At 73.1% G+C, this 54,771-nt stretch carries 57 protein-coding genes (2 of these 57 only partly in view); 25 read left to right on the top strand and 32 right to left on the bottom strand.

What is annotated here, in order from left to right:
- The 3 genes from ACLJN9_RS25200 to ACLJN9_RS25210 form a co-directional block, all read right to left on the bottom strand.
- On the bottom strand, positions 1–310 hold the 5' portion of the coding sequence (locus tag ACLJN9_RS25200; RefSeq protein WP_410814053.1) for a DUF222 domain-containing protein. Its footprint begins 941 nt before the window's first position; 310 of the gene's 1,251 nt are visible here — the first part of the coding sequence; its start codon is at positions 308–310; the stop codon falls past the left edge of the window.
- 286 nt (positions 311–596) lie between these two features.
- The gene (locus ACLJN9_RS25205) at positions 597–854 is read right to left on the bottom strand and encodes a hypothetical protein (protein ID WP_410814054.1); all 258 of its coding nucleotides are present in this window, start codon (positions 852–854) and stop codon (positions 597–599) included.
- Between the two features lie 95 nt (positions 855–949).
- Positions 950–3,553 carry a glycoside hydrolase family 9 protein gene (locus ACLJN9_RS25210; protein ID WP_410814055.1) on the bottom strand — a complete coding sequence of 868 codons (2,604 nt, stop codon included), beginning with the start codon at positions 3,551–3,553 and terminating at the stop codon, positions 950–952.
- A gap of 283 nt (positions 3,554–3,836) precedes the next feature.
- Here ACLJN9_RS25210 and ACLJN9_RS25215 point away from each other — a divergent pair, with 283 nt between their 5' ends.
- Positions 3,837–4,562 (top strand): PP2C family protein-serine/threonine phosphatase, encoded by a 726-nt coding sequence (locus ACLJN9_RS25215; protein WP_410814056.1) that lies wholly within the window; start codon positions 3,837–3,839, stop codon positions 4,560–4,562.
- Positions 4,563–4,569: 7 nt separating this feature from the next.
- Here ACLJN9_RS25215 and hrpB read toward each other — a convergent pair whose 3' ends face one another.
- From hrpB to ACLJN9_RS25230, 3 genes are read right to left on the bottom strand one after another with little or no spacing between them, the layout of a single operon-like run.
- The gene (gene hrpB / locus ACLJN9_RS25220; RefSeq protein ID WP_410814057.1) at positions 4,570–7,083 is read right to left on the bottom strand and encodes an ATP-dependent helicase HrpB; all 2,514 of its coding nucleotides are present in this window, start codon (positions 7,081–7,083) and stop codon (positions 4,570–4,572) included.
- Between the two features lie 28 nt (positions 7,084–7,111).
- Complete coding sequence (locus ACLJN9_RS25225; RefSeq protein WP_410814058.1) at positions 7,112–7,312, bottom strand: DUF397 domain-containing protein; 201 nt, start codon at positions 7,310–7,312, stop codon at positions 7,112–7,114.
- A gap of 41 nt (positions 7,313–7,353) precedes the next feature.
- Positions 7,354–8,178, bottom strand: coding sequence for a helix-turn-helix domain-containing protein (locus tag ACLJN9_RS25230; RefSeq protein ID WP_410814323.1), 825 nt, complete (start codon positions 8,176–8,178; stop codon positions 7,354–7,356).
- A 169-nt stretch (positions 8,179–8,347) separates the two neighbouring features.
- On the opposite strand from ACLJN9_RS25230, the gene ACLJN9_RS25235 reads away from it, so the two are divergent.
- Genes ACLJN9_RS25235 through ACLJN9_RS25245 form a run of 3 tightly spaced genes read left to right on the top strand, consistent with a single transcriptional unit; the run spans position 8,348 to position 11,150 of the window.
- On the top strand, positions 8,348–8,989 hold the full coding sequence (locus tag ACLJN9_RS25235; RefSeq protein WP_410814059.1) for a GOLPH3/VPS74 family protein: 642 nt from the start codon (positions 8,348–8,350) through the stop codon (positions 8,987–8,989).
- Between the two features lie 47 nt (positions 8,990–9,036).
- A complete protein-coding gene (locus ACLJN9_RS25240; RefSeq protein ID WP_410814061.1) occupies positions 9,037–10,563 on the top strand; it encodes an APC family permease in 1,527 nt (508 codons plus the stop codon).
- Positions 10,560–11,150 carry a GNAT family N-acetyltransferase gene (locus ACLJN9_RS25245; protein ID WP_410814062.1) on the top strand — a complete coding sequence of 197 codons (591 nt, stop codon included), beginning with the start codon at positions 10,560–10,562 and terminating at the stop codon, positions 11,148–11,150. The genes ACLJN9_RS25240 and ACLJN9_RS25245 overlap by 4 nt, the downstream gene beginning before the upstream one ends.
- A 128-nt stretch (positions 11,151–11,278) precedes the next feature.
- Here the strand turns inward: ACLJN9_RS25245 and ACLJN9_RS25250 are convergent, their stop codons facing one another.
- Positions 11,279–12,103: a SigB/SigF/SigG family RNA polymerase sigma factor gene (locus tag ACLJN9_RS25250; protein ID WP_410814063.1), complete on the bottom strand. Its 825-nt coding sequence runs from the start codon at positions 12,101–12,103 to the stop codon at positions 11,279–11,281.
- Positions 12,104–12,478: 375 nt separating this feature from the next.
- Here ACLJN9_RS25250 and ACLJN9_RS25255 point away from each other — a divergent pair, with 375 nt between their 5' ends.
- Complete coding sequence (locus ACLJN9_RS25255) at positions 12,479–13,234, top strand: hypothetical protein (protein WP_410814065.1); 756 nt, start codon at positions 12,479–12,481, stop codon at positions 13,232–13,234.
- On the opposite strand, the gene ACLJN9_RS25260 is transcribed toward ACLJN9_RS25255, so the two are convergent.
- A complete protein-coding gene (locus tag ACLJN9_RS25260) occupies positions 13,183–14,772 on the bottom strand; it encodes a phospholipase D family protein (RefSeq protein WP_410814066.1) in 1,590 nt (529 codons plus the stop codon). The two genes, ACLJN9_RS25255 and ACLJN9_RS25260, sit on opposite strands and share 52 nt — an antisense overlap.
- A 131-nt stretch (positions 14,773–14,903) precedes the next feature.
- On the opposite strand from ACLJN9_RS25260, the gene ACLJN9_RS25265 reads away from it, so the two are divergent.
- The gene (locus tag ACLJN9_RS25265; RefSeq protein ID WP_255421212.1) at positions 14,904–15,032 is read left to right on the top strand and encodes a hypothetical protein; all 129 of its coding nucleotides are present in this window, start codon (positions 14,904–14,906) and stop codon (positions 15,030–15,032) included.
- Positions 15,033–15,060: 28 nt separating this feature from the next.
- On the opposite strand, the gene ACLJN9_RS25270 is transcribed toward ACLJN9_RS25265, so the two are convergent.
- The gene (locus tag ACLJN9_RS25270; RefSeq protein WP_410814067.1) at positions 15,061–15,546 is read right to left on the bottom strand and encodes an FBP domain-containing protein; all 486 of its coding nucleotides are present in this window, start codon (positions 15,544–15,546) and stop codon (positions 15,061–15,063) included.
- Positions 15,547–15,621: 75 nt separating this feature from the next.
- On the opposite strand from ACLJN9_RS25270, the gene ACLJN9_RS25275 reads away from it, so the two are divergent.
- On the top strand, positions 15,622–16,188 hold the full coding sequence (locus ACLJN9_RS25275; protein WP_410814068.1) for a TetR/AcrR family transcriptional regulator: 567 nt from the start codon (positions 15,622–15,624) through the stop codon (positions 16,186–16,188).
- Complete coding sequence (locus tag ACLJN9_RS25280; RefSeq protein WP_410814069.1) at positions 16,181–16,768, top strand: DUF1684 domain-containing protein; 588 nt, start codon at positions 16,181–16,183, stop codon at positions 16,766–16,768. The genes ACLJN9_RS25275 and ACLJN9_RS25280 overlap by 8 nt, the downstream gene beginning before the upstream one ends.
- A 45-nt stretch (positions 16,769–16,813) precedes the next feature.
- On the opposite strand, the gene ACLJN9_RS25285 is transcribed toward ACLJN9_RS25280, so the two are convergent.
- Entirely contained in the window at positions 16,814–17,401 is a 588-nt protein-coding gene (locus tag ACLJN9_RS25285; protein ID WP_410814071.1) for a general stress protein, read from the bottom strand.
- Between the two features lie 123 nt (positions 17,402–17,524).
- On the opposite strand from ACLJN9_RS25285, the gene ACLJN9_RS25290 reads away from it, so the two are divergent.
- Complete coding sequence (locus tag ACLJN9_RS25290; RefSeq protein ID WP_410814072.1) at positions 17,525–19,354, top strand: glycoside hydrolase family 15 protein; 1,830 nt, start codon at positions 17,525–17,527, stop codon at positions 19,352–19,354.
- 17 nt (positions 19,355–19,371) lie between these two features.
- Positions 19,372–19,872 (top strand): metallophosphoesterase family protein, encoded by a 501-nt coding sequence (locus ACLJN9_RS25295; protein WP_410814073.1) that lies wholly within the window; start codon positions 19,372–19,374, stop codon positions 19,870–19,872.
- Between the two features lie 15 nt (positions 19,873–19,887).
- Here ACLJN9_RS25295 and ACLJN9_RS25300 read toward each other — a convergent pair whose 3' ends face one another.
- Complete coding sequence (locus tag ACLJN9_RS25300) at positions 19,888–20,103, bottom strand: DUF3072 domain-containing protein (protein ID WP_410814074.1); 216 nt, start codon at positions 20,101–20,103, stop codon at positions 19,888–19,890.
- A gap of 94 nt (positions 20,104–20,197) precedes the next feature.
- Here ACLJN9_RS25300 and ACLJN9_RS25305 point away from each other — a divergent pair, with 94 nt between their 5' ends.
- Positions 20,198–21,157, top strand: coding sequence for an NAD(P)/FAD-dependent oxidoreductase (locus tag ACLJN9_RS25305; RefSeq protein WP_410814075.1), 960 nt, complete (start codon positions 20,198–20,200; stop codon positions 21,155–21,157).
- A gap of 36 nt (positions 21,158–21,193) precedes the next feature.
- On the opposite strand, the gene ACLJN9_RS25310 is transcribed toward ACLJN9_RS25305, so the two are convergent.
- The 3 genes from ACLJN9_RS25310 to ACLJN9_RS25320 form a co-directional block, all read right to left on the bottom strand.
- Entirely contained in the window at positions 21,194–22,489 is a 1,296-nt protein-coding gene (locus ACLJN9_RS25310; RefSeq protein WP_410814076.1) for a cation:proton antiporter, read from the bottom strand.
- A 106-nt stretch (positions 22,490–22,595) separates the two neighbouring features.
- Positions 22,596–23,273, bottom strand: a complete 678-nt coding sequence (locus tag ACLJN9_RS25315; RefSeq protein ID WP_410814077.1) for an HAD family hydrolase — start codon at positions 23,271–23,273, stop codon at positions 22,596–22,598.
- A gap of 51 nt (positions 23,274–23,324) precedes the next feature.
- Positions 23,325–25,463 carry a SpoIIE family protein phosphatase gene (locus tag ACLJN9_RS25320; RefSeq protein WP_410814079.1) on the bottom strand — a complete coding sequence of 713 codons (2,139 nt, stop codon included), beginning with the start codon at positions 25,461–25,463 and terminating at the stop codon, positions 23,325–23,327.
- Positions 25,464–25,661: 198 nt separating this feature from the next.
- Here ACLJN9_RS25320 and ACLJN9_RS25325 point away from each other — a divergent pair, with 198 nt between their 5' ends.
- The gene (locus tag ACLJN9_RS25325; RefSeq protein WP_410814080.1) at positions 25,662–26,483 is read left to right on the top strand and encodes a mechanosensitive ion channel family protein; all 822 of its coding nucleotides are present in this window, start codon (positions 25,662–25,664) and stop codon (positions 26,481–26,483) included.
- A 72-nt stretch (positions 26,484–26,555) separates the two neighbouring features.
- Here the strand turns inward: ACLJN9_RS25325 and ACLJN9_RS25330 are convergent, their stop codons facing one another.
- Positions 26,556–26,906, bottom strand: coding sequence for a DUF6401 family natural product biosynthesis protein (locus ACLJN9_RS25330; RefSeq protein WP_410814081.1), 351 nt, complete (start codon positions 26,904–26,906; stop codon positions 26,556–26,558).
- Between the two features lie 162 nt (positions 26,907–27,068).
- Here ACLJN9_RS25330 and ACLJN9_RS25335 point away from each other — a divergent pair, with 162 nt between their 5' ends.
- Complete coding sequence (locus tag ACLJN9_RS25335) at positions 27,069–27,518, top strand: hypothetical protein (protein ID WP_410814083.1); 450 nt, start codon at positions 27,069–27,071, stop codon at positions 27,516–27,518.
- Positions 27,519–27,520: 2 nt separating this feature from the next.
- Here ACLJN9_RS25335 and ACLJN9_RS25340 read toward each other — a convergent pair whose 3' ends face one another.
- The 5 genes from ACLJN9_RS25340 to ACLJN9_RS25360 form a co-directional block, all read right to left on the bottom strand.
- A complete protein-coding gene (locus ACLJN9_RS25340; RefSeq protein WP_410814084.1) occupies positions 27,521–27,730 on the bottom strand; it encodes a hypothetical protein in 210 nt (69 codons plus the stop codon).
- Positions 27,731–27,924: 194 nt separating this feature from the next.
- A complete protein-coding gene (locus ACLJN9_RS25345) occupies positions 27,925–28,182 on the bottom strand; it encodes a hypothetical protein (protein WP_410814085.1) in 258 nt (85 codons plus the stop codon).
- A 120-nt stretch (positions 28,183–28,302) separates the two neighbouring features.
- Entirely contained in the window at positions 28,303–28,764 is a 462-nt protein-coding gene (locus tag ACLJN9_RS25350; protein ID WP_410814086.1) for an SRPBCC family protein, read from the bottom strand.
- 52 nt (positions 28,765–28,816) lie between these two features.
- The gene (locus tag ACLJN9_RS25355; protein ID WP_410814087.1) at positions 28,817–29,233 is read right to left on the bottom strand and encodes a DUF2795 domain-containing protein; all 417 of its coding nucleotides are present in this window, start codon (positions 29,231–29,233) and stop codon (positions 28,817–28,819) included.
- Positions 29,234–29,335: 102 nt separating this feature from the next.
- Positions 29,336–30,316 carry a YihY/virulence factor BrkB family protein gene (locus ACLJN9_RS25360; protein WP_410814089.1) on the bottom strand — a complete coding sequence of 327 codons (981 nt, stop codon included), beginning with the start codon at positions 30,314–30,316 and terminating at the stop codon, positions 29,336–29,338.
- Positions 30,317–30,492: 176 nt separating this feature from the next.
- On the opposite strand from ACLJN9_RS25360, the gene ACLJN9_RS25365 reads away from it, so the two are divergent.
- Positions 30,493–30,894, top strand: coding sequence for a ChaB family protein (locus ACLJN9_RS25365; protein ID WP_410814091.1), 402 nt, complete (start codon positions 30,493–30,495; stop codon positions 30,892–30,894).
- Positions 30,895–30,992: 98 nt separating this feature from the next.
- Here the strand turns inward: ACLJN9_RS25365 and ACLJN9_RS25370 are convergent, their stop codons facing one another.
- A complete protein-coding gene (locus ACLJN9_RS25370) occupies positions 30,993–32,426 on the bottom strand; it encodes an aldehyde dehydrogenase family protein (RefSeq protein WP_410814092.1) in 1,434 nt (477 codons plus the stop codon).
- Positions 32,427–32,498: 72 nt separating this feature from the next.
- On the opposite strand from ACLJN9_RS25370, the gene ACLJN9_RS25375 reads away from it, so the two are divergent.
- A complete protein-coding gene (locus ACLJN9_RS25375) occupies positions 32,499–34,106 on the top strand; it encodes a phytoene desaturase family protein (RefSeq protein ID WP_410814094.1) in 1,608 nt (535 codons plus the stop codon).
- A 45-nt stretch (positions 34,107–34,151) separates the two neighbouring features.
- On the opposite strand, the gene ACLJN9_RS25380 is transcribed toward ACLJN9_RS25375, so the two are convergent.
- From ACLJN9_RS25380 to ACLJN9_RS25390, 3 genes are all read right to left on the bottom strand, one after another.
- Entirely contained in the window at positions 34,152–34,919 is a 768-nt protein-coding gene (locus ACLJN9_RS25380) for a polyprenol monophosphomannose synthase (protein WP_410814095.1), read from the bottom strand.
- 82 nt (positions 34,920–35,001) lie between these two features.
- Complete coding sequence (locus ACLJN9_RS25385; RefSeq protein ID WP_410814096.1) at positions 35,002–36,003, bottom strand: SDR family oxidoreductase; 1,002 nt, start codon at positions 36,001–36,003, stop codon at positions 35,002–35,004.
- Positions 36,000–36,428 (bottom strand): SRPBCC family protein, encoded by a 429-nt coding sequence (locus tag ACLJN9_RS25390; RefSeq protein WP_410814097.1) that lies wholly within the window; start codon positions 36,426–36,428, stop codon positions 36,000–36,002. The genes ACLJN9_RS25385 and ACLJN9_RS25390 overlap by 4 nt, the downstream gene beginning before the upstream one ends.
- A gap of 191 nt (positions 36,429–36,619) precedes the next feature.
- Here ACLJN9_RS25390 and ACLJN9_RS25395 point away from each other — a divergent pair, with 191 nt between their 5' ends.
- Genes ACLJN9_RS25395 through ACLJN9_RS25430 form a run of 8 tightly spaced genes read left to right on the top strand, consistent with a single transcriptional unit; the run spans position 36,620 to position 45,280 of the window.
- Positions 36,620–38,296 (top strand): HAD-IIIA family hydrolase, encoded by a 1,677-nt coding sequence (locus ACLJN9_RS25395; protein ID WP_410814098.1) that lies wholly within the window; start codon positions 36,620–36,622, stop codon positions 38,294–38,296.
- Entirely contained in the window at positions 38,293–39,267 is a 975-nt protein-coding gene (locus ACLJN9_RS25400) for a glycosyltransferase (RefSeq protein WP_410814099.1), read from the top strand. Before ACLJN9_RS25395 ends, ACLJN9_RS25400 begins: the two co-directional genes overlap by 4 nt.
- On the top strand, positions 39,252–40,469 hold the full coding sequence (locus ACLJN9_RS25405; RefSeq protein WP_410814100.1) for a glycosyltransferase: 1,218 nt from the start codon (positions 39,252–39,254) through the stop codon (positions 40,467–40,469). The genes ACLJN9_RS25400 and ACLJN9_RS25405 overlap by 16 nt, the downstream gene beginning before the upstream one ends.
- Positions 40,466–41,152 carry an SIS domain-containing protein gene (locus ACLJN9_RS25410; protein WP_410814324.1) on the top strand — a complete coding sequence of 229 codons (687 nt, stop codon included), beginning with the start codon at positions 40,466–40,468 and terminating at the stop codon, positions 41,150–41,152. The genes ACLJN9_RS25405 and ACLJN9_RS25410 overlap by 4 nt, the downstream gene beginning before the upstream one ends.
- Positions 41,153–41,162: 10 nt before the next feature.
- The gene (locus tag ACLJN9_RS25415) at positions 41,163–42,665 is read left to right on the top strand and encodes a PfkB family carbohydrate kinase (protein ID WP_410814101.1); all 1,503 of its coding nucleotides are present in this window, start codon (positions 41,163–41,165) and stop codon (positions 42,663–42,665) included.
- A complete protein-coding gene (locus ACLJN9_RS25420) occupies positions 42,662–43,363 on the top strand; it encodes an SDR family oxidoreductase (RefSeq protein WP_410814102.1) in 702 nt (233 codons plus the stop codon). The genes ACLJN9_RS25415 and ACLJN9_RS25420 overlap by 4 nt, the downstream gene beginning before the upstream one ends.
- On the top strand, positions 43,360–44,313 hold the full coding sequence (locus ACLJN9_RS25425; protein ID WP_410814103.1) for a glycosyltransferase family 9 protein: 954 nt from the start codon (positions 43,360–43,362) through the stop codon (positions 44,311–44,313). Before ACLJN9_RS25420 ends, ACLJN9_RS25425 begins: the two co-directional genes overlap by 4 nt.
- A complete protein-coding gene (locus ACLJN9_RS25430) occupies positions 44,297–45,280 on the top strand; it encodes a DNA topoisomerase IB (RefSeq protein ID WP_410814104.1) in 984 nt (327 codons plus the stop codon). Before ACLJN9_RS25425 ends, ACLJN9_RS25430 begins: the two co-directional genes overlap by 17 nt.
- A 187-nt stretch (positions 45,281–45,467) precedes the next feature.
- Here the strand turns inward: ACLJN9_RS25430 and ACLJN9_RS25435 are convergent, their stop codons facing one another.
- Both ACLJN9_RS25435 and ACLJN9_RS25440 read right to left on the bottom strand, forming a co-directional pair.
- Positions 45,468–46,502 (bottom strand): helix-turn-helix domain-containing protein, encoded by a 1,035-nt coding sequence (locus ACLJN9_RS25435; protein ID WP_410814105.1) that lies wholly within the window; start codon positions 46,500–46,502, stop codon positions 45,468–45,470.
- 9 nt (positions 46,503–46,511) lie between these two features.
- On the bottom strand, positions 46,512–47,273 hold the full coding sequence (locus tag ACLJN9_RS25440) for a TetR/AcrR family transcriptional regulator (protein ID WP_410814106.1): 762 nt from the start codon (positions 47,271–47,273) through the stop codon (positions 46,512–46,514).
- An 81-nt stretch (positions 47,274–47,354) separates the two neighbouring features.
- Here ACLJN9_RS25440 and ACLJN9_RS25445 point away from each other — a divergent pair, with 81 nt between their 5' ends.
- The gene (locus tag ACLJN9_RS25445) at positions 47,355–48,941 is read left to right on the top strand and encodes an MFS transporter (protein ID WP_410814107.1); all 1,587 of its coding nucleotides are present in this window, start codon (positions 47,355–47,357) and stop codon (positions 48,939–48,941) included.
- 83 nt (positions 48,942–49,024) lie between these two features.
- Here the strand turns inward: ACLJN9_RS25445 and ACLJN9_RS25450 are convergent, their stop codons facing one another.
- The 4 genes from ACLJN9_RS25450 to ACLJN9_RS25465 form a co-directional block, all read right to left on the bottom strand.
- On the bottom strand, positions 49,025–49,528 hold the full coding sequence (locus tag ACLJN9_RS25450; RefSeq protein WP_410814108.1) for a hypothetical protein: 504 nt from the start codon (positions 49,526–49,528) through the stop codon (positions 49,025–49,027).
- A gap of 70 nt (positions 49,529–49,598) precedes the next feature.
- Positions 49,599–51,230 carry a RecQ family ATP-dependent DNA helicase gene (locus ACLJN9_RS25455; RefSeq protein WP_410814110.1) on the bottom strand — a complete coding sequence of 544 codons (1,632 nt, stop codon included), beginning with the start codon at positions 51,228–51,230 and terminating at the stop codon, positions 49,599–49,601.
- Between the two features lie 74 nt (positions 51,231–51,304).
- The gene (locus tag ACLJN9_RS25460) at positions 51,305–52,255 is read right to left on the bottom strand and encodes a TIGR03557 family F420-dependent LLM class oxidoreductase (RefSeq protein WP_410814111.1); all 951 of its coding nucleotides are present in this window, start codon (positions 52,253–52,255) and stop codon (positions 51,305–51,307) included.
- A 100-nt stretch (positions 52,256–52,355) separates the two neighbouring features.
- A complete protein-coding gene (locus tag ACLJN9_RS25465; RefSeq protein ID WP_410814112.1) occupies positions 52,356–52,478 on the bottom strand; it encodes a hypothetical protein in 123 nt (40 codons plus the stop codon).
- A gap of 216 nt (positions 52,479–52,694) precedes the next feature.
- Here ACLJN9_RS25465 and ACLJN9_RS25470 point away from each other — a divergent pair, with 216 nt between their 5' ends.
- Positions 52,695–54,197: a glycoside hydrolase family 3 protein gene (locus ACLJN9_RS25470; protein ID WP_410814113.1), complete on the top strand. Its 1,503-nt coding sequence runs from the start codon at positions 52,695–52,697 to the stop codon at positions 54,195–54,197.
- A gap of 8 nt (positions 54,198–54,205) precedes the next feature.
- Here the strand turns inward: ACLJN9_RS25470 and ACLJN9_RS25475 are convergent, their stop codons facing one another.
- Entirely contained in the window at positions 54,206–54,493 is a 288-nt protein-coding gene (locus ACLJN9_RS25475; RefSeq protein ID WP_410814114.1) for a GNAT family N-acetyltransferase, read from the bottom strand.
- Positions 54,490–54,771: the end of a cysteine desulfurase-like protein gene (locus ACLJN9_RS25480; RefSeq protein ID WP_410814116.1), read on the bottom strand. It continues 936 nt past the right edge of the window; only the last 282 of its 1,218 coding nucleotides appear in the window; its start codon lies off the right edge, out of view; it ends in the stop codon at positions 54,490–54,492. The genes ACLJN9_RS25475 and ACLJN9_RS25480 overlap by 4 nt, the downstream gene beginning before the upstream one ends.

The following is a 54,771-nucleotide window of genomic DNA, read 5'->3' on the forward strand; positions in this document are numbered from 1 at the left end:
CGAGTGCCCGGAACACATCGGCGGGTGCGGTGTCGAGTGTGGCGGCCAGGTCGACCAGCCGGCGGGCGGCGGGCACGCTCAGGCGCAGTCGCTCACGCAGCCACACCGCCGTCGATGACGCGCCCTGCGCCACCGCCACAGCACGCCCGTCGATCTCGCGGATGAGGGCCAGCTTCACCGCGGCTAGCCGCTGCTCCAGACGATGCGCGGCGTCGAGTGCCGCGACCAGCTCCCCTTCGGCAAGAGCCCAAGCGGGCGCGTCGACGCACGCCGCGACATCGTCACCCGCTCGTGCCAACGCATCGATCACCGACACAGATTAGAACAGGCGTACGACAGTTTTTCCGGTCGCTGATGTCCAGCTCGACCGACCTTCCGGGCCTAGAGGGGGGCCAGTTCGGCGCTCAGATCGCGCCGATGCACGGCCCTCGGCGCTCAGAGCTAGCAGTCCGCAGCGCTCAGTGCGCGCGTCGCACCGCTCTCGGCGCTCGGGGCGCGCGTCGCACGGCGGCCAGGCGTTCGGCGGCGAGGCAGGAGACCAGGCAGCGGTCCTCGGCGTCACCGCCAACCTGGCGGTCCGGTCGGTGAGGCCGCCGTCACCGACCTTCACGGTGCCGTCGCGGTGGGTGATTCGCCGCGTGCAACCGGAGTGGTACCCGCGCCCGCGTTGCCAGTTGAGGCTCGCCGATCAGGGGCACTCCGGTGGCGTCGAGAGCGGGTCGGATGGTGTCGGCCAGCCGCTCCCGGATCACCTGATCGTCGAGGACGGTGCCGTGCAGCCGGGGCGTGGCCGCCGGTGCCAGCTCGCCGATGTGTTCGGCCGCGCCGATGCGGCCACGTACACCGTCGGTCATGGCCGTCGCCATGCCGTACCCGGCAGGTGGGGTTTTTCCGGGTTGTGGTCCTGCCCGGGCGGGCCGTCGTTCGGCGACCCGCCCGGGTTGGTTCGTCAGGACACGGCGCAGGCGGCGCCGTTGAGCGTCACGAGGGTGGGGTTGGGGTTGGCGCCGCCGGACGTCGCGCCGACCAGACCGAACGTCGCAGTGCCGCCCGGGGCGATCGTCGCGTTCCACGACTCGTTCGTCGCGGTGACCGTGGCGCCGGCCTGGGTCACTTTCGCGGACCAGAAGCTGCGGACCTTCTGGTCGCCGGTGAACGCCCACCGCAGGCTCCATCCGGTCACCGGCGACGCGCCGGTGTTGCGGACGGTGACCTGGGTGGTGAAGCCGCCCGGCCAGCTGCCGTGGGTGGTGTAGCGCACCGCGCAGGTGGTGGCCGGCACCGCGCCGGCGTTCCCCTGGTCGGCCAGGAACGAGGCGATCCAGGCGAGCGCGGAGTTCCAGTTGATCGCCACCTCGTTGGTCGCGTACGAGTTGATGTCGTCGACGTAGCAGAACATCGGCGCGCAGCCGGCGAGCAGTTGCGCCGCGAACGGGTCCTGGAGGGCGGCGTTCGCGCCTCCGGCGAGCGAGCCGGCCGGCGGGTGCGGCAGGTTCGGGTCGAGCTGGTGGCCGAAGATGCGGCTGTGCTGGTTCTCCGCGGCGTGCTCGCCCCACCCCGTGACGTAGGAGATGTTCAGGGCGTTGCGGCCGAACAGGTAGTCCATCGCCTGCACGGCGCCGTCCCGGTACGTGGCGTTCCGGGTCAGGTCGAAGGCGGTGGCCAGTACGACGGCGTTGTTGATGATGTTGCTGTTGGCGCCCCAGAAGTAGCTACTGGCGTCCCCGGGCATCGGCAGCCCGTACGCCTGCCGCCGCAGCTCGGCGAGGTACGCGTCGGCGGCGGCGGTGACCGAGGTGCGCACCCGGGTCAGCTCGGCGGCGGGCAGCCCGTTCGGCACGGTGGCCAGGTCGAGTCGGCCCAGCGCCGCGGTGCTCTGCCAGCCGAAGCCCTGCGGGCTGAACACGTCGGTGGTGTGCTGCGGCGAGGCGGTCAGATCGGTCAGGTAGCTCTGGGCGCCGGTGCTGAGGTACAGCTCGACCGCCGCCCAGTAGAACTCGTCGGTCACGTCTGCGTCGTCGTACGCGCCACCACCGGTGCCGTCGCTGGGGCTGGCGTACACCGCCGGGTGGGCCTTGGCCGCGGCGTAGGCCCTCGTCGCGGCGGTGGCGCAGCGGGCCGCGAACGTCGCGTCGTAGGGGGCGTAGAGCCGTGCGCACTGGGCGGCGGTGGCGGCCAGGTTGAGGGTGGCGGCGGTGGACGGAGGGTGCAGCTCACGGGGTTGCGGGTCCTGGTGGGGGGCGAGCGGCAGGCCGGTCCAGTTCCGGTCGTGGATCTTGTGGTGGGCCATCCCGGCGAGCGGCTGGCCGGCCGGCACCTGCATGCGCAGCAGGAATTCCAGCTCCCAGCGGGCCTCGTCGAGGATGTCCGGCACACCGTTGTCGCGCTCGGGCACCCGCAGTGTGCCGTCAGCCAGCTTGGCGCCGCCGGCCGCGGTGGCCGCCGTCCTGGTCCGCTCGAAGGTGTTCAGCAGCTGATAGGTGGCGATGCCGCCATTGACCACGTACTTGCCGTGGTCGCCGGCGTCGTACCAGCCACCGCGTACGTCCAGCGAGTAGTCGCAGACGCCCGGCTGGCAGGGCACGCTGGTGTCGCCCTGGTTGGGTGCCACGCCGAGGTGCCCGGCGGGGCGGGCGTACTGCTCGCCGATCAGGTCGCCGTCGATGGCGATGCCGCTGCGCTGGGCGTAGAAGAACTGCAGCGAGTCGGCGCGCAACCGGTCGTAGAGGGTGCCGGAGATGTCGAACGGGTGGCTGGTCTCGCCGTCCACGGTCAGCGTCAGCCCGCTGCCCGGCGTGCGGTAGCTGGTGAAGTCGACCGTCTGCACGGCCTGCCCGGAGGCGGCGTCCACGCCGCGGGCGGTGGTGGTGCCGCTGGCCACGACCGCGCCGCCGGCCGCGCGCAGCTGCCAGGGAAGCGGCGCGGGGGCCGTGGTGACCACGGTGGCGTTCTTCGGGCCGCCGGGCAGGTAGCCGACCTGGTTGACGCGCACCCGTGGCCCGGTGTCCGGCTCGTACGGCTCGGGTGGCTCGCCGCCGCGCAGCGAGACGTCGTCCAGGCAGATGGTCTGCGTGTCGGCGGCACCGCCGACCTGGAAGATCAGTTGGGCGCCGGAGTTGTCGTCCGGCACGGTGAAGGTCTGCTCGACCCGTTGGGCGGTGCCGGTGGCGGTGGCGTCCACTGCGGCGTAGGTCGTGTACGGGGCCGCGCCGAGCTGTAGGACGGCCTTGACCGCGGTGCCGGGAGTGGCCGACACGGCGAAGCCGAGGGTGTATTCGGCGCCGGCGGTCAGCGGCACGCCGTCCTGGCCGATGCCGGCATCCCAGAGGTTGGCCAGCCCGCCGGGGACGGTGGTGCAGAGCCGGCCGTCGGTCGCGGTGAGCGGGCCGGTGCCGTAGGAGAACCAGGGGCTCACCCCCGCGCTGAAGTCGCCATTCTCGATCTGCTCGGGAGCGTCCGCCGGCGGGTCGGCGTGGGCCGCGCCGGCGCCCGCGCCGGTGAGGGCCAGTGTGGTCGCCGCGGCCAGCAGGAGGCGGCGTCGGGATGACGTCACGGGGAGTCCTTCCGGGACGGAGAAGGGGGACGGTGGTGGCGAGATCTGGCGGCGAGAGCTGGGAGCGCTCCCAATCGTCGGCTCGATGTTTCCAGGGGCGACGCGTCCTGTCAATCGATCTGACTGGATGGCTTTCGGTGCCCGACGAGGGCCACGGGCCACCGGCGACGCCGGACGCGGCACCGCGACGCGCCGGTGCGGACACGTGAGATTGGCCGCGCCACGCCTCGTCGTCCTGATCTCCTAGAGACAACTGCGCCCTCCGCCTGGCAGGCTGCCTCCCATGACCCTGAAGCTGCGTTCCGTGGGAACGAGCGACCGTGGGCTGATCCGCAGTGGAAACCAGGACGCCCTGCACGCCGGGACCTGGCTCGTGGCCGTCGCCGACGGCATGGGCGGGATGGCGGCCGGTGACCTGGCCAGCGCCCTCACCATCGACGCGTTCGCGCCGCTGGACGTGGAGACCCCCGAAGACGCCCTGGTGGCCGCGCTCCAGGGCGGAATCGCGCTGGCCACCGCACGGATCCGGCAGGCCGTGACCGAGGATCCCGAGCGTCAGGGCATGGGCACCACGTTGACCGCCCTGCTCTTCGCCCGCACCGGCAGCTGCCTGGCCCTCGCCCACGTCGGCGACTCCCGGGCCTACCTGTTCCGCGAGAGCGTGCTCAAACAGGTCACCCGGGACGACACCTTCGTCCAGATGCTCGTGGAGCAGGGTGTGATCACCGCCGACCAGGCGAGCAGCCACCCGCGCCGGGCGGTGGTCACCCAGGCGCTCCAGGGCGACGATGTCTCCCCGTCGTACGCGACGATGGTGCCCCGGGTCGGCGACCGGTGGCTGCTGTGCAGCGACGGCCTCTCCAACGTGGTCCGTCCGGACACTCTCGCCGAGGTGCTCACCGGCTATCCGGACCGCGCCGCGTGCGCCGACAAGCTGATCGACCTGGCACTGCACGCCGGCGCGCCGGACAACGTCACCGTCGTGGTGGCCGACGTGGTGGAGGAGTGACCGGCGTTCACCGCCGCCGTGGCGTGACGCGCCGGGTGGGCGTCGCGGCGCCCGGGTCCTCCGGCCACGGGTGCCGGGGGTAGCGACCGCGCAGCTCGGCGCGGACCTGCGGGTACCCGGTGCGCCAGAACGACGCCAGGTCGGCGGTGACCGCCACCGGCCGCCCGGCGGGGGAGAGCAGGTGCAGCAACACCGGGACCCGCCCGTCGCCGATGCGGGGAGCCGCCGGCCAGCCGAACGTCTCCTGCAACTTCACCGCCAGCACCGGCGCCGCCGGGTCGGCGTAGTCCACCCGGATCCGTGAACCGCTGGGCACCTCGATCCGCTCCGGCGCCACCTCGTCCAGCCGCGCGGCCTGCTTCCAGGGCAGCAGCCGGCGCAGCGCGGAGGCGACGTCCACCCGGGCCAGGTCGGCGCGGCGCCGGGCGGCGGTCAGTTCCGGCCCGAGCCACGTCGGCGCGGTGGCGAGCAGCGCCTCGTCGCCGACGTCCGGCCACTCGTCACCGAGATGGTGCCGGCCGAACGCCAGCCGCTCGCGCAGCGCCCGGGCCGCCGGCGTCCAGGCCAGCAGGCTCAGCCCCTCGTGGCGCAGGCCGGTCAGCAGCGCCGCCGCCACCTGGGCCCGGTCCGGGCGGTCCAGCCGGCGCTCCCGCAGCTCGATCGCGCCCAGCCGGGTCACCTCCCGCGTCACCACGTCGCCGTCGGACCAGCCGACCTCCTGACGCGTGGACAGCAGCGGCCCGGCGGCCTCCCGGGCCGTCGCCTCGTCCAGCGGGGTGGCCCGGCGGATCCGCGCCGACGGCGCGCCGGGGGTGCGGTCCGCGACGGCCACCGCCAGCCAGTCGGACCCGGTCAGCCCCGACCCGGCCGCCAGTTCCGCGGCGGTCCCACCCGTCATGAGGTACGCGGACCCGCCCGGCCGCCGGACCCGGGCCAGCCGTTCCGGGTACGCCAGCCCGACCAGCAACCCGGCGGCCAGGTCATCGGTGAGGCCTCGCGAGCCGGGTGGGGAGCCGCCGGAGGGCAGCGCGGCGCGCAGCCGGCGTACCTCGGTGCGCCAGCGGGCGGTCGCGCCCGGGTCGGCCCCGCCGCGTAGCCGTCGCCAGCCGGCGACCAGGTCGTCACCCGGGCCGGCGGCGCTCTCCTCGGAGAGCAGGGCCACCACCTCGGCCGCACGGTCGGCACCCACCCGACCGGCGCCGTCGAGCAGCGCCCGGGCCAGTCGCGGGTGCGCGCCGGCGGCGGCGATGGCCCGCCCCCGGGCCGTGATCCGGCCATCGATCTCGACCGCGCCCAGGGTGACGAGCGTGTCCCGGGCCACGGCCATCGCCGCCGCCGGTGGCGGGTCGGGCAGCGCGAGCCCGACGCCGTCCGGGCGCCCCCACGCCGCCAGTTCCAGCGCGAAGCCGGTCAGGTCGGCGGTGGCGATCTCCGGCTCCGCCCGGGCGGGCAGCCGCTCGTGCGTCGCCGCGGACCAGCAGCGGTAGACGAGGCCGGGGGCCTCCCGACCGGCCCGGCCCGCCCGCTGGGTGGCGGCGGCTCGGGAGACAGCCACGGTGACCAGCGCGCCGAGCCCGCGGGCGAGGTCGATGCGGGGTACCCGGGACAGCCCGGCGTCCACCACCACGCGCACGCCCGGCACCGTCAGGCTGGTCTCGGCCAGCGCGGTGGCCAGCACCACCCGGCGGCGATCGGCCGGACGCAGGGCCGCGTCCTGCTCGGCGCCGCGCTGGCGGCCGTGCAGCGCAAGCAGCGCGACGGTGTCCCGCAGGTCGGCCAGCCGACCGGTGACCGCTGCGATCTCGCCGGCGCCGGGCAGGAAGACCAGCACGTCGCCGTCGTGCTCGCGCAGGGCCCGCCGCACGGTGGCCGCCACATGGTCGAGCAGTGACCTGTCCACCGGCCCGGCACCGGGTGGGGCGATCTGCCGGGGTGGCGGCGCCCAGATCCGCCGCACCGGGTGCAGCGCCGAGTCGGCCCGTACGACCGGGGCCGGGCCGGCGCCGCCGAGCAGCGCGGCGAAGCGGTCGGTGTCGGGGGTGGCGGACATTGCCAGCAGCCACAGGTCCGGCCGGAGGGTGGCCCGTGCCTCCACCGTGAAGGCCAGCGCGAGGTCGGCGTCGAGGTGCCGCTCGTGGCACTCGTCGAGCAGCACGGCGCCCGTGCCGGGCAGGTCCGGGTCGGAGTGCAACCGGCGGACCAGCAGACCGGTGGTGACCACCTCCACCCGTGTGGACGGGCCGACCCGGCGCTCGCCGCGTACCGCGTAGCCGACGCGATCACCGACCTTCTCGCCCAGCAACTCGGCCATCCGCCGGGCCGCGGCACGCGCGGCCACCCGGCGGGGCTGTGCGATCACGACCCGGCCGGTCACCCGGTCGGCCACGGCCAGCGGCGCGAGTGTGGTCTTGCCGGTGCCCGGCGGAGCCACCAGGACTCCGGCGCCGGCGGCGTCGAGCGCCGCGACCAGCGCCGGCAGCACCGGGCGTACCGGCAGGTCCAGGGTCACGTCAGAGAGCACGGCCCAGTCTCGCACCGGCCGTGGCGGCTCAGTCGGGCCGCACCTGGCCGACGCCGCGCAGGAAGGTACGCCACGCGCAGGGGCCGAAGGCGAGCACCGGACCGGAGCGGTCCTTGCTGTCCCGGACGGCGACCTGACCGTCGGCTGTCGCGACCTCCACGCAGTTGCCGTTGCCACTGCTGCGCGTGCTGGTGCGCCAGTTCGCCCGTGTCAGGTCGAACGCCGTCATCCGCCATGCCTCTCGTCTGCGTCAACGTGCCGCAGACGCGGTCACGCAAAGTTACGAGAAGCCTGCTCGATGCGGGTCAACGACGCCACCGGATCGAGTGCCGTCCGGCACAGCTCCTCGTGCAGAAGGCTATACCCGAGCACCTGATCGGCTTCTTCCAGTGCCAGTCCGATCGTGAGGTTATCCAGGTAAACCACGGACGCGTCGGCGGCGTCGGCGAAGTTGAGGAGCACGTACGGCGTGCTCATCGCGGGATGCCCGCCAGCAGCGAACGGTAGTACCTGAATTGTGACGTTGGGTAACTGCGCGATCAGACTCATGTGGACCAACTGCTCGGCCATCACGGCGGTGCCGCCGACCGGGCGCAACAGCACCGCCTCGTTGAGCACCACCGACAACTCGACCGGATCGTCGCGGCGCAGCACCTCCTGCCGGTGCAACCGGGCGGCCACCTTCCGCTCCAGCCCGTCCTCGCCGGCGGTACGCCGGTAGATCTCCCGGGCGTACGCCTCGGTCTGCAGCAGACCGGGCACCGACTCGGCCTCGTACGTGCGCAGCGCAGCCGCCTCGGCCTCCAGGCCCACGTAGAACTCGAACCACTCGGGCAGTACGTCGCTGTAGTTCTGCCACCAGCCGCGTTGCTGCGCGCCCCGGGCGATCTCGATGAGTGCCTCGGCGTCGGCCCCTGTGACCTGGTAGAGCGCCAGTGCCGCCCGGACGTCGCGTGGTTTGATGCCGATCTGCGCGGTCTCGATCCGGGAGAGGTTGCTCTTGGACATGTCGAGCTGGCGGGCGGCCACGTCGAGGGTCATGCCCGCGCGCTCCCGGAGCTGGCGGAGCTCCCGAGCGATGCGTCGGCGGCGCACGGTCGGGCTGGCGGCGGGTCGGTTGGCGGGGGTGACGATCACTGTCCGAGTCTGTCACGACAAGATCCGCAGGTCGCGCCTGCACGGAGTGCAACTTTCAAATCTGGGAGTTGCATTGCAGTAGCTGTCGGTGCATCCTTTCCCGGTCGCGATCACTGTGGACAGAACCGTGCGGGAGGACCGTTTGCTCATCGCCGACGAGTTCTTCCTGATCGCCCACAACGACAGCCGCGGAAAGGCCAAACTGCACCCGGCGGCGACCGGGCTCGGGCTGGCCGGTGGGCTGCTCGGCGAGTTAATCCTGTATGGACATGTCACCGTCTCGAACGGACAGCTCACCGTCATCGACCGGCGTCCACCGGCCGACGCGCTGGCGCACACCGTGCTCGACCAGCTGATCGGTGAGTCCCAGCATCAGGCGGTCCGCACCTGGCTCAGCTTCCTGGCGCAGAGTGCCACGACCTCGGTGGGGGAGCGGCTCGCCCGCGCCGGCGTGCTGCGCCGCCAGGAGAGCCGCCGCCTGCTGCGCACCTCGGTCAGCTATCTGCCGATCGACCTCAACGCGGTGGCCTGGCCGGCCACCCGGCTGCGGGCACTGCTGGACCGGCCGGAGCCGCCGAGCGTGCCGGACGCCCTGCTGCTCGGCCTGGTCGTCGCCGCCGGGCTGACCCGCGAGGTGCTGTGGAGCGCCGGGCCCCGCGCCCACCACCGGCTGAGCGTGCTCATCCCCGCGCTGCCGGCACCCCTGAAGGAACTCGTGGCGCACACCGAGGCCGCCGTCGGCGCCGCCGTGCTGCGTGGCGTCCCCTGAACCCCCCGGTAACCCCCTCCTCTCCCCTCGACAACCGGAGTAGTCGTATGCCCCCGACATCGACAGTCGACAGACCCAGCAACGTCTCGGAAGCCCTCGCCCGAGGCCGCCTCGGCGTTCCCTCGGTGATCTTCTTCGTCCTCTCCGCCGCCGCGCCGCTGACCGTGGTGGCGGGTGTCGTCACCACCGGCTACGGCGTGGTCGGCGTGACCGGCATCCCGCTGGCCTTCCTGCTGATCGCCGCGGTGCTCGCCCTGTTCTCGGTGGGCTACGTGGCCATGTCCCGCCAGGTGGAGAACGCCGGCGCCTTCTACGCCTACATCTCCCGTGGTCTGGGCCGACCGGCCGGCGTGGGCGCCGCCTGGGTGGCGCTGATCGCGTACAACGCGCTGCAGGTCGGGCTGTACGGCACCATCGGCGTCGCCGCCGAGCCGGTGCTCGACCGGATCTTCGGCGGCCACCCGCACTGGTCCATCGTGGCGCTGGTGGCGTGGGCGTTGGTCGGGCTGCTCGGCCTGCTCCGGGTGGACCTCAACGGCCTGGTCCTGGCCGCACTGCTGGTCGCCGAAATCGTGGTGATCCTCGTCTTCGACCTGGGACAGATCGGCAACCCGGCCGGCGGCGAGGTCAGCTTCGCCGCGTTCTCGCCGGACAACCTGTTCGTGCCGGGGGTCGGCGCGGTGCTGGTGCTGGCCATCCTCGGCTTCGTCGGCTTCGAGTCCGCGGTGGTCTTCAGCGAGGAGAGCAAGGACCCGAAGCGGACCGTACCGCTGGCCACGTACCTCTCGGTGGCGATCATCGCCGCCCTGTACGCCCTGTCGTCCTGGACCATGACGGTCGCCGTCGGACCGGACCAGATCGTCGCCGCGGCTGGCGAGCAGAGCGTCGGGCTGATCTTCAACCTGGCCGGGGAGCACCTCGGTGACACCGCCGTCACGATCGGCCAGGCGCTCTTCCTGACCTCGGTGCTGGCCGCGATGATCTCGTTCCACAACACCACGGCCCGCTACACGTTCGCGCTCGGCCGGGAGCGGGTGTTGCCGGCGGTGTTCGGGCAGACCTCTCCGCGCAGCGGCGCCCCGCGGGCCGCCTCGGTGGCGCAGAGCGTCCTCGGCCTGGTGGTCATCCTGCTCTACGCGGCCAACGGCTGGGACCCGGTGGTCAAGCTGTTCTTCTGGGTCGGCACCACCGGCGGGTTCGGCGTACTGCTGCTGATCGCCGCCACGTCGGTCGCGGTGATCGCCTACTTCGCCCGCTCCGGCGGCGGCGGCGAGAACCTCTGGCGGCGGGCCGTCGCACCCGCCCTGGCCACCATCGCGCTCTTCGTGGTCATCTGGTTGGCCGTGTCGAACTTCGCCGACCTGCTCGGTGTCGCACCGGACTCCACCCTGCGCTGGGCGCTGCCCGCCGTGTACCCGGTGGCGGCCGTGCTGGGCATCGGCTGGGCGCTGGTGCTGCGCAGCAGCCGCCCGGACACGTACGCCCGGATCGGCCTCGGCGCGGCGAGCGCCGCGGCCGCCGTGCAGCCGGTGGAGAAGCCCTCGGCGCCCGCCGACGCGGAGGTTTCCCGATGAGCGTGGGTATCGACCGGCTGGGGCCGGACGACGCCGCGCTGGTGGCCGGGCTGATCGCCGAGGCGTTCGTCGCCCTGGAGGTGACGTCCTGGTTGGTGCCCGACCCGAGCAAGCGGGAGGCCGTGCTGGCCGGCGACTTCGAGATCCTGGTCGAGCACGCGATGCGGCACGGCCTCGTCCACGCCACCGCGGACCGGGCGGCCGTCGCGGTCTGGTTCCCGCTGGTCGGCGAGCCGCTCCCGCCGCCGGGGGACTACGACGCCCGGCTCGCCGCCGCCTGTGGCGAGTGGACCGACCGTTTCCAGCATCTCGACGAGCTGTTCGAGGCGAACCACCCGCACGAGGATCATCACCACATGGCCTTCCTGGCGACCAGACCCGGCCGGCAGGGACAGGGGCTGGGAACCGCGCTCATCGAACACCACCACGCCTGGCTGGACGCGAACGCAATGCCGGGATACCTGGAGGCGAGCAGCCCCCGCAGCCGCGACCTGTACGCGCGGCACGGCTACCGGGCCGGCGAGCCGTTCCGGGTGCCCGACGGCACGCCGTTCTGGCCGATGTGGCGGCAGCCGGCCGGCCGCTGACCGGGCCGGTCGGGTCGCACAGATCGAGGCGACCCGACCGGGTCGGACGCAGTGTCACGTGAGCGTGACAGTAGGTGCGCACAATGCAGGGCCGGGTCCACGGACCCGGCCCTGCACCGTCGAATGATCTAGTACGTGCCGTCGAGCTGGCCGCGCAGCTTGGTCAGCGCCCGGGCCAGCAGCCGGGAGACGTGCATCTGCGAGACACCGATCTGGTCGGCGATCTGCGACTGCGTCAGGTTGCCGTAGAACCGCAGGGTGAGGATCTTCTGCTCCCGCTCGTCGAGGGTGGCCAGCGCCGGGCCGATGGCGACGCGCAGCTCAGCCAACTCGAACTCGGTGTCGTCGCCGCCGAGCATGTCACCCAGCTCGGTGGCCCGCTCGCCGTCGCCGGTCGGGGTGGACAGCGACACCGCGTTGTACGCGCGGGCGCCCTCCAGGCCCTCCAGCACCTCTTCCTCGGTGAGCTTGAGGTGGGCGGCGATGTCGGCGACCGTCGGCGAGCGACCGAGGGTCTGCAGCAGCGAGCTGTTGGCGTCGGAGATGGCCAGCCGCAGCTCCTGGAGCCGGCGGGGCACCCGGATGTCCCAGGTGCGATCGCGGAAGTGCCGCTTGAGCTCGCCGATGATGGTCGGAATGGCGTACCCGGCGAAGTCGACGCCGCGGGACGGGTCGAACTTGTCGATCGCCTTGATGAGGCCGATCGCGGCGGTCTGCGCGAGGTCGTCGGTCGGCTCACCGCGCCCGCTGTAGCGGTGGGCGAGGTGGTTGGCCAGCGGCAGCCAGGCCTCGATGGCCCGGTCCCGCAGAGCGGCGCGCGACGGGTGGTCGACGGGCAGCGCGGCCATCGCGTTGAGCAGGTCGGCGGCGCTGTCGGTGTTTGCCCGCGGGTTCAGCTTCGGGGTGCTCTTGGCTGTGGTGGTCGGCTGCTCGGTGATCGTTGGCGCGGTCATGGGTGGTCCTCCCTGCACCTCGTCCGCGGATAAAAGACGTGACGCTTTTGGTTTAACTTCGCATGGGCCGTTCGGGACTCACCTTAACCTGATCGTCTCCCCGAAATCCAGCCGAAAGGCTGATGTACTTAAGGTATTTCCAGGCAGGAAAGGACTGAAAGGGACGAACATCGGTGAGTGGTGAGGACCCTTACCAGTTTTACGGCCCACGTCTCGCCGCCCGGTCGTTCCGATGAGTCGGCCGGTCGGGTTCCCCGCTCGACCGAGCGGTCAACATGAAATCCGACATCGGGGCCGATGTGTCGACTATCCGTCGTTGTCCCGTCGACGGGACCCGCCGTACCGTTCCGTGTACACACCCGGTTCGGAGGCACCGTGCTCGATCCAGCCGCTCCCCAGCTCGTCGTCAACAGCCGCACGCTCTACTTCAGCTGGCTGCCGGCGGATCCCGACGCGGTCGCCGCCCTGGTTCCGCCCGGGCTGCGCCCCCGGCCGGACCGGCAGGTCTTCCTCAACCAGTACATCGTCGACGACGAGACGCAGACCTCCGGCTTCGGCGCCTACTCGCTGACCTACCTGGGCATCTCACTCGTCGGCGTGGACGCGCCCGGCGGGCTCAACCCAGGGGGCTGGTGGACCCACTACGTGGCCTCCAGTCGCCGGGTCCGGGAGTACGCCACCGCCCGTGGCGCACCGGCGCTCGCCGGGCGGACGCGCATCCAGGTGATCGGCCAGGACCTGCTCTCCGAGACCGAGGGCGACGGGGCGCCGCTGATCCGGGCCCGTTGTCGGGTGGGGGAGACCGGCCACGTGATCAGTAGCGGGCACCACCGCTACTTCACCCGGCGCGACGGTCAGTTGCTCAGCGCCGTCTACCCGTTCGTGGCGGAACCGGTCGCGCCGTTCGAGATCGAGTCGGTGGAGTTCCTGCAACCCACGCACCCGATGTACGCGCTACGCCCGGCCAACCCGCTGACCATCGGCTTCGGCTACTACTCGCCGCGCTCCTCGTTCGCCTACCCGGGAGGGCTGAGCGTTCACCCGGGCCCGGCTGGGGTGCCCGAAGCGGCCCGGTCGGCTCACCAGGTGCCGGCCAGCCTGGCGCGCAGCGGTCTGCCGTCGGGGTCGTAGACCAGCCGGTAGACCGGCAACGCCCAGGCGCGGGTGTACCAGGGCAGCCGTTCGGGGCGGTGCGGGCGCAGCCGGCCGGGCGGACGGTCGCCCACCTGGCCGTCGTCGTACCACTGTTGCAGCTTGTCAGCGGCGGCCGTGACCGCCTCGACGGCATCCGCCGGGTCCAGCAGGTCGGCGTCGTCCGCGCCGTTCGGATCGCGGTCCAGGTGCTCGCGCCAGAGCCGCAGCCGCAGGTCCCGGGCGAAGACCCGAGCCCCGGCGCCCTGCCCGGCCGGGTCGGTGGGCTCCCGCGGGTCGCGGGTGTCGTCGAGCACCGCACAGGACAACTCGCTGTCGTGCGTCCAGGAGCGGCGGTTGAAGTTGTCGCTGCCCACGCTGGCCCACACGTCGTCGACCACGCAGACCTTCGCGTGCACGTAGACCGGGTCGCCGGCGTGGTTCTCCACGTCGAACACGTGCACCCGGTCCGGCGCGGCCCGCTGGCACAGCGACAGCGCCTGCTCACGGCCGACCATGTTCGGTGGCAACGCGAACCTGCCGTCCACGTCCGGGTGTCGGGGCACCACGGCGACCAGGTGCAGCTCGGGATTGTCCCGCAGGGCGTGCGCGAACAGATCGGCCACCTCGGTCGACCACAGGTACTGGTCCTCCAGGTAGACGAGCCGGCGCGCGCGGCGTACCGCCTTGGTGTAGCCGCGGGCCACGGTCCGCTCGCCGTCGGGTGCGAAGGAGTAGCGCGGCCGGACGGCGGGGTAGGTGCGCAGCACCTGGATCTGGTGCGGCCCGCAGGGCGGCGGCTCGGCCGGCTGCTCGGGCAGCGGGTCGGGACGCAGGTCGGCGCCCCGCAGCCGGTCCCGCAGGTAGGCCATCGGGTTCTCGGAGTCCAGTGGCATCGGGTCGGTCCAGCGTTCCCGGAACACCGTGTCCAGCGCGCCGACCACCGGGCCGCGCACCGCGAGCTGCACGTCGTGCCAGGGCGGGTTCGAGCCGTACCGGGGGGACATCTGCACGGCCTGCGGGTCGCCGTGGTGCGCGGCGTCGTCGCGTCGGCTGTGGCACAGGTCGATCCCGCCGGCGAACGCGATGTCCCGTTCCGGTGCCCCCGGATGTCGCAGCACCACCAGCTTCTGGTGGTGCGAGCCGCCGCGCCGGACCCGCTGGTCGAGCAGCACCTCGCCACCGGCGGCGGAGATCGTCTCGCTGAGGTCGCGGTTCTCGGTCTCGCTGTAGGCCAGCACGTCGAGGTGTGAGCGCCAGATCAGCCCCTTGACCACGACGCCGCGCTGGGCGGCCTGCGCGAAGAGTTGGGCCACGGTCGGACCATCCGGGCGCATCCGTTGGTCCGGATCACCCCGCCAGTCGGTGAAGAACAGGTGGTCGCCCTCGGTGAGCGCCTCCACCTCGTCGACGAGTCGATCGAAGTACGTCGCACCGTGAATCAATGGCTCGGCGAGGTTTCCGCTGGTCCAGACGGGTAACCCGGAGACTGGGTTGGCGCGTTCCTGCGCGGTGAGAAACCAGTCCTGCAACGGCACCGTCCAGCCCTCCCCGAGGTCGACAACGTCCTCACGGTAGGACCCGGCCGAGGGTCCGTACGCCAGGTTGATCTACAGCGGTGACCTGGCCGCCGCCAACAGTTCTACCCGACAACGGAGGAGACCACACCATGCCCCGCGAGACGACGAACCCCGTGACCGAGTACCGCGAGCCGGCGGTGGAGAGCGAACGGGGCGCGCTGGTAGCGGTGTTGGTCATGGTGATACTGGGCGTTGCCGGGATATTTGCGGTCTCCTGAGGTAGGTGGTCCAAGATCCGCGCAACACCTACTCGGCGACCCTGTGAAGAAACGCCGTGAGGGCCGTCTTCGTGCGGTCGATCTTCTCCGGCAGGGTCAGGGTCTCCTGGATGCGCCAGCCGCCGGTCCTCTTTCCCCGCAGATAGAGCGAGCAGGCCAGGTCGGCGCAGAGGTAGACGCCGACGGAGTTGCCCTGGCGACCTTCCGGACCGGCCTTGCGCGCGGTCATCAGTGCGACGCCGTCGCCGGAGTGCGCGGTCAGGCACAGCGAGCACATGCTGCGCCGGACGCGCCCGCTCTGCTGCGCGACCCGCAGCGCGACCCCGACGAGCCTGGTGTCGGACTCGGCGACCAGGTAGGCCCGCTGTGGGGCGGAGGGGTCCCGCCAACCGAGGAAGTCGAGATCGTCCCAGGGCCGTGTCGCAAGATCGTTGGGTAGGGCCAACCGCTTCGTCTCGCCGCGGGTGCAGTTGACGAACGACGTGCGGATGGCGGACTCGGAAGTGGGGATCATAGGTGCTAGCCTAGCTCTCCTAGGCAAACGAATAAGACAACAAGGTTTGGGGAGTGGCGCTTGGCTCGGGCAGGGGTGACCGCCGAACGCCTGACCCTGGCCGCGGCGGAGTTGGCCGACCGGGTGGGCGTGGAGAACATGACGGTCGCGGCGCTCGCCCGCCACTTCGGCGTCAAGGACGCAAGCCTCTACTTCCACATCCGCAACGCCCACGACCTGCGGATCAGGGTGGCGCTGCTGGCGCTGGCGGAGCTCGCCGACCGGGTCGCCGCCGCGCTCGCCGGCCGTGCCGGCAAGGACGCGCTGGTGGCCTTCGCCAACGCCTACCGGGACTACGCGACGCAGCACCCGGGCCGGTACGCCGCCATGCAGATCGACCTCGACCCGGAGGTGGCGGCCGCCAGCGCCGGCGTCCGACACGCGGAGATGACGCGGGCGATCCTGCGCGGCTACCGGCTGGCCGAGCCCGACCAGACCGACGCGGTACGGATGATGCACAGCACGTTGCACGGCTTCGTGAGTCTGGAGAGGACCGGCGGATTCCGGCACACCCCGCGTGCCACGTCCGACTCGTGGTCGCGCGCCCTCGACGCCCTCGACGCCGTCCTCACCAACTGGCCAGTAGGCTCGACGGGTGGATGATCTACAGCTGGCCGACTGGCGGGAGCGGATGGCCCGGCTGTACCTGTCCGACGTCGACCTGACCGGGTTCCGCGCCGGCCGTGACCGGCTCTTCGCCACCCATCCGCAGAGCCCGATCCCGGCGGCGCAGCGGTCCGGCTTCCCCGGAGTGCGCTACTTCCCGCCCAACCCGGAGGTCGTCGTCGAGGCGCCACTGCGGTCGGCCAGCGGTGAGCTGCGGGTGGACACCGGCGGCCCGGACGGAGTGGTCGCGTACCGGCGGGTCGCGGTGGCCGAGACACCGTGGGGGCCGCTGACCCTCTGGTGGATCGAGGCGTACGGGGGAGGGCTGTTCGTGCCGCTGCGTGACGGCACCTGTGGACAGGACACCTACGGTGGTGGCCGGTACCTCACCGACACGGTGAAGGGCACCTTCGGCCGGGGCGTCGAGCTGCTGCCCGGCGACCGCGTGCGGCTGGACGCGAACTATCTGTACAACCCGTCCTGCGCGTACGACGAGCGCTGGGCCTGCCCGCTGGCGCCTCCGGAGAACCGTGTCGACGTGCCACTACGGGCCGGCGAGCTGGCGTACCACGGCTGACGGCCGCCCCGGCGTACTGCCGGGACGGCCGGTCGGGCCCGCTGCTCAGCTCGCGTTCGTGCTCGAGCCGGACATCTGCAGCCGGCCCAGCAGCTGCCGGGCCTGCTCGGCGAGCTGCGCATCCACGATCACGGCGTACTGGCCGGCACGCAGTGAGCTGGCCGAGGTGAAGTCCCGCTGCCCGCCGGTCATCGCGTGCGCGACCGCGCCGAACACGGCACCCCAGATCGCGCCGATGACCAGCCCCACCACGATCACCGCCAGCCAGTTGCCGACGGTGAAGATGCCGAACAGCAGGCCGATGAAGAGACCGAACCAGGCGCCGGTGCCGGCACCGAGCAGGGCGGCGCGTCCGGTGGTCATCCGCCCGAGCACCGTCTCCACCAGCGTGAGGTTGGTGCCGACGATGGCGCTGTGCTCCACGGGAAAGCGGTTGTCGGCCAGATAGTCGACCACCCGCTGGGCGGCCGGATAGTCGGGATACGAGCCGATCGTCACGGTGGGCGGTCCGGATTCCGGCCCGTGCCCGTTCCCGGACGGCGCCGACGGGCGTCCTGCCGGCCCGGACGGCAGCAGGTCGTCGCCCTGTGCGCCGGGCCGCCACGCGGCGGCCGGCCCCGAAGCTGAGGTCATGAGCATCCTCCCTCGTCAGCCGCCCGGATTCCCGGCTGTGCCGCGCGGTAACGCCGGCTCCGCCGCGGAAGGCGAAACCGGGTCCGACAGGAATGCGCCCGGACGACCCGGGTAGGCAGACGGGTGCAGAGCGGACAGATCAGCGATCACGGCTTCCTCGCCGACGGCAGCACCGCGGCGCTGGTGGACCGCTCCGGATCGGTGAACTGGTGGTGCCCCGGTCGGTTCGACGCACCGTCGGTGTTCGGGCGGCTCCTCGACGATGGCGCCGGGCACTGGTCGATCCAGCCGGAGGGTGACTACACGGTCGACCGCTGCTACCTCGACGACACCCTCGTGCTGCGGACCGTCTTCCGCACCCGGCAGGGGGAGGTGGCACTGACCGACGCGCTCGCACTCGAGCCCGGGTCGCGTGGCCACGACATCGGCCTGCGCTCGCCGCAGGTGCTGGTCCGTAGCGTGCAGAGCCTCTCCGGCGAGGTTCCGATGCGGGTGCACTACCGGCCCCGATTCGAGTACGGGCGCACCACCGCTTTCCTGGTCGAACGGGACGGCACGCTGGAAGCCACGGCCGGGGCCGCCCGGCTCACCCTGCGCGGCAGCATCCGGCTGTGCTGTGACGAGGGCGAGGCCACCGCGACGTTCACCGCCCGCGCCGGCTCGGTGCACAACTTCACCCTGGGGTACGCCCCGACCTACGACGCGCCGCCGCCGGAGGTGCCGGACGCCGATCGGACGATCGACGACACGGTCACCGGGTGGCGGTCCTGGATCCGGGAGCACCCCTACCAGGGGTGTTACCCGGAGCAGGTGCGGCGCAGCGGGCTGGTGGTGCAGGGCATGACGTACCGACCCAGCGGCGCGGTGGTGGCCGCGGCGACCACCTCGCTGCCGGAGAAGCTCGGCGGGAGCCGAAACTACGACTACCGCTACGTCTGGGTGCGCGACTTCAGTCTCACCCTGCGCGCGCTGTGGCGGTCAGCCTGCGCTGACGAGGTGCAGCGGCAGTTCGCCTGGGTGAGTCGGGCGATGGGCCGGATCGGCGAGGAGCCGGTGCCCATCATGTACGGGGTACAGGGGGAACGGGACCTCACCGAGCACCGCCTGGACCAGCTCGCCGGGTACCGCGACAGCCCGCCGGTGTCGATCGGCAACGACGCCTGGCGGCAGCGGCAGACCGACATCTTCGGCGAGGCGTTGGACTCGGCCTGGCTGCTGCGCGACAGGTTGGAGCCCATGCAGCCGGAGGTGCGTCAGGTGCTGCGGGTGCTCGCCGACCAGGCCGCGACGGACTGGCGACTCCCGGACGCCGGCATGTGGGAGGAGCGCGGAGTCGAGCACCATCACGTGTCCTCGAAGGTGCAGTGCTGGGTGGCGCTGGACAGGGCGGTGCGCTTCGGCGACACGCTCGGCGGGCCGGACGACGTCGCCCGTTGGGCGGCCGCCCGCGACGAGGTACGCGCGACCGTGCTGGATCGGGGGTGGAGTGACCGGCTCGGGGCGTACACCGGGAGTTTCGATTCCGAGGACCTGGACGCCTCGGTGCTGGTGATGCCGCTGGTGGGTTTCCTGCCGGCCCACGACCCGCGGATGCGCTCGACGGTCCGTGCGGTGGAGCAGCGGCTGTCCCACGACGGTCTCCTGCGGCGCTGGGACGGTGACCCGGCGGGCTTCGTCATCTGCTCGTTCTGGCTGGTGGGGTGCCTGGCGATGGCCGGCGAGCGGGACCGGGCGCACGAGCTGTTCCGGGCGCTGGCCAGCCGCGTCAACGACCTCGGCCTGTTCGCCGAGCAGATCGACCCGCGGACCGGCGAGCAGCTGGGCAACTTTCCCCAGGCGTTCTCGCACATCGGGCTGATCAACGCCGCCGGTCAGCTCACCGACATGGAGCAGAACCCGCCGCTGCGCACTCTCGGCACGCCACCACCCCACTTCATGCCGCGGCGGTCCTGACCGGGGACAATGCCCCGATGCGGCTGGTACTCACGGCGGACACCCACCTGCCGAAGCGCGCCCGGGACCTGCCCGAGCCGCTCTGGGCGGCGATCGAGGCGGCCGACGTGGTGCTGCACGCCGGTGACTGGGTGGACGAGTCACTGCTCGACGAGATCATCGCGCGTACGCGCCGACTGGTCGGTGTGTACGGCAACAACGACGGCCCGGCGTTGCGCGCCCGGCTGCCGGAGGTGGCCCGGGTCGACCTCGACGGCCTGCGGGTGGCCGTGGTGCACGAGACAGGGTCCCGGACCGGCCGTGAGCAACGGTGCGCGGCCCGCTTCCCGGACGTCGACCTGCTGGTCTTCGGTCACTCGCACATCCCCTGGGACACCGAGGCCCCGGGCGGCCTGCGGCTGCTCAACCCCGGCTCGCCCACCGACCGCCGCAGCCAACCGCAGGCCACCTACCAGACCGCCGAGATCCGCGCCGGCCGCCTGACCGGGGTCGAGCTGCACCGCCTCCCTCGCCGCTGACGCCCCCGGCGGGAACTACTGGCCGCGGCCGGTCTCGGCCTGGAGCTCGTCGATCCGCTTGGACGCCTCGGCCTTGGTCAGGTCGTCGGGCAATTCGGCGTTCGCCTCCCGTGCCAGGGTCGACAGGTAGGACTGCTGCGCCGCGGTGGGCGGCTCGTCGCCGGTCACCCACTCGTCCGGGTCCTTGATCGCGCCGTTCGGGTCGGCCTGCTCGTTGCGTCGGTCCGTCATCGTTATCCATCCTCTCTTCGAACAGGTGTGCCAGTACCCCGATCGCCGCAGTTTCATGCCCACCGGCCGCACCCCCGACGCCTACGATCACCGGATGAGCGTGGACCGGTCGAGCGTCGTGGTGGTCGGGGCGGGTATCGCCGGGGTGGCCTGCGCGGTGGAGTTGGTCGCTGCCGGGGTGCCGGTGCAGGTCCGGGAACGGGGGCACGTCTGCGGCGGCAGGATGGCCAGCAAACGCCTCGAGGGCCGTCCCGCCGACATCGGTGCCGCCTACTTCACCGTCAGCGACCCGGACTTCGCCGAGGTGGTCGAGCAGTGGCGCGCCGCCGGCCTGGTCCGCGAATGGACCGACACCTTCCAGGCGTACGACCGGGACGGGCGCCGCGACGTGCAGGGGCCGATGCGTTTCGCCGCGCCGCGCGGGCTGCGCTCGCTGATCGAACACCTGGCCGGCGCGGTGCCGGTGACCGTCGACCGGCTGGTGCTCACCGTGGAGCCCGGGCCGGCCGTGGACGGTCAGCCGTGCGCGGCGGTCGCCCTGGCCATGCCGGGTCCCCAGGCCGCCCTGCTGGTCGACCCGGCACTGGCCGAGGCCACCCGGGTCGTGCAGGCGCAGCGCTTCCTGCCGTCCCTGGCCGCGGTGCTGCGCTTTCCGGGCCGACGCTGGCCGGACTTCCGTGGCGCGTTCGTCAACGACCATCCGGTGCTCAACCTCGTCTGTGACGACGGCGACCGGCGAGGCGACGGCGCGCCGGTGCTGGTCGCGCACACCGTGCCGGAGTTCGCCGCCAGACACCTGGCCCAGCCCACCGGGGCCGCTCCGGCGATCGAGCAGGCCGTGAGGGACGTGTTGGGGCTGCCGGAGGCGGCCGCCTCCGTGCACGTCCACCGCTGGACGTACGCGAAGCCGGCCGCCGCTGTCGGCGGCGACACCTACCACCTGGACGCCGACGGCATCGGCCTGGCCGGCGACGCGTTCGGCAAGCCCCGGGTGCAGAGCGCCTGGCGTTCCGGTCGGGACCTCGGGCGCGCCCTGGCGGCCCGCCTCTCCTGACCGCAGGTCGGCGGCTGGCCCTTTCCGGGGTGCTGGTCAGGCGTGCCCGGCCGCGGCCACAGGCTGGGCGGAATCGTCCCGTTCGGCCGGATCGGACGTGCGCTCACCCGCCCGGTCCAGCAACTGCATGACCGGGGTCGCCGCGACGCCGTGCACCACCACGGAGACCAGCACCACCAGCCCGACGGTCGCCCAGAGCAGTTCCGCCTGCGCGAAGTCGGCCTTCGTGGTGGCGTACGCCAGGTAGTAGAACGAGCCCACCCCACGGATGCCGAACCACGAGATCACCCAGTGCTCGGACGGTCGGCCCGGCGCTCCCCGCAGCGACAACCAGCCGACCAACGGCCGGACCAGGAACACCAGCGCCAGCCCGACGGCCGCCGCCGGCCAGGTCAGCGGGGCGAGCAGGCCACCCACGATCGCGCCGCCGAGCAGAAGCAGGAGTACCAGGGTGAGCAGCCGCTCGATCTGCTCGGCGAAGTCGTGCAACACCGAGTGGAACTCGTGGGTCCGCTCGGCGGCACGGATCGCGCGGGCGGCCACGAACACCGCCAGGAAGCCGTACCCGCCGACCACCTCCACGAGCCCGTACGCCAGGAACGTCGCGGCCAGCGCCAGGAACCCCTCGGCGTGCCGGGCCAGCCGCAGCTTGCGGGGGGCCCGGAAGAACAGCTTGCCGAGCAGCCAGCCGATGAGCAGGCCGCCACCGACCCCGACGCCCACCTTCCAGAGCACGTCGACGGTGAACCAGTCGGCCAGCCAGTCGCGGGGGGCGAGGCTGGTCGAGGCGATCGCGATGGCCGCGTAGACGAACGGAAACGCCAGCCCGTCGTTGAGACCCGCCTCGGAGGTCAACGCGAACCGGACCTCGTCCTCGGAATCCTCCACGTCGGTCGGCTCGCCGACCTGCACGTCGGACGCGAGCACCGGATCGGTCGGTGCCAGCGCGGCACCCAGCAGCAGGGCTGCGGCCGGCACCAGCCCCGCCCACCACCAGCCGAGCAGCGCCACCGCCGCGATGCACAGCGGCATGGCGATGACCAACAACCGCCAGGTGGACGACCACCGGGCCCAGCTCAACGGCCGGTCGATCTTGAGGCCGGCACCCATCAGGGCGACGATCACGCCGATCTCGGTGAGGTGGGTGGTCAGCTCGGGATGGGCCAGCGGATCCGGTGTCGGCAGCCCGACCGGCAGCAGGAAGACCAGCATGCCGAGGGCGAGGAACGCGATCGGCATCGACAGTGGGCGTCGCTCCAGCACCCGGGGCAGGATGCCTGCGAGCAGGGCGCCCACGCCCACCAGCGCGAACGCCACGTCTACCGGCTCCACCGTGCCACCCTCCGACCGTGCGCCCACAGGTTGGGGCAGGTGGGGACAACCCATGCCCCGGTGGCCGCACCCGTAAGCCTCTCCGACCTGGAAAGCGATGTGCGCCTCAGCGCGGCCGGGTGACCGGCGAATCGTCCAGGGTGCGCAGTAGCGCGGCCGGGTCGTCGTACACCGCCACCGCGCCGGCGCCGGCCAACTCGCCGCGGCTGGTGCCGCCGCAGGTCAACCCGACGCACGGAATGTCCAGCTTGCCGGCCGCCGCGACGTCCCAGACCGAGTCACCGACGAAGACCACCCGCTCGGCGGTCAGCCCGGACTGCTCCAGAGCGGCGAGCAGGATGTCCGGGGCCGGCTTGCTCTCCTGGGCGTCCGCCGACGAGGTGACCGTCTCGATGACGTCGTCGGCGGCCAGCGCCCGGCGCAGCGCGCCGACCTCCTGCTCGGAGGCGGAGGTGGCGAGCACCACCCGTAACCCCCGCTCGGCGCAGGCACGCAGCAGGTCCGCTGCCCCGGGCAGCGGCGTGAGCCGCTCCCAGTACTCGCCGTACAGGGTGTCGTGCGCGTCGCGCAGCCTCCCGTCGGCGTCGCGGTCCCGCTCAGGCCCGAGCAGGTGGTCCAGGAGCTTGTCCGCGCCCATCCCGATCGACCGGTGCACGGTCGCCATCGGCACCGGTTGGTCGGTCTGGCGCAACGCCTCCCACCAGCTCACGGTGTGCAGGTAGGTGGTGTCGACGAGGGTGCCGTCGACGTCGAAGAGGACCCCGGCGGGTCTGTCGGTGCGCATGGGCGTCCTCCTACCCACTCGGGGCCGGCTGATCCATTCACATCCGGGGCCTCAGTGGGCCGCGGACGGCGGGACGAGGATCTCGAACCAGACCGTGGAGCCACGGACCGTCGGGTCGGTGCCCCAGGCGTCGCTGAGCTCCTCGATGAGGCCGAGCCCGCGCCCGCGACTGCTCAACGCGTCGGTCCGGGCCCGGGTCACGGTGCCCCGGGTGCCGGAGTCGGCGACCGAGACCAACAACCGCTCGGGGCTGAGGTCGATCTCCACCCGGGCGGCGGTCCCGGCGTGCAGCAGCGCGTTGGTGGTCAACTCGCTGGTGCAGAGCACCGCCGCGCCGATCACCGACTCGGGCACCTGCCAGTCGGTGAGCTGGCCGGTCATCCAGTGCCGGACCCGGCTGGGCGCGGTCGGCTCCGCCGGCACCTCCATGCTCGCCGACCGACTCGGCATGAGCGCGTGCTCGACCGCCAACACCGCCACGTCGTCCTCGGTGCCGCCGGACACCGCGGCGGTCGCCACTGCGCAGAGAGCCCGCGGGTCACCACTGCCGGCCTTGGCGACCGCGTCGCCGAGAGCGTCCAACCCGGCGGTGAGGCTCTGCCGGCGGCGCTCCACCACCCCGTCGCTGAACAGCAGCAGGGTGTCGCCGGGCTGGAACGCGACGGTGGTGGTGGTGGGCCGGCCACCCAGTCCCAGGGGAGGACCAGCCGGTACGTCCACGTACTCGGCGTGGGAGCGGCCGTCCGGGCCGCAGCGGCGGATCAGCGGCGGGGGATGACCGGCGCTGGCGAGGGTCAGCTCCCGCCGCTCCGCATCGACCACCCCGAACACCACGGTGACGAACAGTTCGTGGGTGCCCGCTTCCGCGCCCAGGCTGGTCACCAGCCGGTCCAGCCCGGCCAGCACCGCATCCGGGGTCGGGTCCGCCAGGGCCAGGGCGCGCAGCGCCGCACGGACCTGACCCATCCGCGCCGCGGCCTGCACGTCGTGACCGGCGACGTCGCCGAGCACGACACCCAGCCCGCCGGTGGGCAGCAGGAACGCGTCGTAGAAGTCCCCACCGGCCGCGTTGCCGTCCACCCCCGGGTCGTAGCGTGCCGCGATCCGCAGTCGCGGCAGGGTCGGCAGGTGCTCCGGCAGCATGCTGCGCTGCAACAGCTGGGCCGTGCCGTGCTGGGTCTCGAACCGGCGGGCCCGCTCCGCCGCCTGGCCGATCAGCTCGGCCGAGGCGGCCAGCAGTGCCTGCTCGGCGGCCGACCAGGTGTGTGGCACCCCGTAACCGACCGCCAGCCCGCCGCGGACCACCGAGGTGCCCAGGGGCAGCGCGGCCATCGCGCGGACCTTCTGATCGTGACGGTCCACGGCGGTCTCCCGCAGCGGCTGCCCGTCGCGGATCAACGACGGCACCCCGGAACGGGCCGCCTGCACCACCGGAGCCGACCAGTCCGCCGGGGCACGTCGCCACAGCGGCGGCAGCCTCTCGTCGGCCTCGTCCATCAGCTCGCCGCGTACGCGGCGCACCATCCGCCAACCGCCGCCTCCCTCGTCGACGGCGAACCCGACCACGTCGGCGTCGAACGTGGTGATCGCGTACCGCAGGGCCACCCGGGCCACGTCGTCGAGGGTGAGGGTGCCGGCGAGCGATGCCGCGACCTCGCTGAGACTCTGCAACTGCTCGGTGACACGGGTGGTCTCGGCGGCGACCGTCAGCATCCCGACGATCTGCCCGGCGCTGTCGTGCACCGGGGAGTAGCTCCGGGTGATGACCGCCTGCGCCGCCACGCCCGAGCCGCGCCGGGCCATGGGAAGCGTGGACTCCTTCTCCAGGAACGGCACGCCCTGCCGGTAGGCGCGCTCGATCGCCTCACCGACACCGGGCAGCGCCCAGACCTCGGCGTACACCTCGGCGGACGGGCGGCCGAGGGCGGCCGGGTGCCTGCTGCCCAACAACTCGGCGAAACCGTCGTTGTAGAGCAGGACCAGGTCGTCGCCGTACGCCAGCGCCATCGGCATCGGCGCGGCGAGGATCAGCTCGACCACGGCCCGGATCGCCGGGTCCCACCGCTCGGGCGGCCCGAGCGAGGTGCCTGCCCAGTCGTGGGCGAGCACGGCGGCGGCAGCGCCGGGACCGGTGGATTCGCCGGGGACCGGAGTTGCTGGCGTGGGGACTCGCCCGACCGTTCCTGGCATGTCCGCAGCCTAGCCGGCCGTCCGGCGGTCGCATCCGATCATGGCGGTGGGTCGTCGCGAACCCCGCCCTGGCGGCTGTTCGGGCAGTTCAGGGCCCCTGTCCGGCGACTTGTCGGAAAAAACGCGGCGAGCTGGGCGGACTGCCGCACCGGAGGTCGGGTATGCGCTCGACGCAGTCCATGCGACAGGAGGGACATCATGCTGAAAACCCTCGCGGTCAGGCAGGCCGACATCGGTGACGCCGTCGCCGACACCTGGAGGTCGGTGCTGCTCTTCATCCCGAAGGCCGTGGCCTTCATCGTGATCCTCGTGGTCGGCTGGCTCATCGCCAGAGCGGTCCTCAAGATCGTGGACACGGTTCTGGAACGGTTGAACTTCGACCGGGCGGTCGAACGCGGCGGCATCAAACGCGCGCTGGAGAGAACGAAGTACGACGCCAGTGACATTCTGGCCAGACTGGCGTACTACGCGGTGCTGCTGTTCACGCTGCAGTTCGCGTTCGGGGTCTGGGGACCCAACGCCATCAGTGACCTGATCAGCGGCGTGGTGGCCTGGCTGCCCCGCGCGTTCGTGGCGATCGTCATCGTGGTGGTGGCGGCCGCGATCGCGAGCGCTGCCCGGGATCTGGTCACCGGGGCGCTGGGCGGGCTCTCGTACGGCAAGGTCCTGGCCGATCTGACGGCGATCTTCATCATCGCGCTCGGCGTGATCGCCGCGCTGAACCAGGTGGGTATCGCCACCACGGTGACCACGCCGGTCCTGATCGCGGTGCTTGCCACGGTCGGCGGCATCCTGGTCGTCGGTGTCGGTGGTGGTCTGGTGCGGCCGATGCAGAAGCGCTGGGACGGCTGGCTGGACCGCGCGGCCCAGGAGGCCCGGGCGGTGCAGCAGCAGCGTCAGGCCAACGCGGCCGGCCGCGGCGACGTGGAGCGACAGATGGCCGACCGTGGGGGCGACCGCACCCAGGCCATGCCCCGGGTCGACGAGCAGTCGACGATGGCCGGTGGTCGCGACACCTAGTGGCACAGCGGAACGGCACGGCCTGGTGAGGAAGGGTGTCCGCGTGTCGTACGCGGGCGCCCTTCCCGCGCGTCAGGCGTCGTCGAGCGAGCGGGCGAGCGCGCACACCGCCAGCAGCCGGGTGAGCAGCCACTGCGGCTCGCTCCAGTCCACCGGGTCGCTCGGTGGCAACCACCCGTGCTCCAGGGCGGCCGCGCGGACCCCCTCGGCGTAGCCGGCGAGCGTCGCGGCGGTCAGCGGACGGCGGTCGCCGTCGAGGCTGTCCCGCACGGCGGCCGCGTGCTGGTCGACCAGGGCCAGCAGGCCGGGCCGCGCGGCGGCGGCGGCGAGCCCGACGGTGCCGACGGAGACGGTGAGGGCGGCCAGGGTGGACCGCGCCGATTCGACGGCGGTACGGGAGGCGACCCGGTTGAACGCACGCATGGTGACCGAGGCTAACCGACCGCTCACCCGGCCCACCTCGGCCGCTCGGCGGGTGTCGGCTGAGCCACTTGCCTGTTCGGGCTGGCCGCGGGGGTTGATTCGGCACAGACGGGGCAGCAGGAGAATCACCCGCAGACGACGGCGCGCAGCACGGAGGCACAGATGGGACAGCAGGCGGACGGGCCGGACGAGAAGCACCGCCGGCCGGCCGAGGTGAGCGACGCGACCGTGGCGGCTCTCGGCAAACTCAGCGAGGCGTTGGAGTGCGTCGAGCGGGCGCGGGGGCATTTGTACTCGCTGCACCAGCTGATCGGGCACGCCGACCTGATGCTCGACGACGCGGTGGAGCAGCTCCGCGCCGCCGGTCACCCGACGGTCGCCGACCGTATCGACACCGAGCTGCTGGGCCGCAACGTCATCGCCGGCCGGTGGACCTTCCAGATCGTCGAAGACTTCGACGACGGCTACTACGCGCTGTTCCAGGAGCTGGACCGGCAGGCCCGCGACGAGCTGGTGGGCGGGCGGCGGCACCTCTACGAGGCCGAGATGAAGGAGCGCCGCCGCAGCCGGGGCCGGCCGGGGCACGAGGCCCGACCCGGCGGCGCCGGATAGTGCTACTCGCCGGTCGCGTCGGCGGGCCGACGCCGCGCCGCGTCGTCAACGACGATCACGGTCGCCACCATGAGTGCGACGCAGAGGCTGAACAGCCACGACTCGTCGGCGACGAGCCAGGCGGAGACGGGCGCCTGCAGCGCGGCGAGGACGAAGCCGAGCCAGGCGAGCCGGCGCTGACGCGGGGAGAGGATTCCGGAGCCCTGATGCATTCCGAAATTCTTACGCGTCGGCCTGCTGACCGTCGCGCGATCGGCTGATTGTGGATGAGCTGTCCGTTCTCCCGACCGTCCGGACAGCACTTCTTGTCGTGGCGAGCGATCGGCCCCCGGTCGCGCTAGGGTGCGGCCGCGGCCTACCTCGCGACGGATCGGCCGGGGGCGCCGCTCGAAATCGCCGGGGACGGTCAGCCGTTGTCCGGGCCGGTGCGGCCGGTGGTCGACGGGCGGTAGGCGCGATCCGGGTCGGTGGGCTCCCGGCCGGTGCCCCGGGCCTGCCCGCTGCGGTCCGCCGCGGCCGGACCGTGCCCGAAGGCGGCCTCCTCGCCGGCGTCGTTGCCGGTCACGTCGTCTGCCTGCCCGTCGATGCTGGAGCCCGCCACGGCGCGCTCCAACTCCTCCAGCGGAATGCGTTCCTCGTCCCGCCACACCCTGTCGTCGGTCATGCCAACAGCCGTACCCGGGCGCGATGATCGCAAACGGGTGCCCCGCGACCGGGAATCGGCTCTCGACGCGGCGATGGCCGCCGGGAACTCCCGGCGGCCATCGCGGTTCGTTGCTCAGGATCAGGGTTGCGGCCGGTCCACCGAGCCGCGCCAGGCGCCGGTCTCCTGACCGCGCCGCTCGATGAAGGTCTTGAACCGCTCCAGGTCGCCCTTGGCGCGCCGGTCCACGATGCCGAGCTTGTCACCGGCCTGCTCGACGACACCGTGCGGCTCGAACTCCAACTGCAGGGTGACCCGGGTGCTGTCCTCGTCGAGTCGGTGGAAGGTGACGACGCCGGCCTGCTGGGTGCCGCCGGTCGAGCGCCAGGCGACCCGCTCGTCGGGGAGTTGCTCGGTGATCTCGGCGTCGAACTCGCGCTTGACGCCGGCGATCTCCACCGTCCAGTGGGTCATCGTCTCGGAGAGCTGCCGGATCTCCGACACGCCCTCCATGAACTCGGGGAACTCCTCGAACTGCGTCCACTGGTCGTACGCCGTCCGGATCGGTACGGAGACATCGACATGTTCGGTAACGCCACTCATCAGGGAACCTCCTTCAGCCGCCGGGTGCTCGTTCGGATCGGGGGTGATCCGGTCACCAGCGGGTTGTCTCGTTCTTGTTGCCGAGCGCGGCCCACACCTCGGAGATCGTCTGGTACCGGGTGCCCTCGGGCAGCCGCTCCAGCGCCGCCACGATGTCGTCCGGCGCCTCGTTGCCCCGCGCGTTGGCGACCAGCGCCGCCCGATCGCCGGGCAGGGCGCTCATCGTGATGAACCGGCCGAGCCGACTGCGCTGCTCGACGTCACCGGAACTCATCCCCTGCGGGGTGCCGGTGCGCAGGTCGCCGGCAGGGGCCGTGGTCGTCTCCGGCTGGTCCTCACCGGCCGGCTCCGGCACCCGCGACTCGTCGACGCGAGAGCCGCCGGTCCCCGGCCCCTGCACGAGGCCGCTGACCTCCTGGCTCATCTGCTCGTCGATCCTCGGTCCGTGCTTGCTGTTGCCACGCTCCATGCCCTCTGCGCTACCCGGCACCCCGTCGGGTAAACCGGCACCGGGTCACGAACCGGCCCGGCGCGCGGCGTCGAACCGGACAGCGGGCCGGAGAACCGGCGGTCAGTCCTCGGCGGGCTTGCGCGGCGGCAGCACCGGCTCGTCCGGGTCGGGGTCGCCGGCCTGCAACTGCCGGCCACGCTGCACCTCGGCGTTGATCTGCACCCCGAGCATGAGCGCCGAGTTGGACAGGTAGAGCCAGACCAGGAAGGCGATGGCGGCACCCAGGCTGCCGTAGGTGGCGCTGTAGGAGCCGAAGTTGGCGACGTAGAGGCCGAAGCCGGAGGTGGCCAGCACCCAGACGAGCAGGGCCACCGCGCCACCCGGGGTGAGCCAGCGGAACCGGGGCTGCCGCACGTTCGGGGCGATCCAGAACAGCAGCGACAGCAGCCCCATCATGATCAGGGCGAGCACCGGCCACTTCGCCACACTCCACACCGTGCGGGCCAGGCCGCCGGCGTGAACGAGGTCGCCCACCGCGTCGGTGACCGGGCCGCTGACGATCAGCGCGAGAGCGACCACCGCGAGCAGCACCAGCGACAGTGCCGCCATGCCGATCTGCAACGGGCGCAGCTTCCACACCGACCGCCCCTCCTGCACCCCGTAGACGGCGTTGGAGGCCCGGGTGAACGCACCGATGAAGCCCGACGCGGACCAGAGCGCACCGAGCAGACCGAAGCTCAGCAGCACCTTCGCCGAGTTCTCCTGGATCACGACGGCCCGGATCACCCCGACCACGCCGTCTTCGGCGACCACCGACCCGGCGCCCATCTGGTTGGCCAGGTCGACCACCGTGTCCACGGTCTGCTCACCGTTGGAGACCAACCCCACCAGGGCGACCACCATGATGGTGGACGGAAACAGCGCCATCACCCCGTAGTAGGTCAGCGCCGCCGCCCAGTCCGAGCAGTTGTCGTTGACGAAGTTCTGCGCGCTGCGCCACACCACCCCACGCCAGGTCCGCCAGCTCAGTTGCCGGATGCGCCGGGGCACCCGGCCGTCCCGCGCGCCGCCGACGGTCGTACCGGGCTCCGTGGTCGTCATGCCGCTCCCTGTGCCCCGGCCACCGGATGACCGGTCGTCCGGTCGGGCCTGGCCGGCCGGTACCCCCGCGGGGAAATCGACAAACCCGCTGCCGGCCGCGCGGGCGCCGACCAGGGTTTGCCGCCCGCTCGCGGGGGAACGGTCACAGTGACCCTGTCGACACGGAGGAGGACGAGATGCCCGGCCGCGAGGACATGCCCAGCACGCTGAGACGCTCCCCGGACAAGGCGCAGCGCACCTGGGCGGAGACGCACGACTCGGCGGTGGAGACCTACGGCGAGGGTGAGCGGTCGCACCGCACCGCCTTCGCCGCGGTGAAGCACCAGTTCGAGAAGGTGGGCGACCACTGGGAGCCGAAGAGCCGCAAGGGCCCGAGCGACGCCCAGGCCGCCGGCGGCGGACCGGAGCGGCGCACCCCCACCGCGGGTGGGGTGGACGCCAACGCCAGCAAGGACCACCTTCTGTCGGTGGCCCGCGAGCTGGACGTGCGCGGCCGGTCCAGCATGACCAAACCGGAGCTGGTCACGGCGATCGAGAAGGCCAACGACCGGGCCACCCGCAAGGCCCGCGGCGGCTGACCGTCGCGACGCCGGCGGCGGTCCGCGACGGCGACAGACCTGAGCGGTACGGCAGCGGTACGGGCGGACGCGGCGTCGCCGTGCCCGCCCGTACCGCCTCACCAGTGCCCGCCGCCCGGCGCCTCGATGTGCACCGCCTTCGTCGCCGCGAACTCGTCCAGCAGTTCCGGGCCGTACCCGAAGCCCTGCCCGCTGGCCCGGCGCGGATGCGCGGACCCGCCCGGCGCGCCCCCGAACACGGCATTGATCTTCACGGTGCCCACCGGCAGCTCCCGCCAGGCCCGCTGCGCGTGGCTCATCGACGCGGTCAGCACGGTGGCGGCCAGCCCGTACGGTGAGTCCGCCGCGCAGCGCAGAGCCTCGTCGAACGAGTCGACCACCACCACGGGCGCGACCGGCCCGAACGTCTCCTCCCGCACCAGCGGCATGTCGTGCCGGCAGCCGGTGACCACCGTGGGCGGGTAGAACGCCCCCGGCCCGTCCGGTACCTCCCCGCCGGTACGCACCCGGGCGCCGTCCGCCACCGCCGCGGTCACCTGCCCGTGCACGTGGTCGCGGTGCCGCCGGTCGACCAGGGGACCCAGCTCGGTTCCCGGGTCGCGACCCGCGCCAACCCGGAGCGCGCCGGCCCTGCGGACCAGTGCCGAGACGAAGTCCTCGGCCACCTCCCGGTGCACGTAGATCCGCTCCACCGCCACGCAGATCTGCCCGGCGTTGGCGAACGCGCCGAGCGCGGCCTGCCCGGCCGCCCAGTCGGCGTCGACACCCGCGTCGACGATCAACGGATCGCTGCCGCCGTTCTCCAGCAGCACCTTCGCTCCGGTGCGGGCCGCGGCGGCGGCGATCGCCCGGCCCGTCGCGGTGGAGCCGACGTGCGCCACCACGTCCACCGCCTGCCCGGCCAGCGCCGCGCCGACCTCCGGCCCGCCGGTGAGCAGCGACAGCACCCCGACCGGCAGCGCCTGATCCAGCGCCCGGGCCAGCAGCCAGCCCGTCGCCGGGGCCCGTTCGCTGGGCTTGTGGAGCACCACGTTGCCGGTCACCAGGGCCGCGCCGAGCAGCCCGCAGGAGATCGCCACCGGGTCGTTCCACGGGGTGATCGCGGCAACCACGCCGCGCGGTTGTGGGGTCATGAAGTCCAGCGCGTCCGGTTCGCCGTGCAGCGTCCGCCCGCCGCGCAGCGGGGCCAGCTCGGCGTACTGTCGCAGTGTGCCGATGCCCGCCTCGACGCCACCGCGGGCGTCCGCCAGCGGCTTGCCCATCTCGGCGGTGACCGCCGCCGCCAGTTCCTCCGTCACGGCCGCCACCGCGTCCGCCGCCCGGTGCAGTGCCGCGGCCCGCACGGCCGGGGCGGTCAGGGCCCACTCCGTCGCGGCCTCGCGCGCCGCGCCGACCGCCTTGCCGACCTCGTCGACCGTGGCGACCGGCACCGAGCTGACCGGCGAACCGTCCGCCGGATTCCGGACGATCAGCTCGCCGCCCCCGCCGCCAGCGCCCCACACTCCGCCCACCAGTTGCGCAACCGTGTACATGCGGCGCTGGATGCCCCGGCCTCCGCGAGGCAAACGCGTTTCGCCCGGTTGCGCTCCGGGTAGGCGGATCGGATGACTTCCACCGGCGCGCAGAGCGCGGACGCCGTCGTCGTCGGGGCCGGCCACAACGGCCTCGTGGCGGCGAACCTGTTGGCCGACGCCGGCTGGGACGTGGTGGTGCTGGAGGCGACCGCGGTGCCCGGCGGCGCCGTCCGCAGCGCCGAGGTGACCGCACCCGGCTACCTCAGTGACCTCTACAGCTCGTTCTACCCCCTCGGGTACGCCTCACCCGTGCTGCGTGGGCTGGACCTCGGCGGGTACGGGCTGTCCTGGCGGCACTCGCCGGACGTGCTGGCGCACCTGCTGCCGGACGGCCGGGCCGCGGTGATCAACCGGGACGTCGACGTCACCGCCGCCTCGCTGGAGCAGTTCGCCCCCGGTGACGGCAAACGGTGGCTCAACGCGTACACCGACTGGCTCGAGGTGGCCGAGCCGATGCTGACCACCATCACCACGCCGTTCCCGCCCGTGCGCGGTGGGCTCGGTCTGCTGCGCCAGCTGCGGATCGCCGGCGCGCTGCGGCTGGCCCGGCGGCTGGTGGTGCCGGTCCGCAAGCTCGGCGACGAGCTCTTCGAGGGCGTTGGAGGGCCGGCGCTGCTGGCCGGCTGCGCCCTGCACACCGACCTGTCTCCGGACGAGGCCGGCTCCGGGGTGTACGGCTGGTTGCTGGCCATGCTCGGCCAGCAGGTCGGCTGGCCGGTGCCCGACGGTGGCGCACAGCAGATCACCAACGCGCTGGTGGCGCGGCTGCAGGAACGCGGCGGCCGGATCCTCTACGGCGCGCGGGTCGAGCGGGTGCTCACCGCCCGAGGCCGGGCGATGGGCGTACGCACCGAGGGCGGCACCCTGTGGCGGGCCAGGCGGGCCGTGCTCGCCGACGTACCGGCGCCGGCGCTCTATCTCGACCTGGTCGGCGCCGCCGCGCTGCCGTCACGGCTCGTGGAGGACCTGGCGCACTTCCGGTGGGACGGCTCGACGTTGAAGGTGGACTGGGCGCTGTCCGCGCCGGTGCCCTGGACGAACCGGGAGGTGGCCGGCGCCGGCACCGTGCACCTCGGCGCGGATCTCGACGGACTCAACCGCTACGCCGGTGACCTGGCCCGCGGCGAGCTGCCCCGCGACCCGTTCCTGCTGGTCGGGCAGATGTCGGTGGCCGATCCGAGCCACTCGCCGCCGGGCACCGAGTCGCTCTGGTCGTACACCCACCTGCCGTTCCGGGTGAACTGGCGGTCCGAGGACGTCGCCGCGCACGTGCAGCGGATGGAGGACGTGCTGGAGGCGGCGGCCCCGGGCTTCCGGCAGCTCATCGTCGGCCGGCACGTGGCCGGGCCGGCCGACCTGGAGAAGGGCAACCCGAGTCTGGTCGGCGGCGCGCTCGGCGGTGGCACCGCCGCCGCGTACCAGCAGCTGTTCCTGCGTCCGATCCCCAGCCTTGGCCGGGCGGACACCCCGGTGGACCGGCTCTTCCTGGCCAGTGCGTCGGCTCATCCCGGCGGCGGGGTGCACGGCGCGCCCGGCGCGAACGCCGCCCGCGCGGCGCTGGCCCGCGACCGCGCGCTCACCGGCCGCGCCTACGCCGCCGCTATCGCCACCGCCCACCGGGCCGTCTATCCGGACTGAGGACGCCAGTGAATCCCGACCGCCTCCGGGCAGGCGGACGCGGGGTCAGCCGGTGATGTTGCGGTGCTTACTGCGCAGGCGGAACGGCATCAGCGCGCTCTCCACCTTGGTCGCGGTCGTCATCTTCGACTCCCCGTCGCGCCGCTCCTCGAAGCGGATCGGCACCTCCAGGATGGTGTGCCCCAGCTTGGTGGCCAGGTAGTGCATCTCCACCTGGAAGCTGTAACCGTTGGACTGCACCCGCTCCAGGCCGATGTCCCGCAGCGCTTCGGCCTGCCAGATCTTGAAGCCGGCGGTGAGATCCCGGATCCGCACCCGCAGCAGCGTGTGCACGTAGAGGTTGGCCCAGCCGCTGAGCGCCCGGCGGTACAGCGGCCAGTTCTCGTCCAACTCGCCACCGGGCACGTAACGGGAGCCGATCACCACGCCAGCCTGTGTGGAGAGCAGCGCGCCCAGCATCCCCGGCAGAGCCTCCGGTGGGTGGGACAGGTCGGCGTCCATCTGCGCCACGTACTCGGCACCACCGTCGAGCGCCCGCCCGATCCCGTCCACGTACGCCCGGCCGAGGCCCTCCTTGCCGGCCCGGTGCACCACCTCGACCCGGTCCGGGTGCTCGATGGCCAACTTGTCGGCTACCTCACCGGTGCCGTCGGGCGAGTTGTCGTCGGCGACGAGGATACGTAGCCCCGGCAGTGGCAGCGCGAGGAGCCGCTCAACCAACGCCGGCAGGTTGCCTGCCTCGTTGTAGGTGGGCACCACGACGGTCAGGCGCACGTCCCGCCACGGTGACGGCAGCTGCACGGGCTCGATCATGTCGGACATCCTCGGTCTGCGGACAGGGGCTACCTGAGAGGGTAGCCAGTCACCACCTTTGAGTCGAAAAGGCTCCCCTCTCTCAGCGCCGGCCGCGCGCCAGAGCGGTGAGGGCCAGCGCCGCGCCGGCGAGCGCCGCGCCGGACAGCGCCTGCTTGTGGGTGCCGACCCAGAGCGCCGCCGAGCGGTTACGCGCGCGGTCGCCGAACACCCCGTTCGCGCCCCGATCCCGGTCGTCGTCGCCGGGGTGGTCGAGATTGTCCCGCCAGGCGGCCGGATCGATCTCCTCGCCGGTCTGCTGACTGTCGTACCCGTTCCGGGCCAGCAGGCGGTCGAGCACGCCGGGGATCAGGATGTCGCCCAGCCGGGCCCGCCAGGTCGGACCGCCGACGTTGAGCTCCCGGGTGCCCCGGTCGGCGGCCCAGAGGATCGCCCGGGCGGCCAACTCCGGTGTGAAGATCGGCGGCACCGGCTGCGGATGCCGGGGCAGCCGGGTGCGGACCCAGGAGAACTGCGGCGTGTTCACCGCCGGCAGCTGCACCATCGACAGCTTCACCCCCGGGCAGTCGTGCAGCAACTCGGCCCGGAGCGAGTCGTTGAACCCCTGAACGGCGTGCTTGCTCGCGCAGTACGCCGACTGCAGCGGGATACCCCGGTAGGCCAGCGCCGAGCCGACCTGCACGATCGCGCCCCGGCCGTGTGCCCGCATGTGCCGCAGCGCCGCCAGGGTGCCGTGCACCGTGCCCAGGTAGGTGACCTCGGTGACCCGGCGGAACTCCCGCGCCGGGATCTCCCAGGCCGGCGCGAACACCGACACCATGGCGTTGTTGACCCACACGTCGATGACGCCCCACCGATGCACCACGTCGTCGGCGGCCTGCTGCACCGCGCCCGCGTCCGCCACGTCGACCCGGTACACACGGACGTCGGCGGCGCCGCGCAGCCGGCAGTCCCGCTCGGCGGCGGCCAACCCCGCCTCGCCCCGGGCCAGGAGCGCCAGCCGGGCGCCCCGTGCCGCGTACGCGTGGGCCACCGCCCGGCCCACGCCGGCGCTCGCTCCGGTCACCACCACGGTCTGCGTCACTGTGCGGCCCGCTTCCGGATCGCGATGTCGGACAGCCGCCGGAGCGTCTCCCGGTTGCGCAGGTGCAGCACCCTGTCGTTGACCTTGTTGCGTACCCAGCGCAGCGGGCCGGCGGCGAAGTCCTCGCCGAGACGGACCCGGGTGGCGCCCGCACCGACGGGTTCCAGGCTGAACGTCACGATCGCCTCGCCGGCCGGCCACAGGCCGGCCCGCAGCACGAGCCGGTGCGGCGGATCGCAGGTCAGCACGGTCGAGGCGTCCTGCAACGAGAACGGCCACGGGCCGGCCCGGTGGTGCAGTTGGCTGCCCACCCGGGGCCAGGCGTCGTCCACGTTGCGCACGTGTGCCGTGCCGACCACCCAGTCGCTGTACGTCCATCCATCGGCCAGCACCTCGAACACCTGCTCAGGAGGAGCTTCGATCACTTTCTCCACAATCGCCACCCGGGTCCCATACCCCCACCACGGCGGCGGCTAACAAGCCGTCGGGTTAGCTTCTCCGGGGCGGCGGGTACAGCCGACGAGTAGGTCGTCGGCTCGCCGACGGCGCTGGCACCCCCCGCGCCGACGCCTCGGCGGCCACGTTTACTCCTCGGGGCGCAGGGAACCCGCCGCCTGTGCGACAGGACCAGGAGGATCCGGATCAGCGCAGGTCAGCCCGGGTGTACGCCGGTGCTGGCCGGGCCGCCGGTTCCGGGCTCGTCGCGGCCCCCCGCCCCGTCCTGTACGACGCGGTGCTGCTCGATCGGGACGGCACCCTGATCGAGGACGTGCCGTACAACGGTGATCCGGAGAAGGTGCGGCCGGTGCCGGGCGCGCGGGTGGCGCTGGACCGGTTGCGGGCGGCCGGGCTGCGGCTGGCGGTGGTGACGAACCAGTCGGGTCTGGCCCGGGGGTACTTCACCGGCGAGCAGATGCGGGCGGTGCAGGCCCGGGTCGAGGAGTTGCTCGGTCGTTTCGACGCGTGGTTGGTGTGTCCGCACGACGACGCCGACGGTTGTGGCTGTCGCAAACCGGCACCGGGGTTGGTGCACGCCGCGGCCCGGGAGCTGGGCACGAGTGCGTCCCGGTGCGTCCTGGTGGGTGACATCGGCCGGGACGTCGCCGCCGCCCTGGCCGCGGGTGCGGCGGGGGTGCTGGTGCCCACGCCGGTGACCCGACCCGAGGAGATCGCCGCCGCCGGGTGGGTGGCCGACGATCTGCCGGCGGCGGTGCGGGAGATCCTGCGCCGGCAGCAGGCGGTGCTGCCGGGTCGGGTGACCGACCCGGTGGGTACGGCGTTGGTGGTGCGGTCGGACTCGGCGGGCGACGTCCTGGTCACCGGGCCGGCGATCCGCGCCGTCGCGGCCGGGGCGCGTCGGGTGGTGCTGCTGTGCGGGCCGAGGGGACGCGCCGCCGCGGACCTGCTGCCCGGGGTCGACGAGGTCGTCGAGCACCCGTTGCCGTGGATCGACCCGGATCCCGCGCCGGTCGACCCGGACGTCCTGCGGACCCTGACCGCGCGTCTCGCCGCGGTTGGCGCCGACGAGGCGGTCGTGTTCACGTCGTTTCACCAGTCGGCGCTGCCGTTGGCCCTGCTGCTGCGGATGGCGGGCGTCGGCCGGATCGCCGCGATCAGCGACGACTATCCGGGTTCCCTGGTGGACATCCGTCACCGGGTACCGGTCGGTGTGCCCGAGTCCGAGCGCGCCCTGTCCCTCGCGGCGGCCGCCGGCCACCGGTTGTCCCCGGACGACGAACCCGTGCTCCGGCTCCGGCCGGACGCCGTGGTGCCCCGCCCGGCCGCCCTCGGCGACCCCGGCTACGTGGTGCTGCACCCCGGCTCGGCCGCGTCGAGTCGGGCCTGCCCACCCGCGCTGGCGGCCCGGATCGCCGAGGCGCTGACCGCCGCCGGGCACCGCGTACTGGTCACCGGCAGTCGCGACGAGCGCGAGGTCACCGCCCGGGTCGCGGCCGCCGGCGGCACCGACCTCGGTGGCCGGACCGACATGGCCGGGCTGGCCGGCATCGTCGCCGACGCCGCCGCGGTGGTGGTCGGCAACACCGGGCCCGCCCATCTGGCCGCCGCGGCCGGGGTGCCGGTGGTGAGTCTCTTCGCGCCGACCGTCCCGTTCGGACAATGGGGGCCGTACCGGGTGCCCACCGTCCGGCTCGGCGACGCCGGCGCGCTCTGCCGGGACACCCGGGCGGCCACCTGCCCGGTCCCCGGGCATCCCTGCCTCGGCGGCGTCGACCCGGCCGAGGTGGTCGAGGCGCTGCGGGTGCTGGCCGTCTCCGGTGGTGGCGGACGATGAACGTCCTGCTCTGGCACGTGCACGGCTCCTGGACCACGTCGTTCGTGCACGGCGACCACCGCTACCTCATTCCCACCACACCCGACCGCGGCGCCTACGGCCTCGGCCGCGCCCGCACCTACCCGTGGCCCGACACCGCCGTCGAGGTCACCCCCGACGACCTGCCCGCCACGGACGTCGACCTGGTGATCCTGCAACGCCCCGAAGAACTCGACCTCGCCCAGGAATGGTTGGGCCGCCGCCCCGGTCACGACGTCCCCGCCATCTACGTCGAACACAACACCCCCAAGGGCGACGTGCCCCACACCCGCCACCCGATGGCCGACCGCGACGACCTCCTCGTCGCCCACGTCAGCGGTTTCAACCAGATCTTCTGGGACACCGGCACCACGCCCACCACCGTCGTCGACCACGGCATCGTCGCTCCCAGCGCGTCCTACACCGGGGAGCTCGACCGGCTCGCCGTCGTCATCAACGAACCCATCCGACGGGGCCGCGTCACCGGCACCGACCTGCTGCCGCAGTTCGCCGAGATCGCCCCACTGGACGTCTACGGCATGGGTGTCACCGGCCTCGCCGAGCACCTCGGCGTCCCTTCCGACCGGATCATCAGCCACGACGACGTACCCCAGGACCGGATGCACGGCGAACTGGCCCAACGACGCGCCTACCTGCACCTGTGCCGTTGGACCTCTCTCGGGCTCAGCCTCATCGAGGCGATGTCCATCGGCATGCCCGTCATCGCCCTCGCCACCACCGAAGCCGTGACGGCCGTACCGCCGGACGCCGGGGCGCTCGCCACCCGGACGGACACCCTGCTCGACGCCGCCCGCCGGTTCCTCGCGGACCCGGCGGCCGCGCGCCAGGCCGGCGCGGCGGCGCAGGCTGCCGCGCGGGAGAAGTACGGCCTCGACCGTTTCCTCGCTGACTGGGACCGGCTGCTGGAGGAGGAAGTATGCGGATCGCGATGATCTCGGAGCACGCCAGCCCGCTCGCCATCCTCGGAGGGGAGGACGCCGGCGGCCAGAACACGCACGTCGCGGAGCTGTCCGCCGCGCTCGCCGCCGCCGGGCACGAGGTGCGGGTCTACACCCGTCGTGACGCGCTCGACCTGCCGGTCAGCGTCCGCAGCCCGGACGGGTACGACGTGGTGCACGTGCCGGCCGGTCCGGCCGAGCCGGTGGCCAAGGACGCGCTGCTGCCGCACATGCGGGAGTTCAGCCGCTGGCTGATCGAACGGTGGCGGGGCGGGGACTGGGTGCCCGAGGTCGTCCACGCGCACTTCTGGATGAGCGGTCTGGCCGCCCTGACCGCTGGCCGTGAGACCGGGGTGCCGGTGGTGCAGACGTTCCACGCGTTGGGCACCGTGAAGCGCCGCTATCAGGGAGTGCAGGACACCAGCCCGGCCCGGCGGGTGTCCTACGAGCGCGAGTTGGGTCGCTCGGTGGACCGGGTGGTCGCGCAGTGCCGCGACGAGGTCGGCGAGCTGGTCCGGATGGGGGTTCCCCGATCCCGGATGACCGTCGTGCCCTCCGGGGTCAACCTCGCCTCGTTCTCGCCGCTCGGGCCGGCGGCGGACCGTGCGCCGGGTCGGGCCCGGATCCTGACCGTGGGCCGGCTGGTCGAACGCAAGGGCTTCCAGACGGTGGTCCGCGCGATGGAGCTGGTCCCGGACGCCGAGTGCGTGGTGGTCGGCGGCCCACCCGAGGGGCTGCTGGAGACCGACCCGTACGCCCGGCGGCTGCGGGCCCTCGCCGAGTCGTGCGGGGTGGCCGACCGGGTACGGCTGGTCGGCGCGGTGCCCCGGGAGGAGATGGCCCGCTGGTACCGCTCGGCGGACCTGCTGGTGGCCGCCCCCTGGTACGAACCGTTCGGGTTGACGCCGCTGGAGGCGATGGCCTGTGGAGTGCCGGTCGTCGGCACCGCCGTGGGCGGGATCCGCGACACCGTGGTCGACGGGACGACCGGGCTTCTCGTGCCGGCCCGGGACCCGCGCGCGCTGGCCGCCGCGATCGGGCGGCTGCTCGACGACCGGATACTCCGCTTCGGGTACGCCGCGGCGGCGCGTGAGCGGGTCCGGTCGCGGTACTCGTGGACGGTCGCCGCCGAGCAGCTGGCGGAGGTCTACGGCGAGGTGGCCGCGGTGCGCCGGCCGAGCCGGGTGGTGGCCTGATGCCGGCGGGCACCCTGCTCGACACCCACCTGAGCAATCTCGCCGCGGCGCTGGCGCCCTACCGGGCGTGCGAGCCACAGCTGGCGCGCTGGGGTGCGCGGCTCGCGCACCGGCTGGCCGCCGGCGGGCGGCTGCTGGTCGCCGGTAACGGGGGCAGCGCCGCCGAGGCCCAGCACCTCACCGCCGAACTCGTCGGCAAACTCCACGACGACCGCCAACCGCTGTCCGCCATCGCCCTGCACGCCGAAACGAGTGCCCTCACCGCGATCGCCAACGACTTCGGCTACGCCGACGTCTACGCCCGCCAGGTCCGCGCCCACGGCCGACCCGGCGACATCCTCCTGCTTCTGAGCACCAGCGGCACCAGCGGCAACCTCCTCACCGCCGCCCACACCGCCCACGACGCCGGCCTCACCACTTGGGCCCTCACCGGGCCCACGCCCAATCCCCTCGCCGACACCTGCCACGACACGCTCGCCGTCGCATCCCCCGACACCCAGGTCGTCCAGGAACTGCACCTCGTCACCAGCCACCTGCTCTGCGAGTACCTCGAACAGGAACTGCCCGCCGCGCTGGCCGCGGCCGGTCAGGCCGCTCCGGCTGGTCGGCCCACGCCGGTGCGTACCGGGGTCGAGGTGGTGCTCGACGGCACGGCTGGGCAACAGGTCGACGCACGAGGATGAGGAGGAGAGCGTGAGGGGACCCGTGGTGGTGGTCGGGGACACCCTGCTGGACCGGGACGTGGAAGGGGTGGTGAACCGCCTCTGCCCGGACTCCCCGGTGCCGGTGCTCGACGAGACCGCAGCCGTCGACCGGCCCGGAGGCGCCGGCCTGGCGGCGGTCTTCGCGGCCGCGCAGGGCGCCGAGGTGGTGTTGGTGACCGCGCTCGCCGACGACGCCGGCGGTGCCCGGTTGAGCGCGCTGCTCGCGGCCGCCGGGGTGCAGGTGTACCCGCTGGCCCTGTCCGGCGCGACGCCGGAGAAGATCCGGCTGCGGGCGCGGGGGCGGGTGCTGCTGCGCCACGACCGCGGCGGCGTGTCGGGCGAACCGGGTCAGCCCTCCGACGAGGTGTTGCGGGTGATCGGTGCGGCGTCGGCGGTGCTGGTCAGCGACTACGGGCGGGGGGTGGCCCGGCAACCCGCGCTGCGTGCCGCGCTGGCCGCCACCCGCGCGCCGGTGGTGTGGGACCCGCACCCGCGCGGACCGGCCGCGGTGCCCGGCGTGCACCTGGCCACCCCGAACGAGTCGGAGGTACGTGAGTTGGTCCCCGTGCCGCCCGGGACGTCCCGGTTGGCGAGCGCCTCCCAGGGCGCGCAGGGGCTGCGCCGACGCTGGCGGGCCGGCGCGGTCGCGGTGACCCTGGGCGGGGACGGCGCGCTGCTCTGCCACGCCGGGTCGACGCCGCTCGTGGTGCCCACCCCGGGCAGCGCCGAGGGGGACACCTGCGGGGCAGGCGACCGGTTCGCGGCCGCCGCCAGTCTCGCGCTGGCGAGCGGCGCGCTGGTGTCCGAGGCCGTGCAGGTGGCGGTGGCGGAGGCGTCCGCGTACGTGGCCGGTGGCGGAGTGGCTGCGGCGCTGCCACCGCCGGTGCGGCCGGTGACCGCCGGTGTGATTGGCCCGGGTGGTGAGCGGGTGGGCGTCGCGGCGGTCGCCACGCTGCTGGCCGAAGTGCGGGCCGCCGGCGGCACGGTGGTCGCCACCGGTGGCTGTTTCGACCTGCTGCACGCCGGGCACGTCGCCACCCTGCAGGCCGCCCGGCAGCTCGGTGACTGCCTGATCGTGTGCGTCAACTCCGACGCCAGCGTGGCCGGGTTGAAGGGGCCGGACCGGCCGGTGATGTCCGAGGGGGACCGCAGCAGGCTGCTGGCCGCGCTCAGCTGCGTGGACGCGGTCATGATCTTCGATGAGCCGACCCCGGACGCGGCGCTGTCCTGGCTGCGCCCGGACATCTGGGTCAAGGGCGGGGACTACGCCACCGGCGGTTCGGACGCCGCGACGCTGCCCGAGGCGGAGGTCCTGCGCCGCTGGGGAGGGCACACGGTGGTGGTGCCCTACCTGGACGGGCGCTCCACCACCGACATGATCGCCCGTTCCGGGCACGCCACCGGCGCCTGCTGCGCCGCCAGCCAACCGCCGGAGCCGGTGCGCCTGTCCGCGCCGTCGACGGCCACGCCCGGTCGGGAGCGGACGCGATGAGCGCCAACTCGCCCGGCGCGGGGCCCACCGTGCTGGTCAGCGGCGGCTCCAGTGGGCTCGGCGCGGCGGTGGTCGCCGCGGTGGCCGCCTCCGGTGGCCGCCCACTCGTGCTGGACCGGCAGCCGCCGGTCGACGGGGTGTCCTGGACCGAGTGCGACCTGGCCGACACCCGAGCCGCCGAGGTGGCCACTCGGCACCTCGCCGAGCAGGCCGGCGGCGTGGACGCGGTGGTCACCGCCGCCGGTATGGACGTGCCCGGCCGGCTCGCCGACGTGCCCGGCGAGACCTGGGACCGCATCATCGCCGTCGACCTGCTGGCCACCGTGGCGGTGATCCGCGCCGCTCTGCCGTTCCTGGAGACCTCCCGGGGTCGCATCGTCACGGTCGCCTCCACGCTGGGGGTGAAGGCGGTCAGCGACGCCACCGCGTACTGCGCGGCGAAGTTCGGTGTCGTCGGCTTCACCCGCGCTCTGGCCGCCGAACTCGCCGGCCGGGTCGGCGTCACCCTGCTCATCCCCGGCGGTATGCGCACGGCGTTCTTCGACGAACGCGACCCGCAGTACAAACCCGGGCCGGACGCGATCCTCAACGACCCCGGCGACACCGCCGCCGCGATCATGTTCGCGCTCGCCCAGCCGCCCGGCTGCGCGGTCCGCGAGATGGTGGTCTGCGCCGAACAGGAGAGCTCGTACCCGTGATCCTCGTCCTGCGCGCCCTCGGCGTCGGCGACCTGGTCACGGCGGTGCCCGCGCTGCGGGCACTGCGGGCCGCGTACCCCGGACGGGAGCTGGTGCTCGCCGCACCCGCCTGGCTGGCACCGCTGGTCGACCTGGTCGGTGGTGTCGACCGCCTGGTGGACACCGCAGGGCTCGACGGGCCGGTCGGGCCCGGCCCGGCTCCGCAGGTCGCGGTCAACCTGCACGGGCGCGGCCCGCAGTCGCACCGGCTGCTCGCCGCCGCCCGGCCTGGACGGCTGCTGGCCTTCGCCAACCGCGACGCCGGCTGGACCGACGGCCCGCGGTGGGCCGCCGACGAGCACGAGGTGGACCGGTGGTGCCGGCTGCTGTCCTGGTACGACATCCCGGCCGATCGGGGGGACCTCGCGCTGCGTCGGCCCGCTCCGGCCGGGCTGCCCAGCGGGGCCACCGTACTGCATCCGGGCAGCACGGTCCCCGCCAAGCGCTGGCCCGCCGAGCGGTTCGCCGCGCTGGCCCGGGCGCTCACCGACCGGGGTCACCGGGTGCTGCTCACCGGTTCGGCCGACGAGCGGGCGCTGGCCGCCCGGGTGGCCGGCGCGGCGGGCCTGCCACCTGCCGCCGTGCTGGCCGGCCGCACCGATCTGGGCGCGCTCGCCGCCCTGATCGCCGAGGCTCGGCTGGTGGTCAGCGGGGACACCGGCGTGGCTCACCTGGCCACCGGCTACGGCACCGCCTCGGTGGTGCTCTTCGGGCCGGTGCCGCCGGCTCTCTGGGGGCCGCCGCCAGATCGTCCCCGGCACCGGGTGCTCTGGGCCGGGGAGAAGGATTGGCCCAGGTGGGACGGGGTAGGAAGCCATCCGACGTTGGCTGCCCTGCGCCTGGACGAGGTGTTGGCCGCCGTGGCTGAGGTGGAACGGGTGGTGCGGGTCTCCGGTGCGGTTGCGGCGTAGTGATCCGGGTCGGTCGGGATACGGCCGTCGCCGGCGTGGCAAGGGCTGGCTCTTTCTCGATCCGACCGGCACGCCGGTCAGGGACCCGGACGTCCTCGCCCGGTTGCGCGAGTTGGTCATCCCGCCGGCCTGGCAGGACGTCTGGATCTCGCCGTACCCGAACGGGCACATCCAGGCGATCGGCGTCGACGCGGCCGGGCGCAGGCAGTACATCTACCACCCGCTGTGGCGGGAGAAGCAGGACGAGGCGAAGTTCGACCACATGCTGGAGGTGGCCCGGCGGCTGCCGGCGCTGCGGGAGCGGGTGGGGCGCGACCTGGACGGCCGGGGGCTGGGCCGGGACCGGGTGCTGGCCACGGTGGCCCGCCTGCTGGACATGGGCATGTTCCGGGTCGGCAGCGACCAGTACGCGGCCGGCGACGAGCCGACGTTCGGGGTGTCCACGCTGCGCCCGCAGCACGCCCGCACCCGCGGCGGCTGCGTGATCTTCGAGTTCCCCGCGAAGGGCGGCATCGAGCAGGTGCGCCGGATCGAGGACCCGGAGCTGTGTCAGGTGCTGACCAACCTGCGTCGTCGGCGACGCGGCGCGGACCGGCTGTTCGGCTACTGGGACGGCCGGGAGTGGCGTGACGTGCACAGCGACGAGGTCAACGGATACCTGCGCGACGCCAGCGGGGGGGACATGACGGCCAAGGACTTCCGCACCTGGCACGCCACCGTCCTGGCCGCCACCGAACTGTCCACCGCCGGCCCGGCACGTTCCATGACGGCGCGGCGCAAGGCGGTGGTCGCGGTGATGCGCGAGGTTGCCGACCTGTTGGGCAACACTCCCACGGTGGCCAGGACATCGTACGTGGATCCGCGGGTGGTCGACCTCTACCACGACGGGGTGGTGGCGCCGGTGGATCCGCGGGCGCCACGCGAGGAGGCCGAGCGGGTGGTGTTGGAGCTGCTGGAGAAGGCCTGACCGGCCCCGCCGACGATCCTGGGGGGAGAGCGACGGGACCGGGGTCTCGGCGTGACGCCGGGTCGTCGCCGGCCGGCCGGCACCGGGCGGCCGCCCGCCGCGGTCTGGCGGCGGGCGCCTCGCCACGGCCCCCGTTGGCGGACGACCGTGACCCGCTGAGCGAGCCACGGATCAACCGCGTTGGTGGTCAGTCTGCCGCCGATGAGTTGACCATGGATGCCGGGCGGTTGACTATCCGCGCCGGACCGGAGTGGGCCTCGCGGTACGCCTGTGGGCTCAGTCCGTGCGCGGCCCGGAACGCCCGACTGAAGTGCGCCTTGTCGGCGAACCCCCAGCGCGCGGCGATGGTCTGGACCCGCTGGCCGTGCAGCGACGGGTCGGTGAGGTCGCGCCGGCACCGCGCCAGCCGCAGGTCCCGGATGTACGTCGCGACGCTGGACTCCTCGGCCTCGAACAGCCGGTGCAGCGAGCGCAGCGAGATGTGGTGGGCGTCCGCGACGACCTGCGGGGTGAGCGTCACGGTGCCGAGGTGGCGGTGGACGTAGGCCTGCACCTGGCTGAGCAGTGCCCGGCGGCGTACCTCGGTCGGCACCGCGTCCTCGGCGACCAGGTGCCGTCCGAGCATGGTGGTGGCCAGGTCCAGAGCCATCGCGCCGAGCCGGTTGGCGTCGGCGGCGTGGTACTGCTCGGGATGTCCGGTCACCTGTAGCAGGAACTGTGCCAGCAGCGCGCCGATCCCCTCGCTGCCGGACATCCGGCCGCCGTAGAGCGCGGCCATCCGCTGCGGTGGCAGCGGCAGCGCGGCGTGCGGGATCAGTGTGATGATCGAGGTGGCCTGGTCACGCTCCGGCTCGGTCGCATGGTGGCAGACGTCGTGCGGGCGGGAGGCGTCGTAGAAGGTGAACTCGCCGGCCAGGATCTCGCTGTGCCGACCGTCCTGACTGGAGGTTCCGACACCGCCGGTGGTCAGGGCGAGCACGTACAGCTCCGGGTCCGACTGGCGGACCAGCTTGCGGGTCCGCGTGGCATCCAGGGACGGGTACTGGTATTCGACCAACTGGATCGGGCCGAGGTCGACGAAGTCGGCCCGGGCGGCGAAGTCGTCCTCGTGCGCGGACTGGATCCGTAGCGGCGCCGAGGTGCGCGCCACCAGGTCGAGCCACATTCCGAACCGCTCAGCCGGCGGCAGAACGGTCGTGTCGACGGTGTCCCGGTGCAGCATGGCGCCCCCTCAGGCCGCTCGTCGACGCATCAGGGCCTCGACGCCGTCGAGGATCCGGTCGAGGCCGAAGGTGAACTCGTCGTCCGGGTCGTCGTCCTGGTTGAGGACGCCGGAGGTCAGCACCCGGTGCAGCGACGGGAAGCGGGACTCGTCGAGAAGGCGGCCCAGCATTCGGCTGTACGTGGGCATCATCTCGCCCGGCTCGACGCCGGCGGCCCGGCTGCCCTCGGTGATCTGCGCGGTGAGCGTGGCCTCGTTGCGGACGTACCCGCTGAGCAGCAGGAGTGTGGACATCTTCTCGCCCTCGGCCAGTGCCGTGCCGTCGAGGCAGCGCAGCCCGTCCTCCATCCAGTCGAGCTGCCAGGGGGTGATCGGCGGGCCGGTGATCGGCACGTGCAGCAGCCAGGGTCGCTGGCGCAGCACGTCGTGTTCGGCCCAGGCCCAGCGGGTCAGGCCGGCGCGCCAGCCGGGCTCGGGCGCGACCGGGCCGGGTGACGGACCGAACCCGGCGTCGACCATGAGCATCACCAGCTCGTCCTTGGAGCCGACGTACCGGTAGAGGGCCATCGTGGCGGCGCCCAGCTCCTTGGCCACCCGGCTCATCGAGACGGCCGCGAACCCGTCGGCGTCGGCCACCCGTACGGCGGCGTCCACGATGCCGCCCACGGTCAGCCCCGGCCGGGGGCCCTTGGGTGGCCGCTCGCGCAGCCCCCAGGCTCTCTCGATGGCCGGCGGGATCGCCGGGCCGCTGTCGTCTGTCCTCGCCGCCACATTTCCTCCTTGCCCTGCCATCCTAGTTCTGCGTATGGTCTACGCATAAGAGCGTACGGCATACGCAGAAGGAGTTCTCCCATGACAGCGACGACCGAACCGGCAGCACGCGCGGGCCGACGGGAGTGGATCGGGTTCGCGGTGCTGATGTTGCCGCTGCTCCTGGTCTCGATGGACGTGTCGGTGCTCTACTTCGCCGTCCCGTTCATCAGCGAGGAGTTGCGGCCCACCGGCACCCAGCAACTCTGGATCTTCGACATCTACGGATTCGTCCTGGCCGGGCTGCTGATCACGATGGGCGCTCTGGGCGACCGGATCGGCCGCCGTCGGCTGCTGCTGTTCGGCGCCACCGCGTTCGGGGCGGCGTCCCTGCTGGCCGCGTACGCCGACAGCGCCACGACCCTGATCGCCGCACGCGCCGTCCTCGGCATCGGCGGGGCCACCCTGATGCCCTCCACGCTCGCCCTGGTGCGCAACATGTTCCACGACGCCAAGCAGCGCGGCACCGCGATCGGCATCTGGACCGCCACGCTCACCGGCGGCATCGCGATCGGCCCGGTGCTCAGCGGCATCCTGCTGGAGCACTTCTGGTGGGGCTCGATCTTCCTGATCAACATTCCGGCGATGCTGATGCTGCTCCTGCTCGCCCCGGTCCTCGTGCCCGAGTTCCGCAACCCGGTGGCCGGACGGTTCGACCTGGTCAGCGCCGTGTTGTCGCTCGGCGCACTGCTGCCGGTCATCTACGGCATCAAGGAGACGGCCCGCGACGGCGTCGACGCGGTACGGGTACTGGCCATCGTCGCCGGCCTGCTGGTCGGCGCGCTGTTCCTGCACCGGCAGCGGAGCAGGGCGTACCCGATGATCGACCTGGCGCTGTTCCGCCGTCGCGGCTTCGCCGGCTCGCTCGCGGTCAACCTGCTGGCGATGTTCGCCCTGGTCGGCTTCGCCATCTTCACCACCCAGCACCTCCAGCTGGTGCTCGGCCTGAGCCCGCTGCGGGCGGCACTGTGGAGTCTGGTGCCGTCGCTGGCGGTGGGCGGGATCGCCCCGGCCGCCGCCGCGCTCGCCCAGCGCGTCGAGCGGGCGTACCTGATCGGGACGGGTTTCGGGATCGCCGTGGTCGGCTTCGCGGTGCTGACCCGGGTCACGCCGGAGTCGTCGCTCTGGCCGCTCCTGGTCGGCGCCAGCATCTACGCGGCCGGTCTGGTCATGGTGATGTCGCTGGTCACCGAGTTGGTGCTCGGCGCGGCGCCGCCGGAGCAGGCGGGTGTCGCCTCGGCGCTGACCGAATCCAGCAGTGAGCTGGGCGGCGCGCTGGGAATGGCGATCCTGGGCAGCGTGGGTGCGGCGGTCTACCGGCGTGAGGTTTCCGACGGACTCCCCGCCGGACTGCCGGGGGACGCCCAGGACGCGGCGCGGGAGACGTTGGGCGGCGCGCTGGCGGTGGCCGAGAAACTTCCCGCCGACCTGGGCGAGGCGGTGCTGCACGCCGCCCGACTGGCGTTCACCGACGGGCTGCACCTCGCCGCGATCGCCGCCATGGTGGCGATGCTGCTGGGCGCGGTGACCGCGCTGATCGCGCTACGCGGCATCCGGCCGGGCGACCCGGCCTCGGTGGCCGCCGATCCCGCTCCGGCCGAGGCGGCGTCGGTCGTCGCCACATCCTGAGGTGGTGGGTTTCCTGGAAGTCGGGGTGTCCCGGGCACGCGAATGCCCCGACTTCCAGGAGACCAGGTCGATCAGGCGCGGTCTCAGTCGTTGAGAACGTGCGCGAGCCGGTCGCGGAATCGCCGCTCGGAGTCGCTGACCGCTTCGCCGCCGAGGCCGAGCAGCCCGCCGCTGGAAGCGGCGCCCACCACCTGCTCCGCGATCGTGACCAACCAGTGCTTGTAGGCGCCGGCCGCACCCTCGTCGACCCGCGCGGCCAACAGCGCGGCGGCCTCGCTGGCCCGCAGCAGCACGTCGTCGATCATCGCCTGCGGGTCGGCGGGCGAGATGACCGGCAGCTCGTCGCCATCCTCCGGGTCGCCGATCCGGTTCACGATCTCGTCGGCGACCGCGGCGACCAGCGGGCTGGCCGACTCCCGGCCGGCCGCGATGGTCTCCATCCCGGCCGCGTTCTCCGCCATGGTCCGGCGGGTGCTGTCGGACTCGGCGGCGCTCGCCGCGGTCAGCACCGACTGCGGTAGGCCGACCAGCAGCCCCCACTCCCCGTCGGAGAAACCGAAACCGGTGTACGCCGGTTGCTCGATCACGGCAATGCCCCTTCCGCCCTGCTCTGCGTGGTCAATCGTGGTCAATCGGTGGCCCGGTGCCCGGGTCAGGCTAGTCCAGGGTCAACAGGCCCTGTTCGGACACCACGCGCACCGACAGCGTCTTGTACCCGACCTCGTCGAAGAGAACCGTCATCTTGTCCTCCTCGTACCCGAGCACCATTCCGGGCCCCCACTCCGGGTGGCGCACCCGGCTGTGCACGGCGAACGGCCCGACCGCACCGGCGTCGGCGACGCTGGTGCCGGCGTGGCAGTTGTCGCAGTGCGCGCACACCTGGGTCATCTGCTCGCCGAAGTACGCCAGCAGGGTCTGCCCCCGGCAGGCGTTGGTCTCGGCGAAGGCCCGCATCATGTCGGTGCGGGACCGGGTGACCGTCTGCTGCCGCTCGGCCTCGGCCAGCGCCGCCGCGGCGGCGTCGGTCGGGTTGGGGGAGTAGCGGGGGGCGCCGATGCGCTGCCGGGCGCGCGGCTCGGCCGCCCCGATGTGCTCCAGCAGGGAGAGGTACTGGCCCAGCTTGCGCGGCCCGAGGCCGGTGGCCTCGCGCAGCTCGGTCTTGGTGGCCGGCTTGCGGCGCAGCAGCGCGGCCAGGTCGCGCAGCTCGGTCTCGTCGGGCAGGCCACCGCTGAAGAACCGTTGCAGACCCACGTCCTCGGCCTGCCAGAGCAGCAGCACCCGGGCCGGTTGCCCGTCGCGCCCGGCCCGGCCGATCTCCTGGAAGTAGCTGTCCGGCGAGTCGGGCAGCGCCATGTGCACCACCCAGGCGATGTTGGGCTTGTCGATGCCCATGCCGAACGCCGAGGTGGCCACCATGATCGGCACCTGGTCGGCGAGGAACGCCTCGTGCAGCTCGGCGCGCGGGCCGGCGGCCATTCCACCGTGGTAGAACTGCGCCGGAAAACCGGCGTCGGTCAACCGTGCGGCCAGTTCCTCGGCGGCGCGGCGGGTCGGCACGTAGATGATTCCCGGCCGGTCGTCGTCGCGCAGCAACGCCACCAGGCGCCGCCACCGGTAGTCCTCGGTGGGGCAGTGCGCCACCTCGAGGAACAGGTTGGGCCGGTCCAGTCCGGAGACCACCACCTCCGGCTCGCGCAGCCGCAGGCGGGCGATGATGTCGTCGCGTACCGGCGGGGAGGCGGTGGCGGTCAGCGCGACCACCGGCGGCCTGCCGATGCCGTCGATCAGGTGCCCGAGCGCCAGGTAGTCGGGGCGGAAGTCGTGCCCCCAGGCCGAGATGCAGTGCGCCTCGTCGATCGCCACCAGGGCCGGCCTGAGCGCCGCCACCTCGGCCATCCGGTCGGGGTTGCTCAGCTGCTCCGGGGTGATGAACAGGAACTCCGCCCGGCCCTCGCGGATCTCGGTGATCGCCTGGGCCTGCTGGGTGGCCGACTCGTTCGAGCTGATCCGCACCGCCCGCAACTCCGGGCGTTGGCGCTCGTTGAGCGACGCGATCTGGTCCTGCTGCAGGGCCAGCAGCGGAGAGATCACCACGGTGGGGCCGGGGATCAGGCTGGCCGGGATCTGGTAGATGGCCGACTTGCCGGCGCCGGTGGGCAGCACCACCAGGGCGTCGCGTCGCTTCATCACCGCGCGCATGGCGGCCAGCTGGTTGGGCCGCAGCGCGGTCCAGCCGAAGAGGCTCCGCGCCGCGCGGCGCAACGTCATCGAGTGCGTGGACAGTTTCATCGAGAGCCGGGGGTACCCCCGGTGTTCCCGACCGAAACCGTCTCTCCCGACGTCGCGCCCGCGCGGCGTCGGGCTCAGCGCAGGCGGGGCATGACCTCGCGCTGGTAGAGGTCGAACAGCCCCTGGTGGTGCGGGCCGGTGTTGGCCACGTACACCTCGTCGAAGCCGGCCTTGGCGTACCTGTCGATCATTTCCAGGTGCGCGTCGGCGCTGTTGCCACAGACGAACGCCTCCTTCATCATCTCCGGTCTGACCAGCTCGGCGGCCTGCTCGAAGTGACGCGGCGAGGGCAGCACCTGGGACAGCTCGCCCGGCACCCCGGCGTTGGGCCACCGCTCGTACGCGATCCGCACGCCCTCCTCCTCGCTGTCCGCGTACGCCGCCTTGAAGCCGGCCTGACACGGCTTGTCGCCGCCGCCGTTCTCCCGGAAGCGCCGGACCAGCTCACCGTCGGGCATGGTGCTCACGTAGCCGTCGCCGATCCGGGCGGCGAGGTCGACGGCCTTCGGGCCGAAACCGGAGACGTAGACCGGCGGAGGAGTGTCGGGCAGCGTGTAGATCCGGGCATGGTCCACCGTGTAGTGCCGGCCGCGGTGGTTGACGAAGCCGCCCTTCCACAGCTTGCGCAGCACCTCGATGGACTCTTCGAGCATCTCGAGTCGGACGTCGGCCGGTGGCCAGGCGTCGCCGAAGATGTGCTCGTTGAGCGCCTCGCCGCTGCCGACACCGAGCACGAACCGCCCGCCGTGCAGTACGGCGCTGGTCGCCGCCGCCTGCGCGATCACCGCCGGGTGGATCCGCACGCTCGGGCAGGTCACCGCGGTGGTCACCGGCAACGAACAGACCTGACTGAGCGCCCCGATCATCGACCAGACGAACGCGCTCTGCCCCTGAGCGTCCACCCACGGGTGGTAGTGGTCGGAGATCCAGAGCGCTTCGAAACCGGCCTGTTCGGCGCCGCGCGCCTGCTCGAGCAGCTCGGCCGGCGTGTACTCCTCACTGGACAGAAAGTAACCGATCTTCATCGTTCCCCCTCGGCAAGCGGATCTGCTGATGGGAAGCCGGTACCCCGGCGACCGTCGGCCACACCCGACCCGCCGGAGCCCGACCGGGCGGTCGCGCCTCTCAGCGCCGGCCGAACATCGCCCGGATGGCGGCCAGGAGCAGCAGGGCGCCGACCACCAGGCCGAGCAGGCGTACGCCGGGGATGTCGGCCGGGCTCGTGGCGTCGGCCAGCAGGGGATCCATCCCTCCACACTCCCGGGGACGGTGCCGTGAGGCAACTGTAAGGTTTATTGACTATTCAATCGCTCGGTGTGACCATGGCAGCACCGCTCGCCGGTGGCGGTGCGCCGAGGGCGCGCGAGAGATGGGGTACGGGGGCCGCATGAGCGAGCGCAACCAGCCGGCCGGCGCGGGCGCGCCAGTGTCGGGGACTCACGCCGACCGTCACGGGGGGCCGGCGTGACCGCGCCCAGCGGACACCTCCCGGCGCTGGCCGCCGCCGTCCTGCAACCCGGCTTCGTCGGCACCACCCCTCCACCGTGGGTGTGCCGCTGGCTCGGCGACGGGCTCGGCTCGGTGGTGCTGTTCGCCCGCAACGTCGTGGACACCGCCCAGGTGGCGGCACTCACCGCGACACTGCGCGCCGAACGGCCGGACGTCATCGTGGCGATCGACGAGGAGGCCGGCGACGTCACCCGCATCGAGTCGGTCCGGGGCAGCTCCCGACCCGGCAACTTCGCCCTCGGCGCGGTCGACGACCCGGAGCTGACCGAGGCCGTGGCCCGGGACCTCGGCGTCGAACTGACCGCGGCCGGGGTGACCCTCAACTACGCCCCGGACGCCGACGTCAACTCCAACCCCGCGAACCCGGTGATCGGCGTACGCGCCTTCGGGGCGGACCCGGCGCTGGTCGCACGGCACACCGCCGCCTGGGTACGCGGGCTGCAGGCCGGCGGCGTGGCCGCCTGCGCCAAGCACTTCCCCGGGCACGGCGACACCCGGGTGGACTCGCACCACGACCTGCCCCGGATCACCGCCGACCGGGCCCGCCTGGACGCCTGCGAGCTGGCGCCGTTCCGGGCCGCCGTGGCCGCCGGGGTGCAGGCGGTGATGACCGGCCACCTGCTGGTGCCCGCCCTGGACCCGGAGCTGCCGGCGACGTTGAGCCACCGCATCCTGGGTGGCCTGCTCCGCGACGAGATGGGCTTCTCCGGCGTGGTGGTGACCGACGCGGTGGAGATGCGCGCGGTCGCCGACCGGTACGGCTTCGCCGGGGCGGCGGTCCGCGCGCTCGCCGCCGGGGCCGACGCGATCTGCGTGGGCGGCGAGCGGGCCGACGAGCAGGCGGCCCGGGAGCTGCGCGACGCCATCGTGGCAGCGGTCGTCTCCGGTGAGCTGCCGGAGGAGCGCCTCGCCGAGGCGGCCAAGCGGATCGGTCAGCTCGCCGCCTGGACGGTGGCGGCCCGCTCCGACACGTCGGCCGCAGCGCGTGGTGGTGCGGAGGTCGGGCTTGTCGCCGCCCGCCGCGCCGTCCGGGTCACCGTCGCGGTACCCGGCACCGCGGGCGGAAGCGTCGCGCTGCCGTTGACCCGTGCGGCGCACGTGGTCGAGTTCGAGCCGCCGCGCAACATCGCCATCGGCGCGGAGACGCCGTGGGGCATCGGCGTGCCGCTGGGCGAGCTGCTGCCCGGCACGAGCACCGTGCGATACGCCGAGAGCGACGTGCCGATCGATCCGGGCGCCGGGGCGAGCAGCCGTCCGCTGGTGCTGGTGGTCCGCGATTTGCACCGGCACGAGTGGATGCGCGCCGCGGTGCGCCGGGCGATCGCCGCCCGGCCCGACGCGGTCGTGGTCGAGCTGGGCGTGCCCGAGCTGGTCACCGGCGCGGTGCACCTGGCGACCCACGGCGCCACCCGGGCCAGCGGGCGGGCCGCCGCCGAGGTGCTGACCGGCGCCAGCTGAACCGAACGCTACGGCTGTACGGCGACCAGGTCGGCGTACTCGGGATGCTTGTCGATGAACGCGGCCATGAACCGGCACTGCGGCACCACCGTGCCGCCCCGCGCGCGTACCTGGTCCAGGGCGCCCCGGATCAGCACGCCGCCCACGCCCTTGCCCTGGAATTCCGGGTGCACCTCGGTGTGCGTGAAGACCAGCACCTCCCCCCGCGTCAGATACGCGGTGAAGCCGGCCAGCGCGTCGTCAACCAGGATCTCGAAGCGGTGCTTGGCGGGGTTGTCCTCGACCAGGGTGCTCATCGGGCCATTCTGCCCGGCAGTGCGTCCAGTTCGGCGAGCAACCGGTCCACCTCGTCGGCGGTGTTGTAGTGGTAGATGCTGGCCCGGACCGCGCCGCCGCTGTCCCGCAGCCCCATCGCCTGGAAGTACTCGTAGGCGTAGTAGTCGCCGGCAGAGAGGCAGAACCCGGCGGTCCCCAGCGCCTCCTGGGTGGCGGCCGGCGACATGCCGGCGACCCGGAAGGAGACGGTCGGGCAGCGGCGCGCGGGCGAGCCGTAGACGGTGATCGCCGGCTGCTC

This window comes from Micromonospora sp. 067-2 (assembly GCF_046549295.1).
Lineage (GTDB): Bacteria > Actinomycetota > Actinomycetes > Mycobacteriales > Micromonosporaceae > Micromonospora.

Coding starts and splice junctions, on each gene's coding strand:
- ACLJN9_RS25305 (WP_410814075.1), top strand. CDS start 20,198: ATGAGCGTGGACCGGTCGAGCGTCGTGGTGGTCGGGGCGGGTATCGCC.
- ACLJN9_RS25475 (WP_410814114.1), bottom strand. CDS start 54,493: ATGAGCACCCTGGTCGAGGACAACCCCGCCAAGCACCGCTTCGAGATC.
- ACLJN9_RS25435 (WP_410814105.1), bottom strand. CDS start 46,502: ATGCTGCACCGGGACACCGTCGACACGACCGTTCTGCCGCCGGCTGAG.
- ACLJN9_RS25405 (WP_410814100.1), top strand. CDS start 39,252: ATGCGGATCGCGATGATCTCGGAGCACGCCAGCCCGCTCGCCATCCTC.
- ACLJN9_RS25325 (WP_410814080.1), top strand. CDS start 25,662: ATGCTGAAAACCCTCGCGGTCAGGCAGGCCGACATCGGTGACGCCGTC.
- ACLJN9_RS25240 (WP_410814061.1), top strand. CDS start 9,037: ATGCCCCCGACATCGACAGTCGACAGACCCAGCAACGTCTCGGAAGCC.
- ACLJN9_RS25340 (WP_410814084.1), bottom strand. CDS start 27,730: ATGCATCAGGGCTCCGGAATCCTCTCCCCGCGTCAGCGCCGGCTCGCC.
- ACLJN9_RS25270 (WP_410814067.1), bottom strand. CDS start 15,546: ATGATCCCCACTTCCGAGTCCGCCATCCGCACGTCGTTCGTCAACTGC.
- ACLJN9_RS25330 (WP_410814081.1), bottom strand. CDS start 26,906: ATGCGTGCGTTCAACCGGGTCGCCTCCCGTACCGCCGTCGAATCGGCG.
- ACLJN9_RS25370 (WP_410814092.1), bottom strand. CDS start 32,426: ATGTACACGGTTGCGCAACTGGTGGGCGGAGTGTGGGGCGCTGGCGGC.
- ACLJN9_RS25360 (WP_410814089.1), bottom strand. CDS start 30,316: ATGACGACCACGGAGCCCGGTACGACCGTCGGCGGCGCGCGGGACGGC.
- ACLJN9_RS25225 (WP_410814058.1), bottom strand. CDS start 7,312: ATGACGGCGTTCGACCTGACACGGGCGAACTGGCGCACCAGCACGCGC.
- ACLJN9_RS25365 (WP_410814091.1), top strand. CDS start 30,493: ATGCCCGGCCGCGAGGACATGCCCAGCACGCTGAGACGCTCCCCGGAC.
- ACLJN9_RS25460 (WP_410814111.1), bottom strand. CDS start 52,255: ATGAAGATCGGTTACTTTCTGTCCAGTGAGGAGTACACGCCGGCCGAG.
- ACLJN9_RS25300 (WP_410814074.1), bottom strand. CDS start 20,103: ATGACGGACCGACGCAACGAGCAGGCCGACCCGAACGGCGCGATCAAG.
- ACLJN9_RS25335 (WP_410814083.1), top strand. CDS start 27,069: ATGGGACAGCAGGCGGACGGGCCGGACGAGAAGCACCGCCGGCCGGCC.
- ACLJN9_RS25215 (WP_410814056.1), top strand. CDS start 3,837: ATGACCCTGAAGCTGCGTTCCGTGGGAACGAGCGACCGTGGGCTGATC.
- ACLJN9_RS25400 (WP_410814099.1), top strand. CDS start 38,293: ATGAACGTCCTGCTCTGGCACGTGCACGGCTCCTGGACCACGTCGTTC.
- ACLJN9_RS25345 (WP_410814085.1), bottom strand. CDS start 28,182: ATGACCGACGACAGGGTGTGGCGGGACGAGGAACGCATTCCGCTGGAG.
- ACLJN9_RS25465 (WP_410814112.1), bottom strand. CDS start 52,478: ATGGATCCCCTGCTGGCCGACGCCACGAGCCCGGCCGACATCCCCGGC.
- ACLJN9_RS25295 (WP_410814073.1), top strand. CDS start 19,372: ATGCGGCTGGTACTCACGGCGGACACCCACCTGCCGAAGCGCGCCCGG.
- ACLJN9_RS25320 (WP_410814079.1), bottom strand. CDS start 25,463: ATGCCAGGAACGGTCGGGCGAGTCCCCACGCCAGCAACTCCGGTCCCC.
- ACLJN9_RS25285 (WP_410814071.1), bottom strand. CDS start 17,401: ATGACCTCAGCTTCGGGGCCGGCCGCCGCGTGGCGGCCCGGCGCACAG.
- ACLJN9_RS25445 (WP_410814107.1), top strand. CDS start 47,355: ATGACAGCGACGACCGAACCGGCAGCACGCGCGGGCCGACGGGAGTGG.
- ACLJN9_RS25380 (WP_410814095.1), bottom strand. CDS start 34,919: ATGATCGAGCCCGTGCAGCTGCCGTCACCGTGGCGGGACGTGCGCCTG.
- ACLJN9_RS25205 (WP_410814054.1), bottom strand. CDS start 854: ATGACCGACGGTGTACGTGGCCGCATCGGCGCGGCCGAACACATCGGC.
- ACLJN9_RS25455 (WP_410814110.1), bottom strand. CDS start 51,230: ATGAAACTGTCCACGCACTCGATGACGTTGCGCCGCGCGGCGCGGAGC.
- ACLJN9_RS25350 (WP_410814086.1), bottom strand. CDS start 28,764: ATGAGTGGCGTTACCGAACATGTCGATGTCTCCGTACCGATCCGGACG.
- ACLJN9_RS25265 (WP_255421212.1), top strand. CDS start 14,904: ATGCCCCGCGAGACGACGAACCCCGTGACCGAGTACCGCGAGCCGGCG.
- ACLJN9_RS25250 (WP_410814063.1), bottom strand. CDS start 12,103: ATGACCGCGCCAACGATCACCGAGCAGCCGACCACCACAGCCAAGAGC.
- ACLJN9_RS25245 (WP_410814062.1), top strand. CDS start 10,560: ATGAGCGTGGGTATCGACCGGCTGGGGCCGGACGACGCCGCGCTGGTG.
- ACLJN9_RS25355 (WP_410814087.1), bottom strand. CDS start 29,233: ATGGAGCGTGGCAACAGCAAGCACGGACCGAGGATCGACGAGCAGATG.
- ACLJN9_RS25315 (WP_410814077.1), bottom strand. CDS start 23,273: ATGCGCACCGACAGACCCGCCGGGGTCCTCTTCGACGTCGACGGCACC.
- ACLJN9_RS25375 (WP_410814094.1), top strand. CDS start 32,499: ATGACTTCCACCGGCGCGCAGAGCGCGGACGCCGTCGTCGTCGGGGCC.
- ACLJN9_RS25420 (WP_410814102.1), top strand. CDS start 42,662: ATGAGCGCCAACTCGCCCGGCGCGGGGCCCACCGTGCTGGTCAGCGGC.